At 63.4% G+C, this 43,108-nt stretch carries 38 protein-coding genes and 1 tRNA gene; 22 read left to right on the top strand and 17 right to left on the bottom strand.

The window, feature by feature from the left end; translation table 11 throughout:
• Positions 1-37: 37 nt before the first annotated feature.
• A complete protein-coding gene (locus J2Z17_RS24940) occupies positions 38-1,054 on the bottom strand; it encodes an endo-1,4-beta-xylanase (protein ID WP_209949523.1) in 1,017 nt (338 codons plus the stop codon).
• A gap of 411 nt (positions 1,055-1,465) precedes the next feature.
• Between J2Z17_RS24940 and J2Z17_RS24935 the strand changes: the two genes are divergently transcribed.
• The gene (locus J2Z17_RS24935) at positions 1,466-2,734 is read left to right on the top strand and encodes a cation:proton antiporter (protein ID WP_209949521.1); all 1,269 of its coding nucleotides are present in this window, start codon (positions 1,466-1,468) and stop codon (positions 2,732-2,734) included.
• A gap of 43 nt (positions 2,735-2,777) precedes the next feature.
• Here the strand turns inward: J2Z17_RS24935 and J2Z17_RS24930 are convergent, their stop codons facing one another.
• Positions 2,778-3,188 carry a hypothetical protein gene (locus J2Z17_RS24930; protein WP_245224350.1) on the bottom strand — a complete coding sequence of 137 codons (411 nt, stop codon included), beginning with the start codon at positions 3,186-3,188 and terminating at the stop codon, positions 2,778-2,780.
• 134 nt (positions 3,189-3,322) lie between these two features.
• Between J2Z17_RS24930 and J2Z17_RS24925 the strand changes: the two genes are divergently transcribed.
• From J2Z17_RS24925 to J2Z17_RS24905, 5 genes are all read left to right on the top strand, one after another.
• On the top strand, positions 3,323-4,615 hold the full coding sequence (locus J2Z17_RS24925; RefSeq protein ID WP_342454461.1) for an NAD(P)/FAD-dependent oxidoreductase: 1,293 nt from the start codon (positions 3,323-3,325) through the stop codon (positions 4,613-4,615).
• Between the two features lie 135 nt (positions 4,616-4,750).
• Positions 4,751-6,106: a glutamine synthetase family protein gene (locus tag J2Z17_RS24920; protein WP_209949517.1), complete on the top strand. Its 1,356-nt coding sequence runs from the start codon at positions 4,751-4,753 to the stop codon at positions 6,104-6,106.
• An 11-nt stretch (positions 6,107-6,117) separates the two neighbouring features.
• Entirely contained in the window at positions 6,118-7,416 is a 1,299-nt protein-coding gene (locus J2Z17_RS24915) for an NAD(P)/FAD-dependent oxidoreductase (protein ID WP_209949515.1), read from the top strand.
• 375 nt (positions 7,417-7,791) lie between these two features.
• A complete protein-coding gene (locus J2Z17_RS24910; RefSeq protein WP_209949513.1) occupies positions 7,792-8,163 on the top strand; it encodes an ArsR/SmtB family transcription factor in 372 nt (123 codons plus the stop codon).
• A 2-nt stretch (positions 8,164-8,165) separates the two neighbouring features.
• A complete protein-coding gene (locus J2Z17_RS24905) occupies positions 8,166-8,705 on the top strand; it encodes an SRPBCC family protein (RefSeq protein ID WP_209949511.1) in 540 nt (179 codons plus the stop codon).
• Positions 8,706-8,778: 73 nt separating this feature from the next.
• On the opposite strand, the gene J2Z17_RS24900 is transcribed toward J2Z17_RS24905, so the two are convergent.
• Both J2Z17_RS24900 and rirA read right to left on the bottom strand, forming a co-directional pair.
• The gene (locus J2Z17_RS24900; protein WP_245224349.1) at positions 8,779-9,186 is read right to left on the bottom strand and encodes an SRPBCC family protein; all 408 of its coding nucleotides are present in this window, start codon (positions 9,184-9,186) and stop codon (positions 8,779-8,781) included.
• A 136-nt stretch (positions 9,187-9,322) separates the two neighbouring features.
• Positions 9,323-9,796 carry an iron-responsive transcriptional regulator RirA gene (gene rirA / locus J2Z17_RS24895; RefSeq protein ID WP_209949509.1) on the bottom strand — a complete coding sequence of 158 codons (474 nt, stop codon included), beginning with the start codon at positions 9,794-9,796 and terminating at the stop codon, positions 9,323-9,325.
• A 189-nt stretch (positions 9,797-9,985) separates the two neighbouring features.
• Here rirA and J2Z17_RS24890 point away from each other — a divergent pair, with 189 nt between their 5' ends.
• Positions 9,986-11,026, top strand: a complete 1,041-nt coding sequence (locus J2Z17_RS24890) for a Fe(3+) ABC transporter substrate-binding protein (RefSeq protein WP_209949507.1) — start codon at positions 9,986-9,988, stop codon at positions 11,024-11,026.
• 52 nt (positions 11,027-11,078) lie between these two features.
• On the opposite strand, the gene J2Z17_RS24885 is transcribed toward J2Z17_RS24890, so the two are convergent.
• The 3 genes from J2Z17_RS24885 to J2Z17_RS24875 all read right to left on the bottom strand — a co-directional run bounded on the left by J2Z17_RS24885 (position 11,079) and on the right by J2Z17_RS24875 (position 14,913).
• Entirely contained in the window at positions 11,079-12,149 is a 1,071-nt protein-coding gene (locus tag J2Z17_RS24885) for a M48 family metallopeptidase (protein WP_245224348.1), read from the bottom strand.
• Positions 12,139-13,221, bottom strand: a complete 1,083-nt coding sequence (locus J2Z17_RS24880; protein ID WP_209949505.1) for a YjgN family protein — start codon at positions 13,219-13,221, stop codon at positions 12,139-12,141. Before J2Z17_RS24880 ends, J2Z17_RS24885 begins: the two co-directional genes overlap by 11 nt.
• Positions 13,222-13,416: 195 nt before the next feature.
• Positions 13,417-14,913, bottom strand: coding sequence for a CoA-acylating methylmalonate-semialdehyde dehydrogenase (locus tag J2Z17_RS24875; RefSeq protein ID WP_209949503.1), 1,497 nt, complete (start codon positions 14,911-14,913; stop codon positions 13,417-13,419).
• Positions 14,914-15,307: 394 nt separating this feature from the next.
• Here J2Z17_RS24875 and J2Z17_RS24870 point away from each other — a divergent pair, with 394 nt between their 5' ends.
• On the top strand, positions 15,308-16,495 hold the full coding sequence (locus tag J2Z17_RS24870) for a TCR/Tet family MFS transporter (RefSeq protein ID WP_209949501.1): 1,188 nt from the start codon (positions 15,308-15,310) through the stop codon (positions 16,493-16,495).
• A 47-nt stretch (positions 16,496-16,542) separates the two neighbouring features.
• Here the strand turns inward: J2Z17_RS24870 and J2Z17_RS24865 are convergent, their stop codons facing one another.
• Both J2Z17_RS24865 and J2Z17_RS24860 read right to left on the bottom strand, forming a co-directional pair.
• Entirely contained in the window at positions 16,543-17,022 is a 480-nt protein-coding gene (locus J2Z17_RS24865; protein WP_377300298.1) for a VOC family protein, read from the bottom strand.
• A gap of 194 nt (positions 17,023-17,216) precedes the next feature.
• On the bottom strand, positions 17,217-18,122 hold the full coding sequence (locus J2Z17_RS24860; RefSeq protein WP_209949499.1) for an NAD(P)/FAD-dependent oxidoreductase: 906 nt from the start codon (positions 18,120-18,122) through the stop codon (positions 17,217-17,219).
• Between the two features lie 138 nt (positions 18,123-18,260).
• Between J2Z17_RS24860 and J2Z17_RS24855 the strand changes: the two genes are divergently transcribed.
• From J2Z17_RS24855 to J2Z17_RS24845, 3 genes are all read left to right on the top strand, one after another.
• A complete protein-coding gene (locus J2Z17_RS24855; protein ID WP_209949497.1) occupies positions 18,261-18,722 on the top strand; it encodes an Rrf2 family transcriptional regulator in 462 nt (153 codons plus the stop codon).
• A gap of 111 nt (positions 18,723-18,833) precedes the next feature.
• Complete coding sequence (locus tag J2Z17_RS24850; protein WP_209949495.1) at positions 18,834-19,715, top strand: LysR family transcriptional regulator; 882 nt, start codon at positions 18,834-18,836, stop codon at positions 19,713-19,715.
• 59 nt (positions 19,716-19,774) lie between these two features.
• Positions 19,775-20,203, top strand: coding sequence for an OsmC family protein (locus J2Z17_RS24845; RefSeq protein ID WP_209949493.1), 429 nt, complete (start codon positions 19,775-19,777; stop codon positions 20,201-20,203).
• Between the two features lie 10 nt (positions 20,204-20,213).
• Here the strand turns inward: J2Z17_RS24845 and J2Z17_RS24840 are convergent, their stop codons facing one another.
• The 3 genes from J2Z17_RS24840 to J2Z17_RS24830 are packed head-to-tail and all read right to left on the bottom strand — an operon-like array spanning position 20,214 to position 22,226.
• On the bottom strand, positions 20,214-20,807 hold the full coding sequence (locus tag J2Z17_RS24840; protein ID WP_209949491.1) for a DUF1007 family protein: 594 nt from the start codon (positions 20,805-20,807) through the stop codon (positions 20,214-20,216).
• Position 20,808: 1 nt separating this feature from the next.
• Positions 20,809-21,600, bottom strand: a complete 792-nt coding sequence (locus J2Z17_RS24835) for a hypothetical protein (RefSeq protein ID WP_209949489.1) — start codon at positions 21,598-21,600, stop codon at positions 20,809-20,811.
• Positions 21,597-22,226, bottom strand: coding sequence for a HupE/UreJ family protein (locus J2Z17_RS24830; protein WP_209949487.1), 630 nt, complete (start codon positions 22,224-22,226; stop codon positions 21,597-21,599). The genes J2Z17_RS24835 and J2Z17_RS24830 overlap by 4 nt, the downstream gene beginning before the upstream one ends.
• 256 nt (positions 22,227-22,482) lie before the next feature.
• Between J2Z17_RS24830 and J2Z17_RS24825 the strand changes: the two genes are divergently transcribed.
• The 3 genes from J2Z17_RS24825 to J2Z17_RS24815 all read left to right on the top strand — a co-directional run bounded on the left by J2Z17_RS24825 (position 22,483) and on the right by J2Z17_RS24815 (position 25,967).
• Positions 22,483-23,109, top strand: a complete 627-nt coding sequence (locus J2Z17_RS24825; RefSeq protein WP_209949485.1) for a HupE/UreJ family protein — start codon at positions 22,483-22,485, stop codon at positions 23,107-23,109.
• Between the two features lie 193 nt (positions 23,110-23,302).
• The gene (locus J2Z17_RS24820; protein ID WP_209949483.1) at positions 23,303-23,914 is read left to right on the top strand and encodes a hypothetical protein; all 612 of its coding nucleotides are present in this window, start codon (positions 23,303-23,305) and stop codon (positions 23,912-23,914) included.
• Between the two features lie 103 nt (positions 23,915-24,017).
• The gene (locus J2Z17_RS24815; RefSeq protein WP_209949481.1) at positions 24,018-25,967 is read left to right on the top strand and encodes a methyl-accepting chemotaxis protein; all 1,950 of its coding nucleotides are present in this window, start codon (positions 24,018-24,020) and stop codon (positions 25,965-25,967) included.
• 190 nt (positions 25,968-26,157) lie between these two features.
• On the opposite strand, the gene J2Z17_RS24810 is transcribed toward J2Z17_RS24815, so the two are convergent.
• Genes J2Z17_RS24810 through J2Z17_RS24800 form a run of 3 tightly spaced genes read right to left on the bottom strand, consistent with a single transcriptional unit; the run spans position 26,158 to position 29,378 of the window.
• Positions 26,158-26,520, bottom strand: coding sequence for an Hpt domain-containing protein (locus tag J2Z17_RS24810; RefSeq protein WP_209949479.1), 363 nt, complete (start codon positions 26,518-26,520; stop codon positions 26,158-26,160).
• A gap of 55 nt (positions 26,521-26,575) precedes the next feature.
• Positions 26,576-27,001, bottom strand: coding sequence for a response regulator (locus tag J2Z17_RS24805; protein WP_209949477.1), 426 nt, complete (start codon positions 26,999-27,001; stop codon positions 26,576-26,578).
• A 22-nt stretch (positions 27,002-27,023) separates the two neighbouring features.
• Positions 27,024-29,378, bottom strand: a complete 2,355-nt coding sequence (locus tag J2Z17_RS24800) for a hybrid sensor histidine kinase/response regulator (protein ID WP_209949475.1) — start codon at positions 29,376-29,378, stop codon at positions 27,024-27,026.
• Positions 29,379-29,650: 272 nt separating this feature from the next.
• Between J2Z17_RS24800 and J2Z17_RS24795 the strand changes: the two genes are divergently transcribed.
• The 7 genes from J2Z17_RS24795 (at position 29,651) to J2Z17_RS24765 (ending at position 38,344) form a co-directional block, all read left to right on the top strand.
• Positions 29,651-30,079 carry a response regulator gene (locus J2Z17_RS24795; protein WP_209949472.1) on the top strand — a complete coding sequence of 143 codons (429 nt, stop codon included), beginning with the start codon at positions 29,651-29,653 and terminating at the stop codon, positions 30,077-30,079.
• Positions 30,080-30,498: 419 nt separating this feature from the next.
• Positions 30,499-34,215, top strand: a complete 3,717-nt coding sequence (locus J2Z17_RS24790; protein ID WP_209949470.1) for a chemotaxis protein CheB — start codon at positions 30,499-30,501, stop codon at positions 34,213-34,215.
• Positions 34,190-34,645, top strand: a complete 456-nt coding sequence (locus tag J2Z17_RS24785; RefSeq protein ID WP_342454460.1) for a response regulator — start codon at positions 34,190-34,192, stop codon at positions 34,643-34,645. Before J2Z17_RS24790 ends, J2Z17_RS24785 begins: the two co-directional genes overlap by 26 nt.
• Positions 34,646-34,658: 13 nt before the next feature.
• Positions 34,659-35,075 carry a response regulator gene (locus J2Z17_RS24780; protein ID WP_209949468.1) on the top strand — a complete coding sequence of 139 codons (417 nt, stop codon included), beginning with the start codon at positions 34,659-34,661 and terminating at the stop codon, positions 35,073-35,075.
• A gap of 176 nt (positions 35,076-35,251) precedes the next feature.
• Positions 35,252-36,775, top strand: a complete 1,524-nt coding sequence (locus J2Z17_RS24775) for a sensor histidine kinase (protein WP_209949466.1) — start codon at positions 35,252-35,254, stop codon at positions 36,773-36,775.
• Complete coding sequence (locus tag J2Z17_RS24770; protein ID WP_245224346.1) at positions 36,762-37,205, top strand: response regulator; 444 nt, start codon at positions 36,762-36,764, stop codon at positions 37,203-37,205. The genes J2Z17_RS24775 and J2Z17_RS24770 overlap by 14 nt, the downstream gene beginning before the upstream one ends.
• On the top strand, positions 37,205-38,344 hold the full coding sequence (locus J2Z17_RS24765) for a sensor histidine kinase (RefSeq protein ID WP_209949464.1): 1,140 nt from the start codon (positions 37,205-37,207) through the stop codon (positions 38,342-38,344). Before J2Z17_RS24770 ends, J2Z17_RS24765 begins: the two co-directional genes overlap by 1 nt.
• Before the next feature lie 125 nt (positions 38,345-38,469).
• Here J2Z17_RS24765 and J2Z17_RS24760 read toward each other — a convergent pair.
• Together J2Z17_RS24760 and J2Z17_RS24755 are read right to left on the bottom strand one after the other, a co-directional pair.
• Positions 38,470-38,546: transfer RNA gene (locus tag J2Z17_RS24760), tRNA-His, on the bottom strand.
• A gap of 138 nt (positions 38,547-38,684) precedes the next feature.
• Positions 38,685-39,128 carry a phasin gene (locus J2Z17_RS24755; protein WP_245224345.1) on the bottom strand — a complete coding sequence of 148 codons (444 nt, stop codon included), beginning with the start codon at positions 39,126-39,128 and terminating at the stop codon, positions 38,685-38,687.
• A 233-nt stretch (positions 39,129-39,361) separates the two neighbouring features.
• Here J2Z17_RS24755 and J2Z17_RS24750 point away from each other — a divergent pair, with 233 nt between their 5' ends.
• Complete coding sequence (locus J2Z17_RS24750) at positions 39,362-42,967, top strand: sensor histidine kinase (RefSeq protein ID WP_209949462.1); 3,606 nt, start codon at positions 39,362-39,364, stop codon at positions 42,965-42,967.
• The last annotated feature ends 141 nt before the right edge of the window (positions 42,968-43,108 follow it).

Genomic DNA, 43,108 nt, shown 5'->3' with positions numbered 1-43,108 from the left:
CCCGTCGCTCACCGCGTTGGGGGAAGGTTCACATGGCTCAATTCTCAATGGAAATTATGCGCCTAACCGGCTCAGTTCTGCGTGGAAACCAACACCCGTCAAAAGGCAGGCCCCGGTTTTCGGCGCTGCGGGCACCCTTCACGTCGAGACGCTTGTATTCCTCGGAATTCAGCCAGGACAAGTTATCCGACAGCCCCCAGGTCGTGACGCCCTTCACATTGGGGACCTCGAGAACGATATCAAGAAAGCGCTGGACTTCGTCGGACACGCGTTGGTCGCGAACATCGCGCGGGGCCGAGAGGTCCGCCTCCTGAACGTCGAGTTCGGAAATATAGATCTCCATGCCGAGATCCGCGACGGCCTCAAGAAAGGGTCTGAGAATCCGCTTATTGACATGCCCCTTGCCGAGATCAAGGTGTGCCTGCATACCCAGGCCCTCGAAGGCGGTGCCGTTTCGCTTGTGCTGTTCCAGCAGGCTCAACATCGCGCGGCGACGCGCATTGTCGACCGGATTGTCATACTCCAGGCTGTAGTCGTTCAAGATGAATGTCGCGTCCGGCGCATGTGCGCGCGCTTCCTCCATCGCCCTTTCAATATATTGCGGGCCGAAGGCCTTGTAGAACGGGTTACGGCGAAGATTGTCCTGTTCACTCGTATCGATCGCTTCGTTGACGAGATCCCATTGATGAATACGTCCCCGATAGCGAGACAGCACGGTCGTCATGTAGGTGGCGACAATGGACCAGTCCCCCGGGTGCTGCTCCAGATGCGCCTGTGCCCATGGTGGAATGCTCTGTCCCCAGAGCAAGGTGTGGCCGTGAACGGCAAGGCCGTTTTTGTCGGCAAATGCCAGAAGGTCATCGACCGGCTGGAAATTAAACCGCCCTCGTTCCCATTCGAGAGCCGCCCATTTGAGCTCGATCTCAGGTGTGATCGCTCCGCAATTGCTGACAATCGCCTGACGAAGTGCGGGCAACTCGGCCAATTGATCGTGGCGTACCGCAGTGCCAAAATACCGGCCCTGCCCCGCAAGCTTGGCATTCAAACCGGACATCGCTACCGGACTCCACGCCGTCGCAGCCTCACGCGGGAATGCCGCCGCGACGGACGTGGCGGCAAGTCCTGCTAGAAATGCTCGACGGTTTGCGATCAATGTCCTGCCTCATGGTTGGAAGCAGGATTGCCAGTCGTTTCTTAAAACCTCGCTAATTTCATTTTTACAATCCGTGAGAACGGTGAAAAAGACTGCAATTGGCCGGTTAACCGTGAAGACGGAGGCACCACTTCCGACTTGCCACCTCCTCGGCCCGCTTGGACGCTTGAGCACTGCCACACGGTGCTCGGACCTCTATCGACCCCGTATCCCCGGATCGATATCGACATGAGGGCGCCGGAAGCCTCCGGGTCGATCACCCCACCCAACTTTGCCCTCCCCAGCCATCGCTCGGTCTGCTAAGACCGCGGCATGGAATTTGCCGCGCCCGCCCCCTTCGATGTCATCGCCATCGTTTTGACGATGACCGCAGTCTTCAGCTGGATCAACGAACGGTTTTTGAAATTGCCGAACACCGTCGGCATTCTGCTGATGGCGCTTCTGGTGTCGATCGGGCTGCTCGGGGTCAATGCGCTGTTTCCGGCGATCAGTCTCGACCAGAGCCTGGAAACGGTGGTCCGTGCCGTCGACTTCCAGGAAACGCTGCTGACCGGCATGCTGGCCTTCCTGCTGTTCGCCGGCGCGCTGCATGTCGATTTCTCGACGCTGCATTCGCGCAAGGTGGTCGTCGCGGTGATGGCGACCTTCGGCGTGCTGATCTCCAGCGGCCTGATTGCGACGGCCGTGTGGTTCGTCAGTGCGGCGATCGGCACGCCCATTCCCTTCATGTGGGCGCTGGTCTTCGGCGCGCTGATTTCGCCGACCGATCCGGTCGCGGTGCTCGCTGCGCTGAAGGCGGTGGCGATGCCGGCTTCGCTGCGCGCGGACCTGAGCGGCGAATCGCTGTTCAACGACGGCGTCGGCGTCGTGCTGTTCAGCGTCACACTGGCGATGGCAAGCGGCGGGGAACAGGGCCTGGCTGCGCTCGGCGACGCCAGTTCCATGCTCGTCGTGGAGGCCCTTGGCGGCGGACTGCTGGGCCTTGCCGCCGGCTTCCTGTCGTTCAAGGCGATGGAAAAGGTGGACAATTATTCGGTCGAGGTGATCGTCTCGCTGGCCACCGTCACCGCCACCTATGCGTTTGCGGACCATATCCATGTCAGTGGACCGATTGCGGTGGTGGCGGCCGGCCTGTTCCTCGGCAATCGCGGACCGCAGCGGGCGATGAGCGACCTGACGCAACGCTATCTCTTCGGCTTCTGGACATTGATCGACGAGATCCTCAATGCGGTGCTGTTCCTGCTGATCGGGCTCGAAGTGCTGATCCTGCGCAGCGAAGCACAGCTGTTGACCTTGCTGCCGCTGGCGGCGATCCCGATCGTGCTGCTCGCCCGCTTCATCGCCGTCGGGCTGCCGATACTGGCCATGCGCCCCTGGCAGACCTTCGTCCGCGGCACGGTGGCGACGCTGACCTGGGGCGGGTTGCGCGGCGGCATATCGGTGGCACTGGCCCTGTCCTTGCCGGAAATTCCGGAAAAGGCGACGATCCTTGCGGCCACCTATGTCGTCGTGCTGTTCACCATCATCGTCCAGGGCCTGACATTAACACGCGTCGTGCGCCGTGTGGTCACGCCGGAATAATCAAGAATAAGCCGCAGCCAAGGCCTTCCGCCGCAGCGGCTTGTCAAGGCTTGGGCGTCGGATCGGCCGGCACGTCCTGCGGCTTGATCACCGGCGTTTCGCCCGTATCGGGTGCCGGCTCGACCATCTCGTGATCGCCGACGACCGGCGGCTTCAAGACGCCGTTGCAGTCGTCCAGCGTCTCCGTCAGGGATTGCTCGTCCTCGGCAGAGCCGCTGTCCTTGCCGGTCGCCTGATCGTCGGCCGGCTGATCCGGATCGGTCGGCACGATGCAGTCGGTCTTCGGCGCGGCATCAACAGCGCCGGCGGATGGGGGAAACACCAGCACGGATGCGCTCAGCACCACGAGCGGTGCCAGCATGCGCGCCAGTCGCCGCGCGACGCCCGCATTGGCGTTCGTTTCAAGGCCTGTATCCATGCGGTTCTGCTGCCTGTTGAAACCATGCGTCTTCATTGGAAACCTCCCATCGGCCGATTGTCTCTTGCAACAACAACCGCCGGGCTGCCTGCCTTGTTCCGCATGGGAGCGGCATCGAGATTCAGTTGCATGCCGCCTTTTTGCTGTTGCGCGGCGGCAAGGGCGGCGCCATGGTGTCCCGATATCGCGGCGCATCACGGATTTCCAGTCAGACCATGCCGGCAGAAACAATTGTCCTCGGCGCCGGCATCATCGGCGTGTCCACAGCCATCCACCTTGCCCGGCGCGGCCGCGCCGTCACCCTTGTCGACCGACGCGGCGCGGGCGAAGAGACCTCGTTCGGCAATGCCGGGCTGATCCAGCGCGAAGGCATCGTGCCCTACGGCTTTCCGCAGGAGATCGCCCAGCTGTTCCGCTACGGGCTCAACAACCGCATCGACATGCACTACCACGCGCGCTTCCTGCCGAAGATCGCCCCCTTTCTGGCGCGCTACTGGTGGCATTCGAACACGCCCCGGCACGCGGTGATCGCCAAGGCCTATGCGCCGCTGATCGAAAATTCGGTAACCGAACACAAGGACCTGATCGAGGCGTCCGGCGCCGACGCCCTGATCGGCCGCACCGGCTGGGTCGAAGCCTTCCGCAGCACCGCCAAGCGCGACGCGGTGCTGGCCGAGGCAGAGGGCCTGCGCCGCGATTACGGCATCGGCCACAAGGCGCTTTCGGCAGACGAATTGCGGCGCACCGAGCCGCATCTGTCGCGCGACTTCGTCGGCGCCCTGCAATGGACCGATCCGTGGACGGTCAAGGATCCGCATGCGCTGACGCTTGCCTATCTGCACTATTTCGAGAGCCTCGGCGGCCGCTTCGTCCATGGCGATGCCAAGACGCTGAAACAGACGGGAACGGGCTGGCAGGTGCAGACGGTGGATGGCCCCGTCGAGGCGCCGGAAGTGGTGCTGGCGCTTGGGCCCTGGGCCGACGAAATCACCCGCCCGCTCGGCTACCGCTTCCTGCTCGGCGTGAAGCGCGGCTATCACATGCATTATGCCCCGGCGGGAAACGCGGTGCTCAACAACTGGACCATGGATGTCGAGAAGGGCTTCTTCCTGGCGCCGATGAACAAGGGGATCCGGCTGACGACGGGCGCCGAATTTGCCGATCGCGATGCGCCGAAATCGCCGGTGCAGCTGGAGCGCGCCGAAAAGGTTGCCCGCGACATCTTCCCGCTGGCCGAAAGGCTCGATGCCGAACCGTGGATGGGCGCTCGCCCGGTCACGCCGGACATGCTGCCGGTGATCGGCAAGGCGCCGCGCCATGACGGCCTCTGGTTCGCCTTCGGCCATGCGCATCACGGGCTGACGCTCGGCCCGGTCACCGGCCGGCTGATCGCCGAGGCGATGACCGGCGAAAAGCCCTTCCTCGACATCGCCGCCTGGCGACCGGAGCGCTTCGCCATCTGAAATCCTTAGCAATGATGGGACGAGATCGGGCCCGTGCTATGGCGAAGGCCGGGGGCGCATGGTAAGCCTTGGCCCCTGCTGCCGGGCCACACGCGGACCGGCAGATACCCGCCTTCAGTCACTGCCGGAATCTCGATGGATATTCATAGCCAGGTCAAAGCCTTCTTCGACGCCAACCCGGACATCGAGGTCCTCGAAGCCTTCGTCATCGACGTCAACGGCGTGCCGCGCGGCAAGTGGATCCCGCGCGAACGGGCGCTGGACGTGCTGACCAACGGGATGGCGATGCCGCGCTCGGTCTATGCGCTGGACGTCTGGGGCCGCGACGTCAATGCCGCCGGTCTTGCCGAAGGCACCGGCGATCCGGACGGCATGTGCTTTCCTGTGCCCGGCAGCCTGTCGCGCGTCCCCTGGCTGTCGCGGCCGACGGCCCAGGTGCTGCTGCAGATGGAAGTCGACGGCAAGCCCTTCTATGCCGATCCGCGCCGGGTGCTTGCCAATGTCGTCGAACGGCTGGCCAAGGCGAAGATGACGCCGGTGGTGGCGACCGAACTCGAATTCTACCTGATCGACCCGGTGCGCTCGGCGCTCGATCCGGTCCGCCCGCCCAACACCCGCGACGGACGCTGGCACACCGGCCAGACCCAGGTTCTGTCGATCTCGGAACTGCAGGATTTCCAGGACGTGTTCCACGGCATTGCCCAGGCAGCCCGCGAACAGGGCGTGCCGGCCGACACGACGCTGCGCGAAAACGGTCCCGGCCAGTACGAGATCAATCTCAACCATGTGCCGGACGCGTTGAAGGCCGCCGACTACGCCGTGCTGCTGAAGCGGATCGTCAAGGGCGTTGCCCGCAGCAACGGCCTCGACGCCACCTTCATGGCCAAGCCCTACGGCATGCAGGCGGGCTCGGGCATGCATGTGCATTTTTCCATGCTCGATGAGGCCGGCAACAATATCTATGCGGGGGCCGACGGTCCCTCCGACAAACTGATGCATTCGGTGGGCGGGCTGATCGAGAACATGGGCGAGAGCATGGCGATCTTTGCCCCGCACCAGAACTCCTTCCGCCGTCTTCGCCCGTCCGAGCATGCGCCGACCTATGCCTCCTGGGGGATCGACAACCGCTCGGCCGCCGTGCGCGTCATCACCGCGTCGAAGCCCGCGACCCGCATCGAGCACCGTGTCGCCGGTGCCGATACCAACCCCTATCTGGTTCTGGCGATGATCCTCTCGGCAGCACTCTTCGGCATGCGCGAAAAGCTCGCGCCGGGCGGCGCCATCACCGGCGACGACCACGCGATCAACCACGAGCCGCTGCCGACCAACTGGGATCTGGCGCTGCAGCGCTTTGCCAAGTCGAGCTTTGCCTATGCCGCGCTCGGCCCGAAATACCGCTCGCTCTATTCGGCCTGCAAATACCAGGAAGTCTCCGAATTTGCCCTGCGCGTCACCGATGTCGAGTATGACGCCTATATCAGAACCGTCTGAGGTTGACTGCGATGCCCCATACATCCGCCACCAATCCCGGCCATGCGCCCTCCTATTATGCCTTTTCGGCCAATGACAAGCGGGTCCGCGATCCGCTCGTCGGCGATCACGAGGCGGATGTCTGCGTGATCGGTGCCGGTTTCACCGGCATTTCGGCGGCGCTGCAACTGTCGGAGAACGGCTACAAGGTCATCGTCGTCGAAGGCGAACGGATCGGCTACGGCGCATCGGGGCGCAATGGCGGCCAGATCGTCAATGGCTACAGCCGCGATCTGGAGGTCATCGCCAGGCGCTACGGCCCGGACCGTGCGGCGGCCCTCGGCAAAATGTCGCTGGAAGGCGCCGCGATCATCCGCGAACGCGTGGCGAAATACGGGATCGAATGCGATCTCGTCGACGGCGGCTTCTTCGCCGCCTTCACCGACAAGCAGATCCGCGAAATGGCCGAGGTGAAGGCCAACTGGGAAAAGCACGGCCATTCGGGGCTGGACATGGTCTCGAAGGGCGAGGTCGGTCGCTATGTGAAGACCGACCGCTATGCCGGCGGCATGATCGACCGGCTGGGCGGCCATATCCATCCCTTGAACCTGGTGCTCGGCGAAGCGGCCGCTGCCGAAAGTCTCGGGGCCCGGATCTTCGAGACGTCGCGCGTCACCGATGTCGAGATGGGGGCTGCCCCCGTGGTCAGGACAGCCACCGGGTCGGTCAAGGCGAAATACGTGCTGGTCTGCGGCAATGCCTATATGGGCGCGATGCTGCCGCAGATCACCGACAAGATGATGCCGGTCTCCAGCCAGGTGATGGCGACCGAGCCGCTCGATGCCGGCCTGATCGAAAGCCTCCTGCCGGCCAATTACTGTGTCGAGGATGCCAATTACGTGCTCGACTACTACCGGCGCACGGCCGACAACCGTCTGCTCTACGGCGGCGGCATCGGCTATGGCGGGCAGGACCCGGCCAATCTGACCGGCGTCATCCGCCCGAACATGCTGAAGACCTTTCCGCAACTGGCAGACACGAAGATCGATTTCGCCTGGTCGGGCAATTTCGCCCTCACCCTCACCCGCATCCCGCATATGGGCAAGCTTGCCGACAACGTGTTCTTCTCCCACGGCGACAGCGGTCACGGGGTGACGACGACCCATCTGCTCGGCAAGATCCTCGGCGAAGCCGTCGCCGGCCATGCCGGCCGCTTCGACGTCTGGTCCTCGCTGCAGGCCTACCCCTTCCCCGGCGGCAAGACATTCCGCGTGCCGCTCACCATGCTCGGCGCCTGGTGGTACGGCCTGCGCGACAAGCTCGGGGTTTAGGAGTTCGAACCTTTCGAACTAAGTTCGGGGCGCCCCCTCTGTCCTGCCGGACATCTCCCCCTCAAGGGGGGAGATCGGCTGGGCGCGGCCGCTCGACCGATGCATGCCGGTGACTGGAGGAAATGGTCGGGTCCGTGAAGCGATGATTTGGCCAAAATGAAGCTGACTACCGCCAGAAACGCGGGAGAGGTCCGGCAGGCTCGCCACATTCTGATCTTCCCCGTTGAGGGGGAGATGGCCGGCAGGCCAGTGGGGGGGTAGCGACGGATTGAAAGTCGAGCGAATGGTCGGGGTGAAACACGACGTTTTCCCAATCCGCAAAATCATTCAACCAATCGGTTGACAATCATTTTCCGCTCGTCCATATTCAACCACATGGTTGATTATCTCGCACCCCAACTCGACACCGTGTTTCATGCCCTGGGCGACGCCACCCGCCGCGATATGCTGCGGCGGCTGTCTGCCGGGGAGCGCACCGTGTCGCAACTGGCCGCCCCCTTCGACATGTCGCTGGCGGCCGCCTCGAAACATATCAAGGTTCTGGAAGGCGCCGGGCTGATCCGCCGGGAGGTGCAGGGCCGCACCCATATGTGCCGGCTGGAGCCCGGGCCGCTCGCCAGCGCCCATGAGTGGCTCCGCCACTACGAGCAGTTCTGGAACAGCAGGCTCGACACGCTGGAACGCCTTCTGCGCGACGACGATGCCCGTCGCTCGGACAATTCTGACGACAACAACAAAGGAGAATGACGATGAACGAGATTGCCGAAATCGATGCCTATGGCGTCGTGACAGAACCTGCCACCATCCAGATCCGCCGGCGGCTGCCGGGTCCGATCGACCGCGTCTGGGGCTATCTGACCGACAGCGACCTGCGTCGCCAGTGGCTGGCCTCCGGCGACATGCCGCTTGCGGCGGATGCGGCCTTCACGCTGACATGGCGCAACGACGAGCTCACCGATCCGCCGGGTGACAAGCCGGAAGGCTTCGGCACGGAGCACAGCATGGACTCGACGATCCTCGAGATCGATGCGCCGCATCGGCTGACCTTTGCCTGGCCGCCGCGCGGCGAAGTCACCTTCGAGCTTCGCGAAAAGGCAGGCGAGGTCTTGCTGACCCTCACCCATCGCCGCATCTCCGACCGCACCAACATGCTGATGATCGGCGCCGGCTGGCACATGCATCTCGACATTCTGGTCGCAAGGATCGCCGGCACGCAGCCGGAGCCCTTCTGGGATGGATGGAAGCGGCTGAAGGCGGACTACGACCAGAGGCTCGGCGCCGACCTCTGAAACTTTCGCGCCCCCCGCGCCTCGCCGCCCCGCCTCCGCGGCGGGGCGCTCCATGCCGTGCACGGCGCTGCGTTCAGCCGGCCGCCTCGCCGAGCGCCTTCAGCGCCAGGAGGTCGCGCATCACCCAGTCGCGGTCGGCGGCAAATCTTTCGTCCGTCATGCCGGGATACTGGAACAGCGTCAGCATCACCTCGCTGCCGGTGCCATTGGCGATGATCCTGAGGGGGATGTAGAAGATGGTGTCGCCACCGATATCGACCCAGTGGTCCATCACGCCATGGGGATTGTGGTCGGTAAACCTGACGCGGATCGGTCCTTCCGGCCCCTGCCCCGTCCATGTGCCATCCGCTTGGGCCTGCAGTCTGGCCTGGCTCAGCCCGGAAGCCCACGCGGCGAAACGCTCGGGATGCCAGACCTGCTCATAGAGAGCCTTCGCCTCCCGCGTCACCGTGCAGGTGACCACCGCCGAATTCATCATCATCGACCCTCCGCTCGACATTTCCGCAGTCCCGCAACGCTAGCATGCAACAACGCGCTGCCGCTACCGGGCTGCCGTCCGAACGAAAAAAGCCCTGCGCTGGCAGGGCTTTTCGACATATGGAGCGGTGCTCCGTCGCTCAGGCGGCGGGTGCTGCCGCCTTGCGCGGCGCCAGGTCGTCGAGGCCGAGCAGCATGTTGATCGACGGGCGCGCCTTCACCAGATCGTCGATCGTGTATTCGGCCAGCACCTCGAAAAAGGCGTTCAGCGCCTTGCGCAGGGCGGAGTTCAGGCCGCAGCTGTCGACCAGAGGACAATCGATCTCGCCGTCATCCTCGAAGCATTCCGCCATGGCGAAGCTGTCCTCGGTGACCTTGACGACATCGAACAGGGTGATCTTGTCGGCGGCCCGGCCGAGGCGAACCCCACCATTGCGACCGCGCACGGTTTCCACCAGGCCGGCCTTGTTGAGCGGCTGCAGGATCTTGAACAGGAAGAGTTCGGAGACGCCGTAGGCCTTGGCGATTTCCGGGATGCGGCTCAGCTGGGTATGGTTGGCCGCGCAGTACATCAGCATACGAACGGCATAATTGGTCTGCTTGGTCAAACGCATGCTTCACTCCCGACTCAAAGGCAGTCTTGTTAGGCTTGGGCCCTATATAGCGTCATTCGTACTTTTGAACAATTCCAAATTAGTCAAGTTTTCGACCCGTCCACCCCGGCGGCGGCCGGCCGCGCGTTGACCTGCGGATTATTTATGAATATCACGCTCAAGTAATCCGGCATACAGGGGAGACACGCCATGTCGACGACCATTTTCAACCGCGCCGCCGTCGCTTTCGCCATTGCAGCGGGCGTGGCCGGGCCGGCGCTGGCCGATGGCGAGGTCAACATCTACTCCTACCGCCAGCCGGAACTGATCCAGCCGCTGCTCGACGCCTTCACCAAGGAAACCGGGATCGAGACCAATGTGCTGTTCCTCGACAAGGGCTTGGTCGAGCGCATGGCAGCCGAGGGTCGCAACTCCCCGGCGGACGTGATCCTGACCGTCGACATCTCCCGCCTGGTGGAGGCCAAGGAAGGCGGCGTGACCCAGCCGCTGAAGGATGAGCTGATCGACAAGGACATCCCGGCGAGCTTCCGCGATCCTGAAGGAGAATGGTTCGGCCTCAGCACCCGCGCCCGCGTGGTCTATGCCTCCAAGGACCGGGTGTCGGACACGAAGATCACCTATGAGGAACTCGCCGACCCCAAATGGAAGGGGCGGCTTTGCATGCGCGACGGCCAGCATTCCTACAATATCGGCCTGTTCGCCTCGATGATCGCACACCACGGCGCCGACTATACCGAGACCTGGCTGAAGGGCCTGCGCGACAACCTTGCCCGCAAGCCGGACGGCAACGACCGCAGCCAGGCCAAGTCGATCATGGCCGGCGAATGCGATATCGCGCTCGGCAACACCTATTATGTCGGCCTGATGATGACCAACGATAAGGAACCCCAGGAAAAGGAATGGGCGGCCGCCATCAAGATCCTGTTTCCCAATACCGACGACCGCGGCACCCATGTGAACATTTCCGGCATGGCGCTGGCGAAATACCCACCGAACAAGGACAATGCCGTCAAGCTGATGGAATTCCTGGCCTCCGGCGAGGCGCAGACGATCTATGCCGAGCAGGTGTTCGAATATCCTGTCATGCCGGGCGCCGAGCCGTCCGCGATCGTCAAGTCCTTCGGCGACATCAAGCCGGATGCGCTGCCGCTGGCCGACATCGCCGCCAACCGCAAGACCGCCTCGGAACTGGTCGACAAGGTCGGCCTCAATGACGGTCCGCAGGGCTGAGCTTTCCTCGGCTCACTGATCGTTAAAAAGGCGGCCCGGGAGCCGCCTTCTTCTATTCCATCTCCGCGATCCAGCGATCCACCTGCTCCCGACGCTCGGCGGTGCCGGGATGGGTCGACAGGATCGAACTCTTGCCCTTTACCTTGAGCTTTTCCTCGATCAGCTGGAAGAAACGCGCAATCGACCGGGGATCATGCCCCGCCTTGTGCATCAACTCGACCGAAACGTGGTCGGCGTCGCTCTCGGCGCCGCGCGAATAGGACAGCGACAGCAGGGCGGCGCCGCCGGTCAGCAGATCCTCGCCGGCATCGCCGATATCGCCGGCAATCAGCATGATCAGTGCGGCCGTTCCCGCCGAGCGATAGACCTGCCGCAGCGAATGCTGGCGGTCGACATGACCGATCTCGTGGGCCAGCACGCCGAGGATCGCCTCCTCGTCGTCGCCGGCGAGCTCGACCAGTTCATCGGTCAGAACCAGCGTGCCGCCCGGCAGCGCAAAGGCATTCGGGCCGATGACGCCGCCGCCGCGGAAGTTCAGCGTGTAGCCGTCCCTGCCGCGCGCGGCAAAGCCGGCAAGTTCCCTGAAGTCGCCCGCAATCTCGTCGCGCCGTTCCTGCGGCAGGGTGCTCGGTTTGAACACCGCCTTGTCGAGCGAGGCAAGCGTGCCCGTCGCCATTGCCCTTTCGGCGACCGGCGGTGTCATCCACACCGCCAGTTCGACCAGCGCCGGCACGCCGTAGCGGTAGATCGAGGCCGCGAGCAGCACCACCGCCGCCACCAGCACCAAAAGCCGCGGATGAAACTGCTCCAGCCAGTGGACGGCGCCCATCCGGTTGACCCGGCGCCCCTTCAGCAGATCGTCGATCGCCTCATTGTCGAGGGTCTCGAACAGCGCGCCGGTGTTGAACTCCAGGCGACGCGGAATGCGCCCGACCCGATCGGAAATTGCGACCGAGGCCAGATCGCCGATCGCCACCGGATCGCCCGGCGCGCCGTCGAGGCTGACCGTCAGCGTGCGCCCGCGCAGATCCAGCCGTGCAGGCTCGGCCCGGCTGGAACCGGGCGGGTGCCAGTGACCGACAGCGATCCGCCGCGGCGCAACCCTTTGCTCGCTAGAATCCAAAGTCGAACCCTTCCATGTCGAGGAATTCGGCCGATGCGGCCGGTCCGGTCTTCTCGATCGCCGTCATCACCTCGTCCATGTCGCCGTCGATCAGGATGCCGGTATGGCCGATCTTGTAGCGCTGTTCGCGTACCGCCGCCCAGGGGCGCATGAGACCAAGCGTCAGTACCGATACCACCGTATTCGACACCACGATCCAGAGATAGCGCAACCGGCGCATGTCGCTGAACAGCCGGTGCCTTCCATCGAAAACGGTCGCGTTCAAAACGATGTTGCGCACCGCCACGCGGTAGAACAGGAAGGCGATCAGGTAGAAGATCATCACGATCCAGATCACGGCCGGCGCGATGTTCATCAGTGTCTCGAGCTTGCCTGCGATATCCTCCTTGTCCTCGCCGACCTGCGCGGCCACCGCGAAGATCGCAACAAAGACCGCCAGGTAGAACAGGCCGCCGGCGATGATCAGGATCATCGGGATGATCCAGGCCATGTAGATCGGCGCCAGCCGCGGCCTGCTGGCAAAGGCCCGGTCGCCGTAGCGCAGGTTGTTGAACACCCATGTGTAGAACCAGCGCGAGGCGACCGGAACGGCAAGACCGAAGGACAGCACCGAGACGATACCGCCCAGCAAAACCGCCTTGTAGGCGCCTGCCGTCGTGCCGACAAAGTCGAAGCGGACATTGCGGTAGCTCGTCACCCGCGCGCTGAAACGGATCCCGCGCCGGAACAGCCAGGGCAGCACCAGCATGAAGATCAGCGGCGTGATAAGGGCAAGCAGCGGCAAGAAGGTCGCGGCCAGGTTGAAGCCGCCGAACACGACGAGCACGATGATGCGGCCGATCAGGATCTGCCTGCCGCGCGCATGATAATCGAAGGCGTGCCCGTCGACATAGGTATTGCCATAGAAATAGCGGTTGCGCCGCACCTTCGCCCAGGCGGAATAAATCCCGAGCGTCACGATGGTCAGCAGGATGTTGACGATCCAGATGCCGAAATATTCCCCTGCGGCACCGCGAAATTCACCACGCGACAACGGGCCCTGCGTCGCCGCAGGGGTGTCTGTCAAACTCATAAACCTGTCCCTTCTCTCCTGATCCGCAGCCGGCTGCGGGTCATTCGCCAGTCTATAAGCACACTACCATATTTGACACAACCGCGCGCTCCATCGTCCGGATGTTCGCGGCAGGGCCCGGCGACGAAAAAGGCGCCGTCCGTGGCCGGGCGACGCCTTTGTTCTGCAGTTAGGCGGTCAGAGACCCGGAAATCGTTACTTCATCACCGGCATGACGAATTCGGCGCCGTCCTTGATGCCGGATGGCCAGCGGGAGGTAACGGTCTTGGTCCGCGTCCAGAAGCGGATCGAATCCGTGCCGTGCTGGTTGAGGTCGCCGAAGGACGACGATTTCCAGCCGCCGAAGGAGTGATAGGCCAGCGGCACCGGGATCGGTACATTGATGCCGACCATGCCGATATTGATGCGCGAGGCGAAGTCGCGCGCCGCATCGCCATCGCGGGTGTAGATCGCAACGCCATTGCCGTATTCGTGGCGCATCGGCAGGTCGAGCGCCTCCTCGTAGTTCTTCGCCCTGACGACCGACAGCACCGGTCCGAAGATCTCGGTCTTGTAGATGTCCATGTCGGGCGTCACATCGTCGAACAGGCAGCCGCCGACGAAATAACCGTCCTCATAGCCCTGCAGCTTGAAGTCGCGACCGTCGACGACGAGCTTGGCACCTTCCTCGACACCCTTGTCGATCAGGCCGCGGATGCGGGCTTGCGCCTCCTTGGTGACCACCGGGCCGAGATCGGCCTTGTCGTCGGTATAGGGGCCGATGCGCAGGCTTTCGACCATCGGCGTCAGCTTGTCGATCAGCCGGTTGGCGGTTTCCTCGCCGACCGGAACGGCAACCGAGATCGCCATGCAGCGTTCGCCGGCCGAGCCGTAGCCGGCGCCCATCAGGGCGTTGGCCGCCTGGTCAAGGTCGGCATCGGGCATGATGATCATGTGGTTCTTGGCGCCGCCGAAGCACTGGGCGCGCTTGCCGCTGGCCGTTGCCGTGCCGTAGACATAACGGGCAATCGGCGTCGAGCCGACAAAGGAGATCGCGCCGATATCCGGATCGGCCAGAAGCGCGTCGACCGCAGACTTGCCGCCATTGACGACGTTCAGGATGCCCGCCGGCAGACCGGCCTCGATCATCAGCTCGGCAAGGCGAAGCGGCACCGACGGATCGCGCTCCGACGGCTTCAGGATGAAGGCATTGCCGCAGGCGATTGCCGGCGCAAACATCCACATCGGGATCATCGCCGGGAAATTGAACGGGGTGATGCCGGCGCCGATGCCGACCGGCTGGCGGATCGAATACATGTCGATATTGGGACCCGCACCCTCGGTGAATTCACTCTTCGACAGATGCGGAATGCCGATGACGAACTCGCAGACCTCAAGGCCGCGCACGATGTCGCCCCTGGAATCCTCGACCGTCTTGCCGTGCTCCTTCGACAGCATGACGGCGAGCTCGTCCATGTTCTGGTTCAGCAGGTCGACGAATTTCATGAACACGCGGGCGCGACGCTGCGGATTGGTGGCAGCCCAGGCCGGCTGCGCCGCCTTGGCATTCTCCACCGCCGCGCGGATTTCCGCGTCGCTTGCCAGCGCCACGTCCGCCTGGATCTCGCCGGTCGCCGGGTTGAACACGGGCTGTGTGCGTCCGGACGTACCGTCCACGCGTTTGCCGTCGATGAAATGACCGATCTGATTCATGGGTTTCCTCCGATTGTTTGGCCGAAGTATGCGCTTTTGAATGCACAAGGCAATGCGATGAATTCGCAATCCGTTGTGCGAAAATAAACAAAAGGCGAGAGGATGGCGCCCGGATTGCATCCGACCGGCACCCCATAACCGACGGCTTGCCAGGATTGCCGATGCGGCGTAAAAAGCCGCCGTCGCGAAAAGCGACCGCTTCCCATGATCCGCCAATGGCGGAGTAAGACGGTGGACGAATTGGCGTCCAGGCGGTCAAGTACACGTCGGCCCTGCCCTGGCGCAGGATCGGCCAGCGCTTCCGAAAAAACCTGAACCCTTTCACGCCGCTCGGACGGGCAGCAAAGCCGTGGACGCTTTGCGGTGCCGCGCCGATCGGCCGGAGCACACCGTCATGACCAAGCCCCTGTTTGTCATCTTTACTGCAATCCTGCTCGATGCCGTGGGTATCGGCCTGATCTTCCCGATCCTCCCTTCCCTGCTGCAAGACGTCGCCGATGGCGGCAATGTCGCCACCCTGATCGGCACGTTGACCGCGCTCTACGCGGCCATGCAATTCCTCTGCGCCCCGGTTCTGGGCGCCCTCTCCGACCGCCTCGGCCGCCGCCCGGTCCTGCTGATTTCGCTTGCCGGGGCTGCGGTCAATTATCTGATCCTGGCATTCGCGCCCAGCCTCTGGATGCTGTTCGTCGGCCGCGCCATCGCCGGCCTGACAAGCGCCAACATGTCCGTCTCGATGGCCTATATCACCGACATCTCGCGCGAAGACGAGCGGGCCCGGCGCTTCGGCCTGACCAATGCCATGTTCGGCATGGGCTTCATCATCGGTCCCGTGCTCGGCGGCATGCTTGGCGATATCTGGGTGCGGCTGCCGTTCATCGCCGCTGCGCTGCTGAACGCCGCCAACCTGCTCGTCGCCGTCTTCGTCCTGCCGGAGCCGCGCGCAGCGGGTCGTCGCAAGATCGATCTTGCCGCCCTCAATCCATTGGCACCGCTGCGCTGGGCCTTCGCCATGAAGCACCTGTTGCCGCTCATTCTCGTCTTCCTGCTGTTCAGCGCGACCGGCGAGGCCTACGGCACCTGCTGGGCGCTCTGGGGTGCAGACAGCTTTCATTGGGACGGCCTGCATATCGGCCTGTCGCTCGGCGCCTTTGGCCTCTGCCAGACGCTTGTCCAGGCCTTTCTTCCGGGCCTGGCGGTCAAGCGGCTCGGCGAGCGCGGCGCGGTGCTCGGCGGTGTTGCCGGCGTCTGCCTTGCGCTTGGCGTCATGGCCTTCGCCACCGAAGGCTGGGTGATCTTCGCGGTCATGCCGGTCTTTGCCCTTGGCGGCGTCGGCGTGCCGGCGCTGCAATCGCTCGCCACCCGCCAGGTCGACGCCGATCGACAGGGTCAGTTCCAGGGCGTACTCGCCTCGCTGGTCAGCCTGGCATCGATTGCAGCGCCGCTTATCTTTTCGGGTCTCTATTTCAGCGTCCGGGACCAGTGGCCGGGCGCGATCTGGCTGTCGGTGATCGGCTTCTATGCGCTCGGCGCGCTTGTCGTCATGGGCCTGCGGCCGGCCGTTGCAGTGACGGCGCGATAAGGCCGGAGCCGGCGGGCGCGGTCGCAGGGCCACGCCCGTCACCAGCATCAGCCGCGTCTGGCCGCCTCGATCTTCGCCACGTCGATCTTGCCCATTTCCATCATCGCGGCGAAGGCGCGCCGGGCCTCGTCGCCACCGGCGGCCAGCGCTTCCATCAGCACGCGCGGCGTGATCTGCCAGGAAATGCCCCACCGGTCCTTGCACCAGCCGCAGGCGCTTTCCTGGCCGCCATTTTCGACAATGGCGTTCCAGTAGCGGTCGGTCTCGGCCTGGTCCTCGGTCGAGATCTGGAAGGAAAAGGCCTCGTCAGGGGCGAAGGCCGGGCCGCCATTGAGACCCATGCAAGGCACGCCGGCGACCGTGAATTCGACGGTCAGCACATCGCCCGCCTTGCCGGAGGGAAAGTCGGCCGGCGCGCGGCATACCGTGCCGACCGAACTGTCGGGAAAGACCTTTGCATAAAAGCGGGCAGCTTCCTCCGCGTCCCTGTCATACCAGAGGCAAATCGTGTTCTTTGCCATTGCCATCTTTTTTCGCGCTCCTCTCGCATCCGCAGCGGGTGGCTGCCCGGCCGCGTCCTCCTCCCGGCTGGAGAGGGCAGGATTGCATGCTGCCTCCCCAACGGGAAACTAGCATCGATCCGGCGACGCCGCGACATCGAAGGAGGCAGGACAGGCAGCTTTGGACGCCTGCCGCGCGCCCTCATCATCATCGATGATCGTCAGTCCTCCCAGATCAGCGAGCGATGCGCCATCACGCCTGCCTTGACGCCCGCGGCGCTGGCGAAGGTGGCGTTGTGCATGGGCGTTGCCGCATCGCCGGCGGCAAACAGGCCCGAAACCGTCGTTGCACCCCAGTCGTCGATCCTGATGTGAGGACCCTGCGGCCCCTCGGCCATTTCGGCGCCCAACTCAGCGGCAAGCGGCGCGGCGGGCACGACTTTGGATTGGACGAAAAGTGCCTTGATCGGCACCCGGCGTCCGTCAGCCAATTCGGCCGCCTGCAGCACCTTGCCGTCGGCGACCAGCCGCACGACCTTCTCCCGCTCGATATGCACGCCGCGCCGCGCCATCAGTGCCCTCTCGTCGTCGGCAAAGTCGATGCCCGGCTCCAGAAACACTGTCGTCTCGCCCCAGTCCGGCAGGAGTGCCGCCTGGTGGTGGGCAAGCGGCGAGGAGGCCAGCAGGCCGATCGGTCCGCCGCCGATCTCGTAGCCATGGCAATAGGGGCAATGGAGGACACTGGTGCCCCAGAGCGGCGCAAGCCCCTCGATCTCCGGCAGGTCGTCGCGCACGCCGACCGCCAGGATCAGCCGCCGCGCCAGCACCATCCTGTCGCCAGCCAGGCTGACCGCGAAACCCGCTGTCTCCCGTCGGGCGGCGATGACCTCGCCGTCAAGCTCGGAAAAACTCGGATATCGCCGGAGTTGCTCCATCGCCGTGCTGCGGATTTGCGCCGGGGATACGCCATCCTGGCCGAGAAAGCCGTGGGCGGCTTGGGCAAAACGGTTGCGCGGCTTGCCCGCATCGATGACGAGCACGCGGCGGCGCGCCCGGACGAGTTGCATGGCGGCCGAGAGGCCGGCAAAGCTGCCGCCGATGACGACGACGTCATAAATTCCAGACATGAGAACGTCTTTCCAGTTTCATGTATCTTTTTATGTTACGATTCATCATCTCCGTCAATACACGTAACATCACTTGTTGCATGACGGTCTTTGGCCTAGACTGGGTGAAAGCCATTGAACGGAGCTTTGTCTTTACCGATGCGAGGCGACAGCCGACTTTCCAGGATGCTGCATGTGCTGATCCACCTCGACCGAGGCGGTGGGCCGATGACATCCGACGTCATCAGCGCCATGTTGAGCACCAACCCCGTGGTGGTTCGGCGCACGATGGCCGGGCTGCGCGACCGCGGCTATGTGCTGTCGGGCAAGGGACACGGCGGCGGCTGGTCGCTGGCCAGGGCACTGTCCGACATCACGCTTTTCGATGTCTGGGACGCCATCGGCCGGCCCGAGCTGTTCTGCCTTGTCGCGTCGAACGATCACGCGAACTGCCTGGTCGAGATCGCCGTCAACGAGGCGCTGGAAACGGCCAGGCACCAGGCCGAGGCCCTGCTCCTCGCACGGTTCGCCGCGATCAGGCTTTCCGACATCGCCGACGATTTCGAACGCAAGATGGCGGCATTGGGCCTTGATCCGGCGGCGCCCTTCCCGGCTGCGTGAGATATCACCAATTGCACAACGCATATCTGTTGACCGTGATTTGTTGTGCGCCATTGCACCGTGTGCGATGATCATTCACCGCCCTCCCCCCTCAAGCTGATGGTCGCCGCAATGAACTGGGATGATGTGCGCATCTTTTTGGCCGTTGCCCGGGCCGGTCAATTTCTGTCGGCCGCCAGACGGCTCGGCGTCAACCATGCCACGCTGTCGCGGCGGGTAACCGCGCTCGAGGAACAGTTGCAGACGAAGCTGCTGACCCGCCGCACGAATGGCTGCGAACTCACCCCTGAAGGCGAGATCTTCCTGGCGGCGGCGGAACGGATGGAGACGGAAATGCTGGCCGCCCAGGCCAATATCGGCCGGGTCGACCGGGCGATCTCCGGCACGGTCCGGATCGGCGCGCCGGACGGTTTCGGCGTTGCCTTTCTCTCACCCCGCCTCGGGCGGCTGACCGAGCAATATCCCGAACTGAAGATCCAGCTGGTGCCGGTCCCGCGCGCCTTCTCGCTGTCGAGCCGCGAGGCGGATATCGCCATCACCATCGAGCGGCCGGATCACGGACGGCTGATCTCGTCGAAACTCACCGACTACACGCTGGGTCTCTATGCCGCGCGCAGCTATCTCGATCAGGCCGGCCTGCCCCGCCGGCTGGACGATCTCGCCGGACATCGCCGTGTCGGCTATGTCGAGGATCTGATCTTCGCCCCCTCGCTGAATTTCACCGGCGAGGTGATGAAGAACTGGGATGCCGGCTTCGAGATCTCCAGCGCCACGGGCCAGACCGAGGCCGTGCGGGCCGGCGCCGGCATCGGCATATTGCACAGCTATATCGCCCGCGCCCATCCAGAGCTCGTGCGGCTCCTGCCGGAGATCGCGATACAGCGCTCCTACTGGACGGTGTTTCATGAAAGCGCGCGCGAGCTTGCCCGCGTCCGCGCCGTCATCGCCTTTCTCCAGGAAGAGGTTGCGGCAAACCGCGAGATCTTCCATTGACCTGACGGCAACGCCATATTCCGCGAAACCTTTGCGCAGCCCCCGAGGATAGGAAAGCCATGTCCGCCGCCACGCCGAGAACCCGCCCCGTCGGTGCCACCGCCGTTCTCGGCCGTACCGGCTTTCCTGCAATCACGTCGGCGACCGGCGGGCAGATCTCGATCGTCACCGGCGCCTCGCAGGCGGGCTTCAATCCGCTCGACCTGCTCTATGCCTCGCTGGCCGGATGCCTTGCGATGAGTGCCCGCATCGTCGCAAGCGAGATGGGCCTGCACGACCGGATTTCTGCGATCACGGCGACGGTTACCGGCGACAAGGCAACGGAAGGCCTGTCGCGGGTCGGGCATTTCCACATCCGCTTCAGCATCACCGGCGATATCGACCACGCGACCCGCAAGACCATCGCCGACCGCGCCGAGCACGAAGTCTGCACCGTCTCCAACACGATCCGCGGCAACCCCAGCTTTTCGACCGAGATCCTCGGCTGATCTTACCGCATCAGCGGCAGATCAGCACGGTCGCCCGCGGCACGACCAGGCCACCGAAATAGCGGTCCGCCGGCCTGTCTTCGGTGGAGAAACGGCAGTCGCCATCATCGCCACGCAGCTGCAGCGCGTGACCTTCCGCCGGCCGGAAGGCCATCACATAGCTCGGGTCTGACAGCATGACCGACAGCGGGTGGGCGGCATCCGGGTGGGCAGCACCCGTCAGCGGCAGGGCGAAGGCAAGACTGACGATACCGTTTTCCGCCCGCGCCTCGATCATGATCCGACGGTCCAGCGCGACGGGCTCGCCAGCGCTGGTCACCGCGGTGAAATAGTCTTTTGCCGCGAGGTCCGGCAGGATGCCGTCCAGCAATGCCGCGCCTTCGCCGTCGCTCAGCTGTCCGTCCCGGTCGGCGTCGAATGCGCGCATCAGGGCAGCGCTGCGGTACCGGTCGAAGGTCCAGCTTTCGAGCAGGCGAACGACGGTACCGCCCTGCATGTCGAACAGCAGCCGGGTGGTGACGGCAATATCGGGATGGGCGGACGCCGGGCTTGCAAGCGCGATCAACAGAGACAGGACGAGCAAGGATGTCAGCAGGTGCCGCATGTCAATTGCCCTCCCCGTCGAGGCGCCGCAGCAGGCTGTCGAAGCCTGGATACGCGCCGCTGTCGCTCACCGGCGGATACGGCACGGCGATCGCCGTCTTGCGGACTGCGACCTCGACCCCGCCATAGAGCAGGCTGATGGCGATCATCCAGCTGGCGAGGATGCGTCCGCCGGTGATGGCGGCGCGATGGCGGACCAGCGTTGCGACCAGCGCGAAGACGGCGATGATCCAGAGTTCGGTTGCCAGCGCCCACCGCATATAGTTGGCGGCATGAAGCGTCGGATCGGACAACGCGGTTGCAAGCGCCAGCAGGGCGGCTGCCGGCAGGATGAGCGTCAGCGACAGACGGGCGCGCCAGCCGGCCGGCAAGACCAGTGCCAACCCCGTCAACAGGCCGGCAATCGGGCCGGTCAGGAAGCCGGTTACCTCGGCGCCCGGAATGGGGGCCAGCAGGCGCAGGATCGGCTCGCGCCATGCCAGGCCGAGGCCGAGGCCGACCAGCAGCACCGCGCAGCCGATCCAGCGCAGTCGTGGCGCCGAGACGGATGCCCGCCGCAGCGCCGGCACCTGCCCGTCTGCCGTCATCCCCATCTGACCGATCAGGAGACCGAGACCGGCAAGTGTCAGCAATTGCTGCGGATTGACCACCGACGACAGCGGCCAGTCGGCATAGGTCCCGCCGAATTGCAGGACCGGGAGCGCGGACATGCCGATGCCGGCAAGCCCTGCCGCGATCAGCAGGCAAAGGCCGAGCAGGACCGATCTGGACGGCAGATGCGACGCCAGGCTCATCCGGCAACGAGAAAGTAGAAGCCACCGAGCCCGATCAGGCCACCCAGCGCCCGCGACAGCTCGCCGCCCCGGATGCGCTGGAAGAACAGGCCGACGGCGATGCCCGCCAGATGGATCAGGCCGGTCGCCACGACAAAGCCGATCGCATAGTCGGCCGGATCGGTCGCGGCCGGCAATTCGGCGCCGTGCGCATAACCGTGGCAGATGGCGAAGACGGCGATGACCGCCAGCGACACGATAGCCGGCGGATGCCAGCGAAAGGCGATGGCACCGCCAAGCACGATGATCGACAGCGCGATGCCGGTCTCGATGCCGATGATCGGCACGCCGGCAATGCCGAGCAGGCCACCGACGACCATGATCAGCGGAAAGGTGATCGGCATGGTCCAGACCGAGCGCCCGCCCATCTGCGCGCCCCAAAGGCCGACGCAGAACATCGCCAGCAGGTGATCGAGACCCGACAACGGATGTTCGAAACCATGCAGGAAGCCACCGGTCTCGCCCTGGATGATGTGGGCTTGCGCCAGGCCCGGCGCCGAAAGCAGGCAAAGGATCGCCAAGGGAACGACGGCGCGCGCGGCTTTCACAGGAAGACGCGACCGGGACAACAGGCTTGGTGATGACATCGGGCAACTCCGCAACGGGATCTTGAACGCATGGACCGATCAGGCGCAATTCGGCCCGCACCGGTCTTGCCGCAAACCAAGTCGGTCAATGCGTCCGAACTTTGGCGGATGCCGCAGTTCAGCCGTCGACGCCGGCCGAGCGAGGCTTGAAGGCGCCGCGACTATAACCGAATCACTTGGGATTGTAGACAGGCGACGGCGCCTGTTTGCGATGACCGACAGGACCGCCACGCGTAGCGACGGATGGAGTAGATCGATGGCCCGGACTTCCGCAACAATGGCGCAACTTTTACGCGCCTGCCAGAGCATTCCGCTTGCGATGATGGCTGTGCTTTTGCCGGGGCTTGCTGAGGCCCATGCGCTGGGCGGCCCGATGGGCGGCTTCGGCAGCGGTTTCGAACATCCGCTGGCCGGCTTCGATCACCTGCTGGCCATGCTGGCGGTCGGCCTCTGGGGCGCGCAGATGGGCGGACGCTCGGTCTGGATCCTGCCCGCCACCTTTCCGCTGATCATGTGCGTCGGCGGCATTGCCGGCATGTTCGGCCTGATCCCCGACCCGACGATCCGGCTGGCGATCGCCCTGTCGCAGATCGTGCTCGGCGGCGTGATCGCGCTCAGATGGCGTGCGCCCGAATGGATCGCCGTGGCGCTGGTCGCGATCTTTGCCGTCTTCCACGGTTATCCGCATGGTCAGATGACCTTGCGCGCCTCCGATCCGGCCGCCTTTACCGTCGGCTTCGTCGTCTCCACCGGCGTCATCCACATCGCCGGCATCGGCATCGGCTACGCGCTGGGCCGGGTCATGGACGGCAAGCTCGTCCAGGGATTGGGTGCCGCGATCGTCGCCAGCGGCCTCTACTTCCTCACCCTCGTCTTCATCTGACAGGCGCGGCTTTTGACCATCGAGAACCGGTCGCCGGCTTGAAAAACCCGCCGGGCAACACGCCGGCTATGCCTTGCATCCTACCGCTCCGAGACGTTCCGATCCAATTAGTTCGCATTAGAATTAAGTGCACGCTAAATTCAGGATGTCTTAAATAATTGCCCCTAAGATTAAGGGGACAAAGGAGAGGAATATGCGCAATATTGTAATGTTCTGGGGGATCGCAGCCGCAATAGCAGCCGTCGAACCCGCGGCAGCCGAGCCACCGGCGCCCAAGATTCAAGACATGATCACGCCGGCCGTTCTGAAGGACGCCCAGGCCTGGATCAACACCGACATCGTCCGCGTGTCCATCCAGGCGCAGAACCACCGCCTGACCGACCTCAACCAGGCGAAGATCGATGCGCTGGACAACCAGTGGAAGGCAGAGCGCGAGAGCGACGACAAGCCGCTGATTTCTGCGACCCTTTCCAATCCGCTTTCGGTCTATCTCAGCCGCATGCAGGGCCGCTCGCTCGGCCTGTTCGCCGAGATCTTCGTGATGGACAAGCACGGCCTCAATGTCGGCCAGAGCTCGATCACCAGCGATTTCTGGCAGGGCGACGAAGGCAAGTTCCAGAAGACCTTCGATGTCGGCCCCGAAGCCGTGTTCATCGACGAGCCGGAATGGGACGACGACAACAAGATCTGGCGCGGTCAGGTGAGCTTCACCATCAACGACACCGACGGCAAGACCGAGATCGGTGCGGTGACGCTCGAATACAATCTGACCGAACTGCAGCGCCGTCAGGCCGCCGGCAGCTGATCAACAACGGACAAGTCATCCCACAAGGCAAGACTCGACCCCATGTCGCCCCCCAGCCGACGGAAGTCCAGCCTCAGCAGGATTGCCCTCAAAGGACATCGGAATGTTCAAGAATCTTTCTGTTAGCACCAAGAGTTTCATCTCTTTCGGTATTTTGGCCGTCATCGCCGTAGGATCCAGCGCCCTGACATTCACCAACATGATGTCTGCGACGACGCTGGTCGAGGAAGACCGGCAGGTCTCCAAGGTGCTGGCTCTCACCTCGGACATCTCGAGCGATGTCGGCGAAGCCAGCCTCGCGCTGAAAAGCTTCCTGCTGACGGGCAATCGCGACTTCGTCTCGAACACCCAGGACATGCTGAACCATCTCGAGGAGGACATCGCCTCGCTCGAGAAGATGTATGCTGCAACCGCCCCGGCCGAGCTTCCGGCTTTCAACGATGCCGCCGCCGGTATCCGCAAATGGCGCGCCGAATTCATCGAGAAGCAGATCGACCTGATGCGCAAGCCCGACACCGTGGATCTGGCCCGCGCGATGGAACTGACCGGCGACAGCGCCAGGATGATCGGCGAGTTCACCGCAACGATGAACAGCATCCACGACAACATTACAAAGCAGTCGCTCAACACCTCGCATGAGCAGCAGGCCGCGATGCGCAGCGTCGAAATCATCAGCTTCACCGCTGCCGTGCTCGTCACCATCCTGGCGCTCGGCCTCAGCCTGATGAACTACATGCTGATCTCGCTGCCGCTCGGCCGCCTTTCCAAGGCCACCGCACGGCTGGCCGACGGCGATCTCGACGTCCATATCGAGGACGGCGGCAAGGATGAGATCGGCCAGATGGCAAAATCGATGCAGATCTTCCGCGAAGCGGCGATCAGCAACAAGCGCCTGGAATCCGAAGCGGAAGAAGCCCGCAAGCAGGCCGAAATCGACCGTGTCACGACCCAGCAGCGCGCCGAGGCGGAAGCCGCCGAGCGTCTGCAGATCGCAACCGCCGGCCTGGCAAAGGGCCTGAAGCGACTGGCCGCCGGCGATCTTTCCTTCCAGCTCAACGAAGCCTTCGCACCGGATTTCGAGGCATTGCGGCAGGACTTCAACCAGTCCGTCTCGCAGCTCGGCAGCACGCTTTCGGCCATTTCCGACAGTGTCGCCACGATGCAGACCGGCACCCGCGAGATCTCGACCAGCGCCGACGATCTGGCCAAGCGCACAGAGCAGCAGGCAGCCGCCCTGGAACAGACCGCCGCCGCCGTCGAGGAAATCACCGCCAACGTCTCGAATTCGACCCAGCGGACCGAGGAAGCCCGCTCGGTGGCAGCCCATGCCAACAAGTCGGCCGACCAGTCGTCCGAAGTGGTTGCCCGCGCCGAGGAGGCGATGCGCAAGATCGAGGGATCGTCCCAGCAGATCTCCAACATCATCGGCGTGATCGACGAGATCGCCTTCCAGACCAATCTGCTGGCGCTGAACGCCGGCGTCGAGGCGGCACGTGCCGGTGAGGCCGGCAAGGGCTTTGCCGTCGTCGCCCAGGAAGTGCGCGAACTGGCGCAGCGCTCGGCCAACGCGGCGAAGGAGATCAAGCAGCTGATCCAGAACTCCTCGACCGAAGTGTCGAGCGGCGTCAATCTGGTTCGCGAGGCGAGCGAGGCGCTGCGCACCATCGGTGGCTTCATCACCGAGATGAACACCCATATGGACGCCATCGCGCTCGCCGCCAAGGAACAGTCGACCGGCCTGCTGGAAGTCAACCACGCCGTCAACTCGATGGACCAGACAACACAGCGCAATGCCGCGATGGTGGAGGAATCCAACGCCGCCTCGGCCGCCCTTGCCAGCGAGGCCGGCCAGTTGCGCGACCTGATCGCCAACTTCAAGCTGTCGTCGACCAACAACATGGCCGTGGCGGCCCTCAGCCAGACGGCAAAGGCAATGGCCCGGCCGACCGCGCAGGCCGCAGCCCCCGCGCAGGCAGCGCCCTCGGCGCCGCGTCGCGCCCCCGCCGTGGCCGGCAATACCGCGCTTGCGGCATCGAACTGGGAAGAGTTCTGAGGCTTCGCCGCCACAGCCTTCAACGCAGGCGCACCGGACGGCAAACACCGGAAGCGCAAGCCCACCAAAGCCCAGACCCCGGAGCGCGAGCCCCGGGGTCTTTTCATGCGACGGTGATGGTTCGGTGGGTGGGGGGAAAGGCTGGAAGTCGCTACTTCTCGCTTGCGGGCAAGTCCCGGAGCGCCGCCGCCTATCGGCCGACGGCACCTTCGATGCCGGCCTTCAGCCGCTGGTAGGGAATCTGGAACTGGTTGACCTCGGCCGGTTCCAACCCGCGCTTTTCACGCCTTGCCGGCGACAGGACGTTGAGCGCGGCGCGGGCCATGCTGCCAAGATCGGCAAATCCGACCATCCCCGCCATGCCGCAAAAGGTGTGCAGCTCCTTGTAGCCGCGCTCCACACCATCCGCGGCGGCCTCGCCATCGCCGACAGCCCTTGCGACGGCGGCCTCGGTGTTCTTCATCCGCTCGTCCAGCGACTGGATGAAGCGCTGGCGCACCTCCTCGAACATACGCTCCATTTCTTCGGTCTCGGCATCGAAGCTGTCAGACATTTTAGCTGTTCCTCCATGGGGTGACTGCGCGATGGGGCGACGACATGCGCCCGGTTCAGCCGACGGCCGACAGGGCAACGCTCCCGCTTGCCCGGCTTTCAGACCAGAGGCGCTTCAGCTCGTCGGAAATTCCCATGGGATCGAAGGGTTTGCCGACCACGCCGATCGCGCCCATCTCGATATATTCGCGCACCTCCTCGGGCTGGATCCGCGCGGTCATGAAAACGATCGGGATATGGTCGAAGCGCGGATCGGCACGCATATGGGTCAGTGCGGTCGGGCCGTCGATCTCCGGCATCATGACGTCAAGCAGGATCAGGTCCGGCCTGATCCTGTCGATGAATTCGACGATACCGCGTGCCGAAGATCGCGCACTGACGCGGATCTTGCCGACGGTCTCCAGGCAAAGCGAGGCGATTTCGAGAATATCCGGCTCGTCGTCGATCAGGATGATCCGGTGCAGCGTCTCTTGTTCAGGCATGATCCATGCTCTCCATTTGCATTCAGTGGGCAAGCGCCCGGTTGGTGTTGTGGGCTGGCGGGGGGCCGCAAGCCGCATCCGCCAGCGGCACCTCCACCCAGAAGGTGGCCCCGCCGCCCTGTGTCGGGTGGTAGCCGATCTCTCCGCCCATATGTTCGGTCATCTGCTTTGCGATATAGAGGCCGAGGCCGGATCCGTTCTTCTTGCGGGCCACCGAGCTGTCGGCCTGGGCAAAGCGGGTGAACATCCGCGGCTCGTATTCCGCCGGCACGCCGCAGCCGTGGTCGCAGACCGAGATGCGGATGCGGCCCCCGCGGATCTCGGAGCGGATCTCGACGCAGTCGCCCGGATCGGAAAACTTCGTCGCATTGGAGACGAAATTGGTCAGCACCTGGGTCAGCCGGAGGAAATCGACCTTCAGCTTGAGGCTCCGGTCGAAATTCTCGGCCACGAGCTTGACGCCCAACCTTTGGGCATAGGCGGTGTTGGCCTCGACCATCTGGTCGATCAGCTGGCCCATCGGCTCCGGCTTCACATCGAAATGCATCTGGCCTGACGAGATCCGGTCGATATCGAGGATGTCGTTGACCAGCATCATCAGCCGCTCGCAATTGCGATTGGCAACGATCAGCAATTCCCTGGCAAATACCGGCAGGCTTTCGGCCTGGGTATTGAGCAGCAGGCCGAGCGATCCGTTGATCGAGGTCAGCGGGGTTCTGAGTTCATGGCTGACGATCGAGATGAACTCGCTCTTCAGCCGGTCCATCTGCTTGCGCTCGCTGATATCCATGATCTGCAGGATGAAATGCATCGGCGCGCCGTCCTCGGAGCGGATCAGCGAGAAGCTGAAGATCACCGACACCTCGCCGCCCGATTTGTGCAACAGCCGGAGTTCCTTGCTGACGGTCTCGGAACGGCCTCTCAAGATGGCGCGGAAATCGGTCCTGGTCTTCTCGCGCTCGTCGCTGTGGATGAGGTCCGTCAGCACCGCCTTGTGCAGCTCCCGGGATTCATAGCCGAGCAGATTGCACAGCGCCGGGTTGACCTCCAGCCAGCGCATCTCGAGATCGACGAGCGCGATCCCGCTCGGCGCATTGTGCATCGACAGGCGCAGTTGCCGCTCGCTGCGATGCAAGGCGATCTCGCTCTTCTTTCGCCGGGTCACGTCACTGATCACGGCCAGATAGCCAGGCATGTCGGCGGATTGTTCGTCCAGCGCGGTGATCGTCATCTGAACCGGGCAGAGCGTGCTGTCCCGCCGGCGCAGCTGCCACTCGGCCGGCAAGGACCGGTCGTGCGCGGCCCAGTGCAGGATGGCCTGAAAACCGCTCTCGACGGGACGTCCCTGCTCCTCGCCCAGTATGGAGAGCCGCTCGGCCAACTGGTCGGGATCGCAAAGCGCTGCCAGCGTCGATCGACCGATCATCTCGCTGGCCCTGTAGCCGGTGATCCGCTCTGCCGCCGGATTGAACGTGCGGATCATGCCGTCGGCATCCGTCGCAACAATCATGCAAGGGGCAACGGCCAGAATGGCATCATTCATCCGGCTCGTCTGGCTCAGGTCCTGCTGCTGGTCGCAGATCTTGTCACGCTGCTGGCTGATCACCGTGCGAAGGCCGCTTTGCGCCAGCGCATTGCCGACGGCATTGCGCAGGCTGGCCGGCGAGATCCGGGTCTTGACCAGATAGCCATGGGCGCCCTGTTGCATCGCCGCCATGGCGGTCGCCTCGCCGTCCGGCCCGATCATCATGATCACCGGCGGCTCATCGGTGACGGCCTTCAGCAGATGCAGGAACTCGACACCGGTCCAGCCTGGAAGCGCATAGTCGAGCAGAATGCAGTCTATCTGGCGTTCCGCTATTATCTTCAGGGCCTTGCGCATGGTGCCGCATTCGAGGCAGACCACGTCGAGATCGTCGATCATGGCGAATGTCCGCAGGATCGCCGCGCGGTCGTCAGGGTTGTTGTCAATGAGCAGAATGGTGGGCAAGCCCCGCTCGGGCACGGCGACGCGGTCATATCGCTTGGTGCCGAGCGCATTCAGGATGGTGGCGTGGAGGGACGACGCCCGATCCTTGTGCGCCTTGTCCTTGCCGGGCGCAGGCACCGCGCGGGTCACGGGCGCCACCATGACCACAGGCAGGAGCGGATGGCGCTTGCGGATCAGACGGATCAGGCCCCTGTCGCTCTCCCGGCTCCCCATCTGGCCGAACAGCACGCAGTCGACATCCTTATTGTCGAGCCGGAAGAAAAGCGCCGCCTCGTCCTCCTCGAAGGTCAGCCTGTAGCGGACCTCGTCGACCGCCGTCAGCTGCTCGACACAGGCCTGGAGAAGCGACCGATCCCGGTTCAGTACCAAAGCCGAAATAGATGCCATCCGTCGTCGTCCCCGCTGACTTGCGATCCGTCAGCCTGGATTGAAACGAAATTTAGTAAAATCTAATTTAATGTTTTTCGAGAAACATGGAGAATGGCGACCGGGACGGGCGCCAGCAATTGCCACGAGTGCCAGGCACGCAATATTAGATCTCGTTCATAAATAAAATTTTAATTAAGCCCATCCATTTAATTTTAACGGTTCGGTGAGCATCATCCGACTCATCCAAGAATGGCGGTATTCGGAGCAATGCTCCAAACAGGAGGTTATCCATGACTACGGACCAGCGCGCGCTTACCATCCTGATGGTCGACGACAACCAGGACGAGGTATTTCTGACGCGACGTCTGCTCAGACGTGACGGCATCGTCAACAATTTCGTCTCCGAACGCGATCCGACCCGCATATTCGACACGCTCGACCACCTGATCGAACTGGGTGGCGACCGCAACCGGATCATGATCCTGCTCGATCTCAACATGCCGCAGATCGACGGCTTCAGCGTGCTGCGGAAGATCCGCAAGAGCAAGCGCTACAAGGACGTGACTGTCATCATGCTGTCGGCATCCGACGACGAAGGCGACATGCTGGATTCCTTCGACAAGGGTGCCAATGGCTACATGGTCAAGCCGTTCCGCGCGGACGAGTTCTTCACCGTCCTCAACAATGTCAGCCATGTGCGCTACCAACTGGTGCAATAGCGCGCCCGCCGGAAAACCGCCGTACCGGTGGTGGTCCAGCCCATTCTCCTCACCTGACATCAGCGACTGCCCCCTTTTCGGCTGCTGCCGCCCCGCAGCAGCCGTTTTTTGGGCTTCGTTCCGCGCCAAGCCGCGGGTTGCCGGAGATCTGCCTGGCCACAGGCACTGACAGCCGAGGCTGCGGCAAAGCCACAGTGCTCCGGTCCGCCGGCATCAGCCAAGCCGAACACCGACCCTTGTTCCCCTCGATATCCGGGGGTCTTTGCTTTAATAATAGTGCGACCTAACAAAGACTTAATTACATAAGCCAATCCTTGTGTTTCATTAATGAAAGAATATAGTGACGCTGATCATTTCTGCGGCGCGTCGATCTCGGCGCCCCCATGTATAAGTGCAACATCTGGCGGACGAACACGCGTGTGAACAAGAAACTTCAGGCAGCCGCTTCCCGACGATCCCCTGTTAACGACGGCGCGTCGGACCGACCGGCAAAATCGACGGTCGCGCCGAAAAAGAAGCGAGCCACCAGCAAGCCGTTGAACGATGGGCTCTACTGGGTCGGCATCGGCGCGTCCGCCGGGGGACTGGAAGCGCTGCGCGAGGTCTTGAAGGCGCTGCCGAAAAACGCCCAGAACATCACCTACATCATCGCCCAGCATCTTTCGCCCAAGCACCAGAGCATGCTGGTGCAGCTGCTCGGGCGCGAGACCACGATGACGGTAGAGGAAGTGCGCAACGGCCTGGTGCCGGAAGGCGGCACGATCTACATCACCCCGCCCAATAGCGACGTCTTCGTCCGCGACGGCGAGATGCATCTTTCGCGCCCGCCTTCGGAACTCTCGCCGAAACCCTCGGTCGACTATTTCTTCGCAACCCTGGCGCAGGAGATCGGCGACCACGCCATCGGCGTCATCCTGTCCGGCACCGGCTCGGACGGTTCGCACGGCGTGCGCGCAGTCAAGGCGGAGGGCGGACTGACGATCGCCCAGGACCCGGAAGAGGCCAAATATGACGGCATGCCCGCCAATGCGATCGGCGCCGGCTGCGTCGATCTCGTCCTGCCGGCCGCCAAGATCGGCCCGCAGATCCTGTCGATCATTCGCACTCCGAGCAATCTGAAACTCCTCCAGGAGGAGGAGATCACCCGCTCGACGATGCATGAACTGCTGCATCTGCTCAAGGAGCGGTCCGGCGTCGATTTCCGTGACTACAAGTCCGGCACGCTCTACCGGCGGATCAACCGGCGCATGACCGCCTGTGCCACGACCAGCGTCGACGACTATCTCGATTATGTGAAACGCGCTCCGAACGAACTCGATCTGCTGTTCAAGGACATCATGATCAGCGTCACGTATTTCTTTCGAGATACGGAGGCTTTCACCAGCCTGACAAGCGTGATCAAGAAGTTACTGGCGGACAAGGGGCCCGGCTCGGACATCCGCATCTGGATCCCCGGCTGCGCCACCGGCGAAGAGGCCTATTCCATCGTCATCCTGTTTGCCGAGGCCGCGGGCGGCATCCGGCAATTGCAGCAGAACTACAGCTTCCAGCTGTTTGCCACCGATATCGACACCGATGCGCTGTCGCTCGGGCGCAAGGGCGTCTATTCGGCAACCACGCTGGAAAGCATGGCGCCCGACATCCGCGACCGCTATTTCCGTCACAAGGAAGAAAGCTACGAAATCATCAAGTCGGTGCGCGACATGGTGATGTTCTCGCGGCACAATGTCTTCAGCGACCCGCCCTTTCTCCGCCTCGACTTCATCAGCTGCCGGAATTTGCTGATCTATTTCAATGCCAAGCTGCAGGCGACGGTGATGAACCTGTTTCATTACGCGCTCAATCCCAACGGCATTCTCTATCTCGGCAAGTCGGAGGCGCTCGGCAATGCCGCCTCGCTGTTTCAGCCGATCGACAACCGCGCCAAGATCTACCAGCGCAAGCTGGTGTCTTCCTATGAGGCTATCCGCTCGGCCAAGGCCTCCTACTCGACGGTGTCGAAGAATGTGACGCCGGCAACGCCCGCCGCCCAGACGAAAAGCAATCACGATTTTCCCGATGCCGTGATCGCCGCCCTGTCTCCGGACAGCCTGCTGATCGACGAGAACATGAACCTGTTGCGCGTCTATGGCGACGTGCAGCCCTACACCCAGCTGTCGCCCGGCGAGGCGAGCACCAATCTGGTCTCGATCGCCCGCAAGGAGTTTCGCCAGGAACTGCGCGCGCTGGTCTACAAGGTCGTGCGCGAACGGGACCAGCAGGCGGTGCTGCCGAAAAAGCTGGTGATCGATGGCAAGACCTGCCGGATCAACATTCACATCCGCCCGCTGCCGTTGAAAAATTCCGGCGAGCGGCTGCTGCTGGTCTCCTTCGAGCAGACCAAGGAAATCGTCAGCGAAGTCGAGGATCAGGACGGCCGCACCCGCACCGACCCGATGCTGGCCGAACTCGAGCAGGAACTGGCCGCCACCAAGGAACACCTGCAGACCGTGGTCGAGGAGCTGGAGACCTCCAACGAGGAGCTGCAATCGACCAATGAGGAAATGCAGTCGACGAACGAGGAATTGCAGTCTTCCAACGAGGAGCTGGAGACAGCCAATGAAGAGCTGCAATCGACCAATGAAGAACTGCTGACCGTCAACGAGGAACTGCAGATCAAGTCGGCCGAGCTTTCCAACTCCAATGAAGACCTGGAAAACATCAAGGAAAGCATCAACATCCCAATTATCGTCGTCGACAAGACGCTACGGGTGACGCGCCACAATGCCTGCGCCTCTGAAATCTTCCTGCTGAACGACAATTCGATCGGCGAGACCATCGGCAATATCGGCACGCGGATCGATGTGCCGGATCTGAGGACCAATATCGTCAAGGTGATCGAGAACGGCGTGTTCGAGGAGCGGCGGCTCAAGAGCGGCGAACGCTTCCATATCGAACGCATCCAGCCTTACCGCGACGGCGACGGACGGGTGAATGGTGCCGTACTCACCTATTTCGACGACACCTACCAGCAACAGATGCTCGAGGAACTGCGCGTCAGCCAGGAGCGCTACAGGCTCGCGACCGAAGGCTCGCAGGCCGGCATGTGGGACTGGGACATCACCGCCAATACCATGGTCTGGTCGGACCTGCTTTTGCGCATGCTCGGCATCCGCGATCCGGACTTCACCGCCTCGCTCGACGAGTTGAAGGAACGGATCCACGAGCAAGACCGGCGCGACATCATGGACATCCTCCAGGCGCATCTGGACCGCGGCTTCGAATTCGACGTCGAGTTTCGCATGCGGCGCGAGAACGGCACCTATTTCTGGGCCAATGCCAGCGGCCAGGCCATGTGGGGCGAGCGCAAGGATCCCCAGCGGATGACCGGCTTCATCTACGACGTGACCGAGAGGCGCCAGACGCTGGAGCATCTGAGCCGAACCAACGAATCCCTCGAGCGCTTCGCTTATGTCTGCTCGCACGACCTGAAGGAACCGGCGCGCTCGATCGAAAACTTCGCTTCGCTGGTGCTGCAGGATTTCAGCGAGCAGCTGGATGCCGACGGCAAGACCTACGTGAAATACATCCACGAATGCGCCATGCTGATGCAGCAGATGGTCAAGGGCATCCTCAATTACTCGCAGCTGGAGAGCAAGAATCTCGCCTTCGAGGATATCGATCTGGAACAGGAACTGGCTAAGGTTCTCGACAATCTGAAGCTTTCGATCGAGGAGGCGGATGCGACCATCACCCACGATCCGCTGCCCCTGATACGCGCTGACCGGATGCAGATCTTCCAGCTGTTCCTGAACCTCATCGGCAACGCCCTGAAATTCTGCCGCGGACGCAAGCCGAAGGTGCATATTTCGGTCGAGGACACGTCGCGCGGCGTCAAGTTCGGCGTCCACGACAACGGTATCGGGATCAAGCCGGAGCATCTGCAGAAGATCTTCAACGTGTTTCAGCGGCTGAACCGGCGGGAAGAGTTTCCCGGCACCGGCGTCGGCCTCAGCATATGCCAAAAGGTCGTCAACCGGCACGGCGGGCGCCTGTGGGTCGAATCCGAATTCGGCAAGGGATCGAGCTTCTATTTCGATCTTCCTTATCACCCTTCGAGGAGCATCGCCCGTGCCACAGAAACCATTGCTGGCTAACATACTTCTGGTCGACGACTCCCATTATGACGTCGTCCTGACCAAGATCATGCTGGAGCGCGACAAGGTCATCGCCAATATTATTGCGGTCGGCGATGGTCGCGAAGCGCTCGCTTATCTCGGAAACCTTCCGCCGTTCGAGAATGCGAGCAAGCCGGACTTGATCTTGCTCGATCTCAACATGCCTGACATCAACGGATTCAAGGTTTTGAAAGTGATGGTGGATAAGGATTGGTTGAGGGATATTCCGGTGATCATCTGCAGCGGCTCGGACAGCGAACGGGATCTTGATACCGCCCGTGGTTTTGGTGTGATAGACTATCTTGTCAAACCCATTGAATATGCCAGGCTTGCCCCTATCCTTGCACGAATACCGAAACTGACAGTCAACGTGACGGATGAGCACCATTTCATCTGTCGATGCGCATAAAATCGAGCCAGCCATGACCAATATTCTCATTGTCGATGACAACCCGGATGACCTCAGGCTTTATTCCGAACTGATCGGGGCGGCAGGAGACCACTACACGGTCTTCACCGCCACGAGCGCGGAAGAGGCGCTGTCCCTGTTCGAGCGGTATCCGATCGACTGTGCCTTCATCGACTTCCACATGCCCGACGCCAACGGCCTGCGCACCATCGAGAGGCTGCAGGAAAAAGTGGCCGGGCGAGCCCTGCCGCTGGTGCTCTTTACCGGCGACGGAAGCCAGAAAATTCAGGCGGAGGCCGCCCGGCGCGGCGCCATGGACTACATGGTCAAGGACATGGAAAGCACCACGCCGGAGCAGATCGACCTGACGATCCGCAAGGTGATCGCCTGGGCGGACGACCTGAACAAGAACAGGATCAGGGTCAATTGACGCTGGCGCCGGGGGGGGCAGGGCACGCGCCGTTCGCCGGCGGGCCCGTCATATCCTTGCCGGGCGCAGAGACAGTCGTCCACCCGCATGACAAGGCATGAGAAGGCATGACAAGGGCCGCCCTCGGGGCGGCATGACCGGTCGCATTGGACAGCTCTCACAGAGGGACCAAACCTTTGGTCACCACATTGCCAAATCTCGACAAGAGCGCCATCTACACGGCGCTCGTGGAGTTCAGCGACACAGCGGTCATCTGCAAGTCGACCGACGGCATCATTCTGGCCTGGAATCTGGGCGCTGAAAAACTCTTCGGCTACATGGCCGGCGACGTCGTCGGCAAGCCGATCAGCATCATCGTGCCCGATCACCTGCTGGAGGAAGAGCGCCGGATCCTCGAGCGGATCAAGCGCGACGAACGGATCGAATTCTGGAACACCCAGCGCAGGCGCCGCGACGGCAGCCTCGTCGATGTCTCGCTGTCCGTCTCGCCCGTGCACGACGCCAAGGGCAATGTCGTCGGCGCGGCCAAGATCGCCCGCGACATCTCCGCCCAGCGCCAGGCCGAGCGCCGGTTCGAACAGGTGGTCGAATCCGCACCTTACGGGATCATCGTCGCGGATCGTGACGGGACGATAAACCTGGTCAACCGGCAGGCCGAACTGCTGTTCGGCTACGAGCGCAGCGAACTGATCGGCGAGCCGGTCGAACTGCTGATTTCCGACACCGGCACCGATCTGCAGATGGATCTGCGCAGCGCGCTCACCGCCGATCCGATGACCGCCGTCGCCGGCGCGCCGCGCACGCTGAAGGCCCGCCATTCCACCGGCCGCCTGTTTTCCGTCGAGCTGCGCCTGGCCCCGACGGAGAACGAGAAAGGCACGATGACCAATATCTCGCTCATCGATATCACCCGGCGGCTGGAGGCGGAGGAGCACCTCAAACAGTTCCATCAGATGCTGGAGCAGCAGGTCGCCGACCGCACCGCCAAGCTGAAGGCCGCCAACCGGGAGCTGAAGGAATTCGCCTATGTGGCCTCGCACGACCTGAAGGCGCCGCTGCGGGTGATCGACAACACCTCGCGCTGGCTGATGGAAGACCTGCAGGGGCTGCTGACCGAAGACATGCTCGACAACATGCGGCTGATGCGCAGCCGGGTGGTGCGAATGGAGAAATTCCTCGACGACCTGCTCGACTATTCGCGCATCGGGCGGATGGCGCAGGCGACGATCCAGGACAGGATCAGCGGTCGCGCCCTGATCGACGACGTCATCCTGATGCTCTCGCCGCCCGGCGGGTTCGATATCCAGGTATCGCCTGTATTCGCCGAGCTGGACCTTCCCCGCATGCCGCTCACCCAGATCTTTCTCAATCTGGTCGGAAACGCGATCAAGCACCACGACCTGGGCCGCGGCGTGATCCGGATCGATGCGGCCTGCGAAGCCGACCACTACGTGTTCACCGTCGCCGACGACGGTCCCGGCATCCCCGAAATCTACCGCACCCAGGTCTTCGAGATGTTCCAGACCCTGCGTCCGCGCGACGAGGTCGAAGGCAGCGGCATGGGCTTGTCGATCGCGCGCAAGCACGTCGTCCATGCCGGCGGCACGATAGAGATCGCGCCGGCAGAAGGCCGCGGCGCCACCTTCCGGTTCACCTGGCCGGTCAAGCAGAAACCACAGGACGAGGATGATGGAGACTAATATCAACCCCTTGAGCGCGCTCAGCCTGTTTCTCGTCGAGGATGACGACGGCGATGCGAAAGCGGTGGTGCGGGCGTTCACACGCGCCAAGATCGCCAATCCGATCATCCGCGCGATCGACGGGGTGGAAGCCCTGGAAATCCTGCGCGGTCAGAACGGTCGGGACAAACCGAGCAAGCCGCATCTGCTGCTGATCGACATCAACATGCCCAGAATGAACGGCATCGAGCTGATCAAGAATATCCGGCAAGATCCGAACCTCAAGCGCCTGGTCGTCTTCGTGCTGACGACCTCGAAACGCGATGAGGACCGCGTGGCAGCCTATGACCTCAACGTTGCCGGCTATATTCTGAAGCAACGCGCCGGAGAGGATTTCGTGCAACTGGTGCAGATGATGGACTATTACTGGCGGATCGTGGAAATGCCGTGATGGATGGAGTGCAGACGCGACCGAAGCCGATCCGGATCCTTGTCGTCGACGACGATATCGGGGATCGCAAGCAGGTCCGGCGCGCGCTGCAAAAAGCACCCTTCCCCGCCGAACTGGTCGAGGCTTCGGAACTGAAACAGGCGATCACCGAATGCGACCTCCAGCCATTCGACTGTGCGATCATCGATTACCGGATGCCGAGCGGTGACGGCCTGCACGGGATCAGCATGCTGCGGGAAAAATGGCCCTATATGGCGATCGTCATGCTGACCGGTCAGGGCGACGAGCAGGTCGCGATGGACGCCATCAAGCGCGGTGCGACCGACTACCTGCCCAAGGGCACGGAGGGCTCCCTGCCGCAGGTGGTCGACAGTGCCATCGCCAAGATGCGGCTGCAGCGCAAGGTCGAGCGGCAGCGCGAGGAACTGGAGATGTTTTCCGACGTACTGGTGCATGACCTGATGGCGCCGACCCGTTCGATCCAGGGCTTCGGCCGGTTCATCCAGAACAATTTGCGCGACGGCAATCTGGAAAAGGCCGCGACCAATTGCGAACTGGTCATTTCCGCCGCAAGGCGTATGGACCGGCTGATCAAGACGCTGCACGCCTATACCCAGGCAGACCATCTGCCGATGGTGGAGCCGGTGTGGATGGAAAAGGTGGTGCAGGCCGCGCTGCAGAACCTCGAGGCGGAAATTTCGGAACTGGTGGCCACGATCACCACGGATGCGATGCCCGAGGTCGTCGGGCACGAACCGCAACTGATCCAGCTGCTGCAGAACCTGATCGGCAACAGCCTGAAATACCGGAGCGAGGTGCCGATCAAGGTGCATGTGACGGCCGCTCGCCAAGGCGGATACTGGCGTATCGCGGTGCAGGACAACGGCATGGGGATCTCCGAGGGCGACGCCCAGCGGATGTTCGACCCGCTGGTCAGGCTGCATCAGTCGCGCGGCATAGATGGCACCGGCCTTGGCCTTGCCACCTGCCGGCGGATCATCACCCGCCATGGCGGCGAGATCTCGGCCAGGCCGCGTCCCGAAGGCGGAACGGAGGTCTATTTCACCCTCCCCGACGCGACCGACGCGTCCCCGCCTGCAGACCCCGACCCGGTCCATGATGCCAATCCAAGGGCCTGACTTGCGGCGGTGCCGCTCTGCGCGAAAACAGCCAACGTTCCGCTCGGGCAGCCAGCACCGGGGGTGAGGGAGCGATACGCGCCTGGAAAGTACCAATCTGGAATGGCGATCCCGGAAGGGGAAAATGGTACGGTTGGGGGGAATTGAACCTCCGACCTCAGGTGCCACAAACCTGCGCTCTAACCAACTGAGCTACAACCGCACAAATGCCGCGAACGGCTTGTGAGGGGGTGAATACGAGCAGTCGGCGCATTTTTCAAGCCTTTTTCTGCACGCTGTTGAAAAAGGGCCGGAGCGCCAAGCGCCCGGCCCTTTTTCGCAAAAGCTGGAATGCGGTCGATCAGACCGGCTTGAACGACGACATTGCCTTTTCGGCGGCTGTCTTGCCGGGCTTGGAGACCGTCTCGGCGACCTTGCGGGCGGTCTCCTGCATCGAGCGGGCCTGCTCGACCGTCACTTCGGCCTGCTTGCGCACATAGGCGGTCTGCAGTTCGACCAGTTCGGCCACCGACTTCACGCCCAGCAGCGATTCCATGTGGCTCAGCTGCATGTCGGCATTGGTGCGGAAGGCGTCGATGGCCTTGAGGCCGAGTTCGACGGTACCGGCCTGGGCGGACTGCATCGTCTGCTCGACGGTCTTCGTCGCGTCTTCGGTTGCGATCTTCATCTTGGCGTAGGCGTCTTTCGACTGGGCGGCGCCCTTTTCTGCAAAGTCACGGAAGGTTTCCGACATCTTGCTCGGGTCGAAGCTGGAAAACGAGAATGCGTCTGCTGTCTGGGCCATGGGGATGCTCCTCAAGTTTCTTTGCACAGGTCACCTGTGACTGATTGGATGACCTATATTTAGAATATTCCATTGTGCATTGCAACATTTTTGTGCGTCGCACAATAATAATTGCCGGATTAACCGTGATATTTAAAAGCTTTTGAAGGGGTCTGGAACGAATCCGAGTGCCCAGATATTAAAAATCTGTTAAATTGAAAGCCCTCACGGCTACGGCAGACAGGTCCCCATTAATGCCCGCAGTGCAGTACCCATTCATCGACGTTGCAGTCCATCGTGCCGTCCGCCCGCATTTTGCGCGCGGCGATGCGCTGGTGCTCTTCTCGCATGACATGCAGACCGTGCTGTGGGCCAATGGCGCGGGCGCAGCCCATTTCGGCAATCCGTCGGTCTATGAATTCCTCGAACAGGGCCCCGGCCGCCGCGAACTGTCCTTCCGCCAGCTTGCCGCCACCGCCGGCCAGCTGAAGCGCAGCGGCCAGGTGCATAATCTGGTCATGCGCATCGCCACCGGCTTTCGCAGCCTGGCGCTGCAGGCCCGGGTCGAACTCGTCGAGATCCATCCCGGCGAACCGGTCATTCTGTTCAGCGTGCCGCGCACCGGCGCCGGCCGCGGCTCCGTCGATCTCGCCACCGAGATGCTGGCGGGCTTCGACGAGCCCGACACCCACATGGCAGTGCTCGACGGCCAGGGCGCGGTGATCGCCGCCTCCGCCGAATTCGCCGCGCTGCAGCTCGACCCTATCGCGACCCGCGACTTCATCGCCGGCCTGCCGCGCGCCGGCTCTCCCGTTCTCAAGCGGCGAATGGATACCGCGCGCGGGCATCTGCCGGCCGCACTCGGCAAGGTCTCCGACGATCCCGTCATGTATCTGCTGCTCGCGGTCGATACCGCCCGCAATGCGGCGGATGCGCAGGCCCCGGCTGCCGACACCGATCAGACGTCTGCGCCGGTAGTCGACACCGTGGCCGGGACCGGGCCGGAGGCAGACGCCCCGGATTTGACGCGTTCCGCAGACATCCGGGCTGCAGCCGGACCCGCCGATGGTGGCCTGTCCCAGCAGCAGGCGCCCGCCGATCGGCCTGCAGATCTCGCGAACGAGCCGGCCGATGCTGGACCGGTTTTTGAGGATGACGACCAGGACACGCCGCCGCTCTCCGGGGCGGCCGAGGAGAGCCGCCTCCCCGCAGCCTTGCCGCGGGATGATGCGTCGCGCGCGGAGCCTCTGCCCGTTGCGCCGGACAGGCCCGCATTCGTCTTCGATCGCAAGGGACGCGCCACCCGCTTCGTCTGGAAGATCGACCGCCTCGGACGCTTCACCGAGGTTTCGCCCGAATTCGCAGCCGCCGTCGGCCCCCGTTCGGCGGCCATCGAAGGCACGGCCTTTTCCGATCTCGCCGCGCTTTTCGATCTGGATCCCGAGGGCAAGCTGCGCGAATTGCTCGGCCGTCGCGACACCTGGTCTGGCAAGACCATTCACTGGCCTGTCGAAGGCACCAGCCTGCGCGTGCCGGTCGATCTCGCAGCCCTGCCCACCTATACCCGCAACCGCGAATTCGACGGCTTTCGCGGCTTTGGCGTCGTGCGCGTCGGCGACGCCGCCGAGGACCCCTTTGCCACGGGCCTGATGCTGGCAGACGCCGGCGGCACACCAGCCCTCGACGTCCAGGAAATCGCGACATCCCAAGCCGCAACTAGCCTCATCGACGAGACGGTCGAGACCGATGTGCAGCCGAGCGGCGACACGGCGAATGACAGGCTGGCCGACGAGCTGCATCAGCCGCTGACCGGCGACGACACGGATACGGCGCAAACCTTCACCGCAAACGATGTTGCCGTGGAGGACGATGGGGCCGACCTGCAGGCCGGACAGGCGATCGACGGCGAACCGGCAGTCGCGCCGGAACAAGGCGAGCCGCCGGCGCCGCCCGAGCCGCCACCGCTCTTTACCGCCAGCATGCTCGCGCCGGAGTCCGACAAGGTCATCCAGCTCGACACCCACCGGCAGCGCCGCGACGGCCTCAGCGTCAGCGAAACCGCCGCATTCCTGGAGATCGGCCGTACCCTCGACGCCGTCCGCGAACCGGACGCCCGATCCTCCGCCCGGGCCGAAGGTCCCGCGCAGGACGACGCCATCGATCACGAAGACGACCGGGACGAAAACCTTGTCGAGGCCACGGATCACACCCGCGCACCGCTGGTCGACGATGGCCAGGATGCGCCCGATGATGCGGCCTTCCTCTCCAGCAACGGGGACGGGGACGCGCCATCGCTGGACGATTTGGCCGACAAGGGCGCGTCCTTCGAGCCGCTGCAGATCTATGGCGCCGCCACCGGGCGCGGCGACGTGCCGCTCAGCGCCGATATCGTCGATCTCATGCCGCTGGCGCTGCTCGTCCATCGCGGCGATCATCTGATCCATGCCAATCCCGACTTCCTTCGGCTCACCGGCTATGCCGGGCTCGATGCGCTGGCCGAGGCCGGCGGTCTCGACGCGCTGCTGCAGCGCGAGGATCTGGACGATGCCGAGGGCCGTGTCAGCCGCATGGTCGTGGTCTGCGCCGACGACACGCTGGTGCCGGTCACGGCCCGGCTGCAATCGGTGCGCTGGGACACCACCAATGCGCTGATGATGTCGCTGGTGCCGCTGGAGCCCGCGGCGGCGACCCCCTCGGAGGCGCCGGCGCCCGCGCCTGGCGACGCCGGCGAGCTTGCGCGCCTGAGGGTCGAGGTCGAGGAAATGCGTTCGATCCTGGAGACGGCAACCGACGGCGTGGTGCTGATCAGCACCGAAGGCGAGATCCGCTCGATGAACCGTTCGGCCTCGGCGCTGTTCGACTATGACGGCGAGGAAATCCGCGGCAAGCCCTTCGTCACGCTGTTTGCCCATGAGAGCCAGAAGGCGATCCTCGACTATCTCGCGGGCCTGACCGGCCATGGCGTGGCAAGCGTGCTGAACGACGGCCGCGAAGTGATCGGCCGCGAGGCGTCCGGCGGCTTCCTGCCGCTGTTCATGACCATCGGCAAGCTCACCTCGTCGAACGGCTTCTGCGCGGTGATCCGCGATATCACCCAGTGGAAGCGCACCGAGGACGAGCTGCGCAGCGCCAAGCGTGCGGCGGAGACGGCAAACGCCCACAAGAGCGACTTCCTCGCCCGCGTCAGCCACGAGATCCGCACGCCGCTCAATGCCATCATCGGCTTTGCCGACATCATGTCGAACGAGCATTTCGGCCCGATCGGCCACAGCCGCTACAGCGAATATGCCAGCGACATCGTCCGCTCCGGCCGTCACGTGCTCGACATCGTCAACGACCTGCTCGACATTTCCAAGATCGAGGCCGGCGAGATGGAGCTCGACTTCACCGCCATCGGGCTGAACGAGACCGTGTCGCAAGCCGCCGCCATCGTCCAGCCCCAGGCCAACAGCCAGCGGGTGATCATCCGCACGGCACTGTCGCAGGCCGTACCGAATGTCGTTGCCGACCTGCGCTCGATCAAGCAGATCGTGCTCAACATCCTGGCAAACGCCATCCGCTTCACCCCGTCCGGCGGACAGATCATCGTTTCGACCGCCTATGAGGCAAACGGCAGCGTGGTGCTGCGCATCCGCGACACCGGCGTCGGCATGTCGCGCAGCGAACTGGAACAGGCGATGAAGCCGTTCCAGCAGGTCTCCGGCACGGTGCGCCCGCGCGGCGACGGCACCGGGCTCGGCCTGCCGCTGACCAAGGCCATGGTCGACGCCAACCGCGCCCATTTCGCCATCTCCTCGGTACCCAACGAAGGCACCCTGGTCGAGATCACCTTTCCCTCGCAACGGGTGCTGGCGGATTGATGGGGCAATTTGGGGGGCGTGTGCGGACTGTCAACTGCAAGGAGACCTAGTGGATTGATTCCAACGTTTGGTGCCCGCGTTTGACAGCGGCGATTATCTCGTTGGGGTCTGCCTTCCATATGAACGGCTTTGGCTCGGTAT

Source organism: Heterorhizobium halophytocola (assembly GCF_017873095.1).
GTDB classification, from domain to species: domain Bacteria; phylum Pseudomonadota; class Alphaproteobacteria; order Rhizobiales; family Rhizobiaceae; genus Allorhizobium; species Allorhizobium halophytocola.
The sequence above is the reverse complement of the archived record's forward strand: the minus strand, read 5'-3'. Positions and strand labels throughout refer to the sequence as shown.

Coding starts and splice junctions, on each gene's coding strand:
- J2Z17_RS24940 (WP_209949523.1), bottom strand. CDS start 1,054: ATGTCCGGTTTGAATGCCAAGCTTGCGGGGCAGGGCCGGTATTTTGGC.
- J2Z17_RS24935 (WP_209949521.1), top strand. CDS start 1,466: ATGGAATTTGCCGCGCCCGCCCCCTTCGATGTCATCGCCATCGTTTTG.
- J2Z17_RS24930 (WP_245224350.1), bottom strand. CDS start 3,188: ATGAAGACGCATGGTTTCAACAGGCAGCAGAACCGCATGGATACAGGC.
- J2Z17_RS24925 (WP_342454461.1), top strand. CDS start 3,323: ATGGTGTCCCGATATCGCGGCGCATCACGGATTTCCAGTCAGACCATG.
- J2Z17_RS24920 (WP_209949517.1), top strand. CDS start 4,751: ATGGATATTCATAGCCAGGTCAAAGCCTTCTTCGACGCCAACCCGGAC.
- J2Z17_RS24915 (WP_209949515.1), top strand. CDS start 6,118: ATGCCCCATACATCCGCCACCAATCCCGGCCATGCGCCCTCCTATTAT.
- J2Z17_RS24910 (WP_209949513.1), top strand. CDS start 7,792: ATGGTTGATTATCTCGCACCCCAACTCGACACCGTGTTTCATGCCCTG.
- J2Z17_RS24905 (WP_209949511.1), top strand. CDS start 8,166: ATGAACGAGATTGCCGAAATCGATGCCTATGGCGTCGTGACAGAACCT.
- J2Z17_RS24900 (WP_245224349.1), bottom strand. CDS start 9,186: ATGATGATGAATTCGGCGGTGGTCACCTGCACGGTGACGCGGGAGGCG.
- rirA (WP_209949509.1), bottom strand. CDS start 9,796: ATGCGTTTGACCAAGCAGACCAATTATGCCGTTCGTATGCTGATGTAC.
- J2Z17_RS24890 (WP_209949507.1), top strand. CDS start 9,986: ATGTCGACGACCATTTTCAACCGCGCCGCCGTCGCTTTCGCCATTGCA.
- J2Z17_RS24880 (WP_209949505.1), bottom strand. CDS start 13,221: ATGAGTTTGACAGACACCCCTGCGGCGACGCAGGGCCCGTTGTCGCGT.
- J2Z17_RS24875 (WP_209949503.1), bottom strand. CDS start 14,913: ATGAATCAGATCGGTCATTTCATCGACGGCAAACGCGTGGACGGTACG.
- J2Z17_RS24870 (WP_209949501.1), top strand. CDS start 15,308: ATGACCAAGCCCCTGTTTGTCATCTTTACTGCAATCCTGCTCGATGCC.
- J2Z17_RS24865 (WP_377300298.1), bottom strand. CDS start 17,022: ATGGCAATGGCAAAGAACACGATTTGCCTCTGGTATGACAGGGACGCG.
- J2Z17_RS24860 (WP_209949499.1), bottom strand. CDS start 18,122: ATGTCTGGAATTTATGACGTCGTCGTCATCGGCGGCAGCTTTGCCGGC.
- J2Z17_RS24855 (WP_209949497.1), top strand. CDS start 18,261: ATGCGAGGCGACAGCCGACTTTCCAGGATGCTGCATGTGCTGATCCAC.
- J2Z17_RS24850 (WP_209949495.1), top strand. CDS start 18,834: ATGAACTGGGATGATGTGCGCATCTTTTTGGCCGTTGCCCGGGCCGGT.
- J2Z17_RS24845 (WP_209949493.1), top strand. CDS start 19,775: ATGTCCGCCGCCACGCCGAGAACCCGCCCCGTCGGTGCCACCGCCGTT.
- J2Z17_RS24840 (WP_209949491.1), bottom strand. CDS start 20,807: ATGCGGCACCTGCTGACATCCTTGCTCGTCCTGTCTCTGTTGATCGCG.
- J2Z17_RS24835 (WP_209949489.1), bottom strand. CDS start 21,600: ATGAGCCTGGCGTCGCATCTGCCGTCCAGATCGGTCCTGCTCGGCCTT.
- J2Z17_RS24830 (WP_209949487.1), bottom strand. CDS start 22,226: ATGTCATCACCAAGCCTGTTGTCCCGGTCGCGTCTTCCTGTGAAAGCC.
- J2Z17_RS24825 (WP_209949485.1), top strand. CDS start 22,483: ATGGCCCGGACTTCCGCAACAATGGCGCAACTTTTACGCGCCTGCCAG.
- J2Z17_RS24820 (WP_209949483.1), top strand. CDS start 23,303: ATGCGCAATATTGTAATGTTCTGGGGGATCGCAGCCGCAATAGCAGCC.
- J2Z17_RS24815 (WP_209949481.1), top strand. CDS start 24,018: ATGTTCAAGAATCTTTCTGTTAGCACCAAGAGTTTCATCTCTTTCGGT.
- J2Z17_RS24810 (WP_209949479.1), bottom strand. CDS start 26,520: ATGTCTGACAGCTTCGATGCCGAGACCGAAGAAATGGAGCGTATGTTC.
- J2Z17_RS24805 (WP_209949477.1), bottom strand. CDS start 27,001: ATGCCTGAACAAGAGACGCTGCACCGGATCATCCTGATCGACGACGAG.
- J2Z17_RS24800 (WP_209949475.1), bottom strand. CDS start 29,378: ATGGCATCTATTTCGGCTTTGGTACTGAACCGGGATCGGTCGCTTCTC.
- J2Z17_RS24795 (WP_209949472.1), top strand. CDS start 29,651: ATGACTACGGACCAGCGCGCGCTTACCATCCTGATGGTCGACGACAAC.
- J2Z17_RS24780 (WP_209949468.1), top strand. CDS start 34,659: ATGACCAATATTCTCATTGTCGATGACAACCCGGATGACCTCAGGCTT.
- J2Z17_RS24770 (WP_245224346.1), top strand. CDS start 36,762: ATGATGGAGACTAATATCAACCCCTTGAGCGCGCTCAGCCTGTTTCTC.
- J2Z17_RS24765 (WP_209949464.1), top strand. CDS start 37,205: ATGGATGGAGTGCAGACGCGACCGAAGCCGATCCGGATCCTTGTCGTC.
- J2Z17_RS24755 (WP_245224345.1), bottom strand. CDS start 39,128: ATGGCCCAGACAGCAGACGCATTCTCGTTTTCCAGCTTCGACCCGAGC.
- J2Z17_RS24750 (WP_209949462.1), top strand. CDS start 39,362: ATGCCCGCAGTGCAGTACCCATTCATCGACGTTGCAGTCCATCGTGCC.